Source organism: Calditrichota bacterium (assembly GCA_016867835.1).
Taxonomy (GTDB): domain Bacteria; phylum Electryoneota; class AABM5-125-24; order Hatepunaeales; family Hatepunaeaceae; genus VGIQ01.
On record VGIQ01000005.1, the window covers coordinates 1 to 51,385 of the forward strand.

At 56.5% G+C, this 51,385-nt stretch carries 46 protein-coding genes and 1 tRNA gene; 45 read left to right on the forward strand and 2 right to left on the reverse strand.

The features are described 5' to 3' along the window. From FJY67_01125 to FJY67_01135, 3 genes are all read left to right on the forward strand, one after another. Positions 1-2,325 (forward strand): choice-of-anchor D domain-containing protein (locus tag FJY67_01125; protein ID MBM3328061.1); only part of this gene is annotated, 2,325 nt, incomplete at its 5' end. Further along, positions 2,322-4,151, forward strand: coding sequence for a hypothetical protein (locus FJY67_01130; GenBank protein MBM3328062.1), 1,830 nt, complete (start codon positions 2,322-2,324; stop codon positions 4,149-4,151). The genes FJY67_01125 and FJY67_01130, both read left to right, overlap by 4 nt. Positions 4,152-4,165: 14 nt before the next feature. Beyond that, positions 4,166-4,738 carry a hypothetical protein gene (locus FJY67_01135; GenBank protein ID MBM3328063.1) on the forward strand — a complete coding sequence of 191 codons (573 nt, stop codon included), beginning with the start codon at positions 4,166-4,168 and terminating at the stop codon, positions 4,736-4,738. 96 nt (positions 4,739-4,834) lie between these two features. Here the strand turns inward: FJY67_01135 and FJY67_01140 are convergent, their stop codons facing one another. Then, the gene (locus FJY67_01140) at positions 4,835-5,503 is read right to left on the reverse strand and encodes a carboxypeptidase regulatory-like domain-containing protein (protein MBM3328064.1); all 669 of its coding nucleotides are present in this window, start codon (positions 5,501-5,503) and stop codon (positions 4,835-4,837) included. 385 nt (positions 5,504-5,888) lie between these two features. Between FJY67_01140 and sdhC the strand changes: the two genes are divergently transcribed. The 40 genes from sdhC (at position 5,889) to FJY67_01340 (ending at position 46,771) form a co-directional block, all read left to right on the forward strand. Then, positions 5,889-6,446 (forward strand): succinate dehydrogenase, cytochrome b556 subunit, encoded by a 558-nt coding sequence (gene sdhC, locus FJY67_01145; GenBank protein ID MBM3328065.1) that lies wholly within the window; start codon positions 5,889-5,891, stop codon positions 6,444-6,446. Further along, positions 6,439-6,813 (forward strand): succinate dehydrogenase, hydrophobic membrane anchor protein, encoded by a 375-nt coding sequence (gene sdhD / locus FJY67_01150; GenBank protein MBM3328066.1) that lies wholly within the window; start codon positions 6,439-6,441, stop codon positions 6,811-6,813. The genes sdhC and sdhD overlap by 8 nt, the downstream gene beginning before the upstream one ends. Before the next feature lie 11 nt (positions 6,814-6,824). Beyond that, a complete protein-coding gene (locus FJY67_01155; protein ID MBM3328067.1) occupies positions 6,825-8,561 on the forward strand; it encodes a succinate dehydrogenase flavoprotein subunit in 1,737 nt (578 codons plus the stop codon). Between the two features lie 388 nt (positions 8,562-8,949). Continuing rightward, positions 8,950-9,141: a type II toxin-antitoxin system HicB family antitoxin gene (locus FJY67_01160; protein MBM3328068.1), complete on the forward strand. Its 192-nt coding sequence runs from the start codon at positions 8,950-8,952 to the stop codon at positions 9,139-9,141. Beyond that, complete coding sequence (locus FJY67_01165; GenBank protein ID MBM3328069.1) at positions 9,138-9,314, forward strand: type II toxin-antitoxin system HicA family toxin; 177 nt, start codon at positions 9,138-9,140, stop codon at positions 9,312-9,314. The genes FJY67_01160 and FJY67_01165 overlap by 4 nt, the downstream gene beginning before the upstream one ends. Before the next feature lie 149 nt (positions 9,315-9,463). Further along, complete coding sequence (locus tag FJY67_01170) at positions 9,464-9,787, forward strand: DUF4258 domain-containing protein (protein ID MBM3328070.1); 324 nt, start codon at positions 9,464-9,466, stop codon at positions 9,785-9,787. A 29-nt stretch (positions 9,788-9,816) separates the two neighbouring features. Continuing rightward, positions 9,817-10,023, forward strand: a complete 207-nt coding sequence (locus FJY67_01175; GenBank protein ID MBM3328071.1) for a YgiT-type zinc finger protein — start codon at positions 9,817-9,819, stop codon at positions 10,021-10,023. Between the two features lie 10 nt (positions 10,024-10,033). Next, positions 10,034-11,059 (forward strand): hypothetical protein, encoded by a 1,026-nt coding sequence (locus tag FJY67_01180; protein ID MBM3328072.1) that lies wholly within the window; start codon positions 10,034-10,036, stop codon positions 11,057-11,059. Positions 11,060-11,075: 16 nt separating this feature from the next. Then, positions 11,076-11,648 carry a hypothetical protein gene (locus tag FJY67_01185; GenBank protein MBM3328073.1) on the forward strand — a complete coding sequence of 191 codons (573 nt, stop codon included), beginning with the start codon at positions 11,076-11,078 and terminating at the stop codon, positions 11,646-11,648. 463 nt (positions 11,649-12,111) lie between these two features. Continuing rightward, positions 12,112-12,444 carry a type II toxin-antitoxin system PemK/MazF family toxin gene (locus FJY67_01190; protein ID MBM3328074.1) on the forward strand — a complete coding sequence of 111 codons (333 nt, stop codon included), beginning with the start codon at positions 12,112-12,114 and terminating at the stop codon, positions 12,442-12,444. Positions 12,445-12,547: 103 nt separating this feature from the next. Further along, entirely contained in the window at positions 12,548-12,736 is a 189-nt protein-coding gene (locus tag FJY67_01195; GenBank protein MBM3328075.1) for a hypothetical protein, read from the forward strand. Further along, the gene (locus FJY67_01200; protein MBM3328076.1) at positions 12,721-12,936 is read left to right on the forward strand and encodes a type II toxin-antitoxin system RelE/ParE family toxin; all 216 of its coding nucleotides are present in this window, start codon (positions 12,721-12,723) and stop codon (positions 12,934-12,936) included. Before FJY67_01195 ends, FJY67_01200 begins: the two co-directional genes overlap by 16 nt. Before the next feature lie 295 nt (positions 12,937-13,231). Further along, a complete protein-coding gene (locus tag FJY67_01205; GenBank protein ID MBM3328077.1) occupies positions 13,232-13,942 on the forward strand; it encodes a succinate dehydrogenase iron-sulfur subunit in 711 nt (236 codons plus the stop codon). Between the two features lie 176 nt (positions 13,943-14,118). Next, positions 14,119-15,873: an AMP-binding protein gene (locus FJY67_01210; GenBank protein ID MBM3328078.1), complete on the forward strand. Its 1,755-nt coding sequence runs from the start codon at positions 14,119-14,121 to the stop codon at positions 15,871-15,873. Positions 15,874-16,024: 151 nt separating this feature from the next. Beyond that, positions 16,025-16,942 carry a DMT family transporter gene (locus FJY67_01215; protein ID MBM3328079.1) on the forward strand — a complete coding sequence of 306 codons (918 nt, stop codon included), beginning with the start codon at positions 16,025-16,027 and terminating at the stop codon, positions 16,940-16,942. Further along, positions 16,939-18,321, forward strand: a complete 1,383-nt coding sequence (locus tag FJY67_01220; protein ID MBM3328080.1) for an FAD-binding protein — start codon at positions 16,939-16,941, stop codon at positions 18,319-18,321. The genes FJY67_01215 and FJY67_01220 overlap by 4 nt, the downstream gene beginning before the upstream one ends. A 181-nt stretch (positions 18,322-18,502) precedes the next feature. Then, positions 18,503-19,630, forward strand: a complete 1,128-nt coding sequence (locus tag FJY67_01225) for a hypothetical protein (GenBank protein MBM3328081.1) — start codon at positions 18,503-18,505, stop codon at positions 19,628-19,630. A 206-nt stretch (positions 19,631-19,836) separates the two neighbouring features. After that, positions 19,837-21,009: an acyl-CoA dehydrogenase gene (locus tag FJY67_01230; protein ID MBM3328082.1), complete on the forward strand. Its 1,173-nt coding sequence runs from the start codon at positions 19,837-19,839 to the stop codon at positions 21,007-21,009. Further along, positions 21,006-25,097, forward strand: a complete 4,092-nt coding sequence (locus FJY67_01235; GenBank protein MBM3328083.1) for a tetratricopeptide repeat protein — start codon at positions 21,006-21,008, stop codon at positions 25,095-25,097. Before FJY67_01230 ends, FJY67_01235 begins: the two co-directional genes overlap by 4 nt. Positions 25,098-25,154: 57 nt before the next feature. Next, positions 25,155-26,063: a proline dehydrogenase gene (locus FJY67_01240; protein ID MBM3328084.1), complete on the forward strand. Its 909-nt coding sequence runs from the start codon at positions 25,155-25,157 to the stop codon at positions 26,061-26,063. Positions 26,064-26,076: 13 nt separating this feature from the next. Beyond that, a complete protein-coding gene (gene uvrB / locus FJY67_01245; protein ID MBM3328085.1) occupies positions 26,077-28,095 on the forward strand; it encodes an excinuclease ABC subunit UvrB in 2,019 nt (672 codons plus the stop codon). Further along, a complete protein-coding gene (locus FJY67_01250) occupies positions 28,037-29,302 on the forward strand; it encodes a hypothetical protein (protein ID MBM3328086.1) in 1,266 nt (421 codons plus the stop codon). Before uvrB ends, FJY67_01250 begins: the two co-directional genes overlap by 59 nt. Beyond that, positions 29,299-30,588 (forward strand): phosphoribosylamine--glycine ligase, encoded by a 1,290-nt coding sequence (gene purD / locus FJY67_01255; GenBank protein ID MBM3328087.1) that lies wholly within the window; start codon positions 29,299-29,301, stop codon positions 30,586-30,588. Before FJY67_01250 ends, purD begins: the two co-directional genes overlap by 4 nt. Continuing rightward, positions 30,585-31,520: an NAD-dependent epimerase/dehydratase family protein gene (locus FJY67_01260; GenBank protein ID MBM3328088.1), complete on the forward strand. Its 936-nt coding sequence runs from the start codon at positions 30,585-30,587 to the stop codon at positions 31,518-31,520. Before purD ends, FJY67_01260 begins: the two co-directional genes overlap by 4 nt. 80 nt (positions 31,521-31,600) lie before the next feature. Beyond that, entirely contained in the window at positions 31,601-32,677 is a 1,077-nt protein-coding gene (locus FJY67_01265; protein MBM3328089.1) for a sigma-54-dependent Fis family transcriptional regulator, read from the forward strand. After that, complete coding sequence (locus tag FJY67_01270) at positions 32,614-33,162, forward strand: hypothetical protein (GenBank protein ID MBM3328090.1); 549 nt, start codon at positions 32,614-32,616, stop codon at positions 33,160-33,162. Before FJY67_01265 ends, FJY67_01270 begins: the two co-directional genes overlap by 64 nt. Then, complete coding sequence (locus FJY67_01275; GenBank protein MBM3328091.1) at positions 33,159-34,268, forward strand: threonylcarbamoyl-AMP synthase; 1,110 nt, start codon at positions 33,159-33,161, stop codon at positions 34,266-34,268. Before FJY67_01270 ends, FJY67_01275 begins: the two co-directional genes overlap by 4 nt. Further along, positions 34,265-35,278: a glycosyltransferase family 9 protein gene (locus FJY67_01280; GenBank protein ID MBM3328092.1), complete on the forward strand. Its 1,014-nt coding sequence runs from the start codon at positions 34,265-34,267 to the stop codon at positions 35,276-35,278. The genes FJY67_01275 and FJY67_01280 overlap by 4 nt, the downstream gene beginning before the upstream one ends. Then, positions 35,275-36,354 (forward strand): glycosyltransferase family 9 protein, encoded by a 1,080-nt coding sequence (locus FJY67_01285; protein ID MBM3328093.1) that lies wholly within the window; start codon positions 35,275-35,277, stop codon positions 36,352-36,354. Before FJY67_01280 ends, FJY67_01285 begins: the two co-directional genes overlap by 4 nt. 48 nt (positions 36,355-36,402) lie before the next feature. Then, the gene (secD, locus tag FJY67_01290) at positions 36,403-38,445 is read left to right on the forward strand and encodes a protein translocase subunit SecD (GenBank protein MBM3328094.1); all 2,043 of its coding nucleotides are present in this window, start codon (positions 36,403-36,405) and stop codon (positions 38,443-38,445) included. Positions 38,446-38,463: 18 nt separating this feature from the next. Next, positions 38,464-39,660: a protein translocase subunit SecF gene (gene secF, locus FJY67_01295; GenBank protein ID MBM3328095.1), complete on the forward strand. Its 1,197-nt coding sequence runs from the start codon at positions 38,464-38,466 to the stop codon at positions 39,658-39,660. 19 nt (positions 39,661-39,679) lie between these two features. Continuing rightward, positions 39,680-40,978, forward strand: a complete 1,299-nt coding sequence (locus FJY67_01300; protein ID MBM3328096.1) for an adenylosuccinate synthase — start codon at positions 39,680-39,682, stop codon at positions 40,976-40,978. A 50-nt stretch (positions 40,979-41,028) separates the two neighbouring features. Continuing rightward, positions 41,029-41,101 (forward strand) — tRNA-Lys (locus FJY67_01305). 106 nt (positions 41,102-41,207) lie between these two features. Further along, the gene (locus tag FJY67_01310) at positions 41,208-42,533 is read left to right on the forward strand and encodes an MFS transporter (protein MBM3328097.1); all 1,326 of its coding nucleotides are present in this window, start codon (positions 41,208-41,210) and stop codon (positions 42,531-42,533) included. 58 nt (positions 42,534-42,591) lie between these two features. Beyond that, a complete protein-coding gene (locus FJY67_01315) occupies positions 42,592-43,008 on the forward strand; it encodes a response regulator (GenBank protein MBM3328098.1) in 417 nt (138 codons plus the stop codon). 56 nt (positions 43,009-43,064) lie between these two features. Next, positions 43,065-43,601, forward strand: coding sequence for a hypothetical protein (locus FJY67_01320; protein MBM3328099.1), 537 nt, complete (start codon positions 43,065-43,067; stop codon positions 43,599-43,601). Beyond that, positions 43,354-44,166, forward strand: coding sequence for a Rieske (2Fe-2S) protein (locus tag FJY67_01325; GenBank protein MBM3328100.1), 813 nt, complete (start codon positions 43,354-43,356; stop codon positions 44,164-44,166). The genes FJY67_01320 and FJY67_01325 overlap by 248 nt, the downstream gene beginning before the upstream one ends. After that, positions 44,163-45,230: a cytochrome bc complex cytochrome b subunit gene (locus tag FJY67_01330; protein MBM3328101.1), complete on the forward strand. Its 1,068-nt coding sequence runs from the start codon at positions 44,163-44,165 to the stop codon at positions 45,228-45,230. The genes FJY67_01325 and FJY67_01330 overlap by 4 nt, the downstream gene beginning before the upstream one ends. Before the next feature lie 9 nt (positions 45,231-45,239). After that, positions 45,240-46,532, forward strand: coding sequence for a hypothetical protein (locus FJY67_01335; GenBank protein MBM3328102.1), 1,293 nt, complete (start codon positions 45,240-45,242; stop codon positions 46,530-46,532). Between the two features lie 26 nt (positions 46,533-46,558). Next, positions 46,559-46,771 carry a twin-arginine translocase TatA/TatE family subunit gene (locus tag FJY67_01340; protein ID MBM3328103.1) on the forward strand — a complete coding sequence of 71 codons (213 nt, stop codon included), beginning with the start codon at positions 46,559-46,561 and terminating at the stop codon, positions 46,769-46,771. A 53-nt stretch (positions 46,772-46,824) separates the two neighbouring features. Here FJY67_01340 and FJY67_01345 read toward each other — a convergent pair whose 3' ends face one another. Further along, positions 46,825-47,847: an inositol monophosphatase gene (locus tag FJY67_01345; protein ID MBM3328104.1), complete on the reverse strand. Its 1,023-nt coding sequence runs from the start codon at positions 47,845-47,847 to the stop codon at positions 46,825-46,827. A 1,052-nt stretch (positions 47,848-48,899) separates the two neighbouring features. Between FJY67_01345 and FJY67_01350 the strand changes: the two genes are divergently transcribed. Together FJY67_01350 and FJY67_01355 are read left to right on the forward strand one after the other, a co-directional pair. Next, positions 48,900-50,411 carry an FAD-dependent thymidylate synthase gene (locus FJY67_01350; protein ID MBM3328105.1) on the forward strand — a complete coding sequence of 504 codons (1,512 nt, stop codon included), beginning with the start codon at positions 48,900-48,902 and terminating at the stop codon, positions 50,409-50,411. Further along, on the forward strand, positions 50,408-51,271 hold the full coding sequence (locus FJY67_01355) for a hypothetical protein (GenBank protein MBM3328106.1): 864 nt from the start codon (positions 50,408-50,410) through the stop codon (positions 51,269-51,271). The genes FJY67_01350 and FJY67_01355 overlap by 4 nt, the downstream gene beginning before the upstream one ends. Positions 51,272-51,385: the final 114 nt, after the last annotated feature.

Here is a 51,385-nt window from a genome sequence, read left to right on the forward strand (position 1 = left end):
GGTTCGAATCCGGACGGTGTAACGAATGACGAGACCTCGCTCTATGTTCTCACGGATGGAGTGGACAAGAGCGACGACCGCCTCACCCGTCTCACCGTGCAGGCTGAAGGCGGCGTTCGGCTTTCGACGCTTTATCATAATTACGGTTCGGTCGTTATCGATGACGAGCGCGGTTGGACGTTATGGGTCTATAACGACGGCGCGCAGGCGGCCGAACTGATCGATATCGAAACGGCGGACGGGAATCCCAACATCTTCATTGCCGAACATTGGCGCTTTCCGCAGCGTATCGCTCCCGGGGATTCAGCCGGTCTTACGATCACCTTCTCACCGGCTTGGGTCGATTCGGTTCACATTCGCTTTGGCCTCACCTTTGACCTTGACCGGGTGACGAACTGGGTCGATCTTCGCGGCAAGGGTGTGCGTCGTCAACGGGATATAATCGTCCCCAACCGGGCGATCGACTTCGGTGTGGTCTATTCCGGTCAGTTCGTCCGCTCCTCGGGAATGCGAACTTTGTTTATCGAGAACAACGGCGGCGAACCACTCACTATTCAATCGATGATCTTCGGTGACGACGAGTTTACCTTCGGCTATTATCAACTGCCGGTAACGCTTCGCGAACCGGGACTTTACCGTATTCCGATCTTCTTTCGTCCTCGAGCCGCCGGACGCTTCAACAGCACCTTGACGATCTTCTCGGACGACCCCGACTCAGCCCGGATAACGGTGCGACTATCGGGTATGTCCGAATCGCGCAACTATCCCGGTGGAGCGCTGTTATGGTCCACTGAGGTAGGCACAAACAACCTTCCCGGCCAGACAGTTCGAGCCATTCTCGACATCTCGGACATCACCAGCGACAATCTTGCCGACGTGGTCATCGCCGGCAACGACTATAAGATCGAGAGTTTCCACGCCGCATCATCTCAATCTTCGACCCGGGTTTGGACCTACCGGACCGATCTTAATCCCTGGCGCAGTGGACTGGTGCCGGGGCCAAGAGCTATATCGGGCGGTGAAGACTGGGATAACGACCGGATCGGAGAGGTTGTCGTCGGTCTGGGCGGGCGGGCGCTTTCGGTCGTTACCCTATCCGGACGCACCGGTCAGGAGTTGCGCGTATTCGATACGCACCACTTGCCGGGGGGTGGTGGTGAAGTAAAGATCGTTCAAGCGTACCATGATCTGACCGGGGACCGGGTGCGCGACATCTTTGCCGGCTGCGCTGCAGTCAGTGAAGTCAACGCCACTAACGGCGCCTTCGTCATCAACGGGCGGACCGGCCAATTGGCATGGTTCACCCCGACTACCGGCCGGGTTCGGGACATATTCGAAATCGGGGACGTTTCAGGGGACGAAGTCGTCGATCTTGTGGTAGTCTGCGAAAATGGGGATGTGTTGGCGCTCGATGGGGCAAGGGGACGGCTTCTTTGGGAAGCGTCGGTCTTCGGCACGATCTGTTCGCAATTCGCGATAAGCGATGTGAACCGCGACGGAAGCCGGGACGTAACCATCGTTACGACCGCCAGCGGCATCAGTATGTTCAACGGTTCGAACGGTGTCCGGCTATGGCTGGCGGGAGCCGGCGTAAGGGCTTTCGAACAGATCAACAACGCCGTCCCAATGGATGACGTTAATGGCAACGGCAGCCATGACATTGCCGTTGGTGACGGGGTCGCGTTTGCCCGCGCCATCGACGGACGAACCGGTGCCGCAGTCTGGGACACAACGATCAACCTCGGCTCAGCCTGTTGGTCTATTGCAACCATGCAGGACATCGATAACGACGGCAAACGCGACTTGCTGTTCGGGACTTCAGTCGGCCGCCTTTACGCCATTTCGGCCAGCGGTCGTAACGGACTATGGTCATATAGCAACGTTCAGGAGGGTCATGGTTTTCGCATAGTCACCGCTACCCGGGACCTGGACGGCAATGGCCAAACCGATGTCGTTGCAGGTATGGAAAACGGCAGCGTTTATTGTTTCGCCGGTTCTTATGTCGGACTTGCGGTGCCGGACGTTGAACAGACTCCACTCCAGCCGCAAACCGTGTTACTGAATCCGGCCTGGCCCAATCCCTTCAACGGCAGCGTCAATTTGCCGTTATTCCTTGCCGCTCCGGCACCGGCCGAGTTGCGGATCTTCGACCTTGCCGGTCGCGAGGTCTATCGCTACGGACCGATCTTGCTCACTACCGGTGAGCACCGGCTCACCTGGCCGGGAGTCACGAAAGCCGGACTTCCCGCCGCAAGTGGTTTCTATCTGGTGAGGCTTACAGCAAACGGCAGCGAGGTCGTTCGTTCGATCGAGTTGATGCGATGACGAGCCTGAAATTGAAAGTACTGAGAATCGTGCTGCTCTGCGCCGTTATGGGCGTTGGCCTGAGTTCTTTGGTCCTGGCCGAGCCGTCGAATATGTTCCCTCGCACGGATGATCCTGAACTCTGGGGCTTTTATATTGTTGATAGCCCGACATTGCCCCGGAGAGACGATCCGGACCGGGTCGGCTTTCTCTTTGGCTGGCCGCGTCAGATGTCAGCCGAAACGCCTGCCTGGGGGCGAACGCCGACGCTGCTCGACATCGATGCCAACGGCGACCTGGAGGTTGGTGCGATGAGCGGAGACTTGAAACTGCACATCTATCAGCACGACGGCGCCTATTATCCCGGCTTTCCAACCCGACAGCACTTCGGAGGCCGTCCGCAGGCTTGGGTTAACCCCAATCATCCGATCACAACGGCAGTCGGGGAGTTCGATGGCAACGGCCGGCTCGATCAAGGCTGGTGTGCCGACATCGGCTTTCTGCACATTACTGGCGAGTCAGGCGACGAACCGCATCCCTATCCTCTTGACCTGGGGCGTAATCTGCGCTTTGGCTTGCCGGGGATGATCGATCTGGAAGGTAACAACCGGGTCGAGGTCGTCTTCCATCGCTATCATGCATCGCTCGACTCTCAACGGGCGCTGCTCGACGTTGTCAATGACGAAGGTACCTCGCTTGAAGGCTGGCCAGTGGCTTATGAAGGCGGGAGCAATTCATCGCCGGCAGTGGGGGATATCGATGGCGACGGCCGAATGGACATTGTGATTGGGTCGCGGCGCAGCGGCAATGCTTTGGGTGGAGTTTGGGCTTTCCGGCAGGATGGAGTCCGGCTGGGAGGCTTTCCGGTGCGGAGGTATGAGACTATTGGGGGTCCAATTGCGCTCGCCGATTTAGACCGCGACGGACGGCTTGAGATTATCCTTTGGGCGCAACTGGCCGACAGCACGCGAGGCGGCATTTTTGCTTTTAACTATCGCGGTGAAGTTGCCGAAGGCTTCCCGGCGATTACCCGGAGTGGTCATCCAACCGGGTCGGTGGCGATTGCCGATATGGACGGCGATCGCTCGCCGGAAATCGCCTTCGGAACCTTCGATCCCGAGCGAGGTGCGCAGATCTACGTCTGGAATGCCGGCGGACGTCTCCTGAATGGCTACCCAGTGACGCTCGGAGGTCCTGCCGTCGTAGGCTCGGTGATCCTTGCCGATGTGAGTGGCGACCGCCTGGCCGATGTGATAGCAGCGGTGGCTCCCACCGAAGGCGGACAAGGCCACATTGCTGCTTTCGATATGCACGGTCGTCCCGTAGAGGGATTTCCCATCTCCCTTGTGGAGTGGGGTGGAGGTGCACTCGCCGGAACGCCGACCGTCGGTGACCTCAACCGTGATGGCAGCAACGACTTGATGGCCGTTACCATTTCCGGCCGGTTATTGGCTTGGAACACTCCCGGCGCACCGGCGGCAGACGAATGGCCGACCGAGCGCGGCTCGATGGCGCGATTGGGACTCCGTCCCGCAGACTTTCCCCGTGCCGTCGGGTCCGAAGGTCGAAGCACGTTGCCGACGCGCTCTTCGCTTAAGGTGGCTCCCAATCCCTTCAACGGTTTTGCGACGATAAGCCTGACCCTCACCCGACCGGAGGAAGCCGGCTTGCGTATCTATGACGTTTCCGGACGGCTCTGCAGCAGGCTCGACTATGGGCGTCTTGCTTCGGGAGTGCATCGCTTGACGCTCGACGTGCGACAGACCGGACTCACGCCCGGAATCTACTATTTACGCTGGGGACAAGGGAGCGCACCTTTGACCGAGACCCTGCTCTACCTGCCGTAATGCTATCAAGTGAGTTGCCATACAATGCGCCGGTTGTTGCGCTCTTGCGCCACCGGCGCTTTCGTTTCTATATTCTCCCCATCCGGTTTCGCCGGAGTATCCTGCAAAACGACTCTGTTCACATGAAGAAAGGATTCCCTGTGGGTCGATCGGGTAACCTGACCACGATGGCTGCCGCACTTCTGATCTTGCTGGCCGGTATGGCCGGTTGCGGCGGTAAGAAGCAGTCAAGCGACGAAGCCGCACTTGAACTTTTCGCCCAGGCGCAGGAACTGCAGAAGGAGGAGAAGTTTTCTGATGCGGTGCGCATCTATCGCCAGATCGTGCGCGATCACAGTTCGACCCGCCAGGGGATCAACTCGCAGTTTATGATCGGCTATATTTATGCCAATCATATCCGGGATCTCGAGCAAGCGCGCATCGAACTTAGCCGGTTCATCGAGAAGTATGGCTCTACGGCGGACTCAGGTTTGGTAGCAGGCGCGAGGTTCGAATTGGAATACCTCGGAAAGAACATCGACGAGATACCGATTCTCTCAACGATGGGGACCGCTGAGAGCGGCGTCGATACCGCCGACGGAAGGTAACGGCATTCGGAGGGGGGGTGAGAGTAGTAAGGGGCTGTCCCGAAGATCGGGACAGCCCCTTCGTTTCTGCGGCCTGGGAGCAGCAGATCGGACTGACTATCGGCGGCCGGCTTGCAACGTGATCTCGACTTCCTCGGTCTCATCCTGAATAACCTCGGCGCGAGCACGACCGATGCCGACACCGCGCAGACCGGCGGTTACGACATAGTTGCCGACCGGGATGTTCTCAAAGGAAATCTGGCCATTTGCGTCGGTCTCACCGTGGAAGTGGGCACGAATCATGCCCCGGCGATGAAGCCTAACCGGCATCACGATGACGCGGGCGCCTTCAACGGCATTGCCTTCGGCATCGAGAACCGTGATTGCGATGTCACCAGTTACGACGTCGCCGCCGCCACCACCACCGCCACCGCCGCCGCCCATATGGCCCTGCAGACGGAGTTCGACGTTCAGGTCGGCATCAGCTACTCGTAGTTCAGCGCGAGCGCCACCGGCTACGCGATGCATTGCCATGATGATGTAATTGCCGGACGGCACAGCACGGAACCCGAAGCGGCCTTCACCATCGGTTTCTGCACGGGCAACGAAAGGACGCATATTGCGGCCCATCATCATGCCCTGAATCGTCACCTGCGCTCCCGCTACGGCAGCGCCGTCAGCGTCGAGCACGACTCCGTTGACGGCCGCGTCCGCGAACGCCGGCATCGCCGAAAAGCCGAGCACGAAGCCCAAGGCTACGATGGTTAGAATCTTGATCCCCTTCATAATGTCTCCCTTGTGGTTGTGTTAGGTTGAACTATTGCTCTGCGGGTTGCTTCAACAGAGGTTGAATGCTTTCGGTTTGACTTTTCGCAAAGGGTATGCCAACTCGAAATCAGGCACAAATACGCCTTGAAGTCTGCGCTTCCCTGCGAAGGTTGTGCTGCCTGCTGTGAACGCTGTTCGCACCAGCATGACTACAGTCCAGTTTTTCAGGCTCATATTGGCCGGTCATTGAAGCCCCTGGCTTCAGGATACTTGACACTGCTCACTCGCGTTTCCATATTGTTATAAGCATTTGCGTTCAGTAGGACAGACATTCTTGTCTGTCCGTGCTTGTCTGTCCGTGCTTCCGACGGCAGTTTGCTATCCATGTGTAGGACAGACAAGAATGTCTCTCCTACTGAAAACGTGTCCGACTGAATGCAAATTGGTATTACATACCGGCATTGCCGGATCAATAGAACTACGTTGGAGGTGCCTCTTGCACTACAAATGGAAGACCGGGATGCTGGCTTGGGTCCTCTTCCGGGTAACCGGGCTGGCTCTGGTCGGTTATCTTGCGATGCACATCATCGTTATTAGCAATCTACACGACCCCGCCAAGTTCGACGAGACGATGCGGTTTCTCGGCTCCTGGCAGTTCCGGGTGCTCGAAATCGGCCTTTTCTTCATCGTCCTCTATCACGCACTTAACGGCGTCCGTATCTTTATCGTTGACTTCTGGGGCGGAGCCGTCCATCAGGCAAAACTCTTCTGGGGGCTGGCGACTCTCGGAGTGATCCTCTTTGCCGCCGGCACCTATCCGATGCTCTCCCATGCCCTCTATTGGAAGGACGTCCAGAGTGGCAAAATTGAGCATCACGGATCCGGCTACGGCGGTGCCGGGCAACCGGTGAACAAGTCTGTTGCTGCAGGCTCAACGTCGCAGGAGGCCAAAGATGACTAACCGCGACCGCGGACTCGGCTCTGGCGGAGCCTTTCATTGGTTCTTCCAACGGATCACCGGCGCAGTCCTCCTGATCGCGCTCCTGCTTCACTTCTGGGTCCTCCATTTCTTCCCGCCCGATCACGGCAACATCACCTACGAGACGGTGATGGCGCGCCTGCAGCATCCACTTTGGAGAACCATCGACCTCCTCTTTCTGGTAGTCGGCCTCTATCACGGAATGAACGGCGTAGTGCTCGTCGTTCACGACTATGTCCGCGCCAAAGGCTGGCGGATGGCAATTGTCGGGGCGCTCTGGGTGGCTACGATCGTTTTCCTTATTGTCGGGTCGATGACCATCCTCGGCCTCGCGGGAGGTAGAGCCTAATGGCTGATGTGATGATCCACAAGTTCGACGCCGTCGTAATCGGCGCCGGGCTGGCCGGTCTTAGAGCCGCGCTGGAACTGTCGCGCCACTTCGGAACCGCCTGCATCACCAAGGTCTTTCCGACGCGGTCGCATTCAGGGGCCGCTCAAGGCGGAATCGCCGCCTCGCTCGGCAACCTTGACGACGATAACTGGGAGTTCCATATGTTCGACACCGTCAAAGGGTCGGACTACCTGGGCGACCAGGATGCCATCGAGCAGATGGTGCGCGAAGCTCCTGACGTCGTGATCGACCTTGAGCACCTTGGAGTGCCCTTCAGCCGGACGCCGGAGGGCCGTATCGCCCAGCGTATGTTCGGCGGACATACCCTCAACTACGGCGAAAAGCCGGCACTTCGAGCATGTTACTCTGCCGACTATACCGGGCACGTCGTTCTGCACACGCTCTACGAACAGACCATCAAGCACCACACGCGGTTCTTCAGCGAATTTCAGGCCCTGGCGCTCCTGATCGAGAATGACACCTGTGTCGGCTGCGTGGCTTGGGATATACGAAATGGCGGACTGCACGTCTTCCACTGCCGGGTTCTGGTAATGGGGACGGGCGGCTATGGTCGGGCTTTCAAGATCACTTCGAACGCCCACGCCAACACCGGCGACGGGCTCGGTCTGGTGATGCGCCAGGGACTTCCGCTGCAGGATATGGAGTTCGTCCAGTTCCATCCGACCGGCCTCTGGAAGCAGGGCATATTGGTAACCGAGGGCGCCCGCGGCGAAGGCGGTTATCTCCTCAACAAGGACAACGAGCGCTTCATGCAGCGCTATGCCCCCAAGTTGATGGAACTGGCGCCGCGCGACATGGTCTCGCGCTCAATGCAGCAGGAGATCGATGAAGGCCGGGGCTTGCCCGGCAGCGAGTTTGGCGATTACATCCTGCTCGACCTCCGGCACCTCGGCAAGGAGAAGATCCTCGAGCGCCTGCCCCAGATTCACGATCTGGCGATGAACTTTTCCGGCGTCGATTGCTTCACCGAGCCGATCCCGATCCAACCTACGGCGCACTACTCGATGGGCGGCATCCCGGTCGATAACGGCTGCCATGTGCTGAAAAACGGCAGACTCGCGCGGATCACCGGGCTATACGCCGCCGGGGAGTGCTCGTGCGTCTCAGTGCATGGCGCCAACCGGCTTGGCTGCAACTCGCTGCTGGAGGCGGTTACCTTTGGCCGGTTTGCTGGCCGGTCGGCGCTCGCCGATTTGCCGCATATCCAGTGGAGCGACCTGCCGAAGAGTCCACGCGAGCAGGCTCAGGAAGAGGTAAGCCGCCTCCTGTCGGCGAACGGTTCCGAAAAGGTGGCTAACATCCGGGCTGAACTGCAGGCTTCGATGACGGCGCGATGCGGCGTCTTTCGCAACGGGACCGACCTGGCTGCGCAACTGGCGTTCGTGAGCGATCTTCAAGATCGCTTCCGGCGAATCCGCCTTGACGACAAAGGGATGATCTTCAACACCGACCTGATGGAAGCCATCGAGTTGGGGCATCTGCTCGAGTTCGCCGAGGTGATCGTTTCCGGAGCGTTAGGCAGGGAGGAGTCGCGTGGAGCTCACTCCCGAAAGGACTTCCCCAAGCGCGACGACGGCAACTGGCTAAAGCACACGCTTGCCTGGCGCCGGCCTGAGGGCGGGATCGAGTTCGATTGGCGTCCGGTGGTGATCTCGCGGTTTGAGCCGAAAGAGAGAGTATATTAGTAGGACAGGTTTCCGAACCTGTCTTTTCCACGCGGGCGGGAATGTATCTGAGAAGCATCGTCATTCTCGCGCGGGTGGGAATCCAGATGGACTGGCTAATCTCAATGCCGGATCACGTTGAGTCCGGCACATTTCAAAGGAGGTTACGATGGCTAAAGGCGGCAGCAGTTCCGGCGGTGGCAAAGGCTCTGGCGGCGGCGGCGGAAAGGGAGGCGGTAGTGGAGGTGGAGGAGGAAAAGGTGGTGGGCAAGGTCCGGGTGGAAACTGGCCAAGCTCCACTGGAAAACCCTCAGGCGGTGGACGCAATCCTGGCCCGAAGTGAATGGAATGGGGAAGGGCGGGTGTCATGCCCGCCCTTTGCCCCAATCAACAGTGTAAGGACGACGTAATGCAAACACTCGACTACTCTTTCTACGAAGATGACGGCTGGCTGGTCGGCTGGCTGCTCGATTATCCCGACTACCAAACGCAGGGCGAGTCGATCGAGGAACTCGAGGAAAATCTCCGAGACATTTTCGACGATATTACGGACGGATATATACCTCATGTCCGCAGGATCGGGCACTTGACTATCCAATGAAGCGAGGGGATCTCATTCGCCAGTTGGAAAACCTTGGCTGCATCCTGATCCGCCACGGCAAGAGGCACGATTGGTATCAGAATCCATTGACCAAAGCGTCTCAACCTGTGCCCAGGCACAACGAGATCCGGGATACGCTTGCTCGCGACATCATCAAGAGGTTGAAGGGTTGAGGCAAAGAGGCAATATGGATGACCGCCGCACCCGCGCCGACATCGAGCCAATCCTTCGCGAGGTGGTCGAAATCCTCGTGCGCGACTACCAGCCGGAGTTGATCATCCTTTACGGAATGATTAAAGGACGGTTCATGGAGATTAACTGATTGCAGTTTTGGCTTGGAACCGGCTGGATGAAAGCCTTAAGAGAACGTCTTGTTGCGTGGCAGATTCATGCCAGCGAGAGGATGGCTGAACGCGGATTTACTCGCGCCGCAGTTCTGGAGGCGTTGGTAGATGCGGAATGTATTGAGAGTTATCCGGATGACATACCATTTCCGAGCGCACTGTTTCTTGGTTGCGATAATGGACGACCAATACATATTGTAGCATCGCTTGACCATAGTGTCGGAATCATTCACATCATCACGGTCTATGAACCGGATGTGAGCCGGTTTGAACCTGGATTTAGAAAACGGAGACCAAATTGAGATATAAACTCCGGGAAGGGCTCTGTCCCATTTGCGGCGGTGACCGCAGGCCAGGCACAACTCTGTTTTCAGCCGACATCGGGTCCGGCGTCGTTGTCGTGCGGCGGGTCCCCGCCTCGGTCTGTGCACAGTGCGGCGAGGCACTCATCGACGATGAGACCGCCGCCCAACTTGAATCCATTGTGGTGGAAGCCCGCGAAAAGAAGCGGCTGGTAGAAGTGATGGAGATGGGGTGAGGGTTAAGGAATGAAGAATCAAGACCGCCGCACCCGCGCCGACATCGAGCCAATCCTTCGCGAGGTGGTCGAAATCCTCGTGCGCGACTACCAGCCGGAGTTGATCATCCTTTACGGCTCGTATGCCTGGGGGAACCCGACGCGGCATAGCGACATCGATCTGTTTATCGTGAAGAAGACGGATAAGGATCGCATCGACCGCTATGTTGAGGCAGCAGGATTGATTTTCAAGCCGGACCGCCATATTGCATTACAGCCTAACATCTACACGCCGTCGGAACTGGCTGCCAGAATGCGAATCGGCGATTATTTCGTAGAAGAAGTCCTCACAAAAGGAAAGGTGCTTATCGCAGTACAAAGGCTTCTGATCAGACTATGCCGGAATCCTCCCCTCCCCGGAGTGTGGCTTCGAATCGATGCGGCGCCATGCGGGGAGATGCCGTTTGCTGGACGGAACCGTGGTGCAGCGCCTCGAGCGCTGGCACTGCTTCTCCTGCGGATCAGACTTCTTCGACCCGCAGGCGATGGACAAAATCGCCGCAGAGCGGCTGCGGCAGCGCGGCGCACGGAAGACAAAGCGACGGGAGCCGGAATATGCGTGAGACGAGCGTCATTCAGTCGTAGCGCCGCAACCTCACCTTTCTGCTGCGAACGACCGCAAAAAACGCACAAACTCTGGGTCTGGAAGGCTTATTTTCGTGATTCAGGGCGACTCATTGATTGGGAATGCGGTGGTCGTGATCAATCTACCTTCCAGCGGCTTATGAACCGGCCTAAGCGATGGAAAACGGAAGTCTATTGCACTGACAACTGGAACGCATACGCCTTGGAGATAGAACCTGAAAAGCACTGTATCACCAATCTGGAGACCACTGCAATCGAGCGAGATAACGGACGACAAAGGCATTGGCTGGGACGGTTTCGTCGCCGGTCGGTGATCATCTCCAGATCGGCTGAGATGGCAGACCTGAGCATTGCACTTTTTGCACACCACAGGATCAACGGTGACATGCAAGGACTACCACTTCTTGGTTAATACTCTCATCACATCAATGCCAATCAAGTATACTCTTCGTATTGCTCTCTTCACTGCGCTTATCTTGCTGGTGCCATTGACGGCGATGCAGTTCACAGATGAAGTTGACTGGAGCCTGTCCGATTTCGTCATTGCAGGTGTTCTTCTGTTTGGCGCCGGTCTCGTATATAAAGTGGTCACTAATAGGGGGGGCACTACCGCTTACAGGGTCGCTGCAGGCGTTGCGATCTTTGCGGCGTTGATGCTCTTCTGGGTGAACGGCGCAGTCGGGCTCATAGGCAGTGAGAACAATCCCGCCAACCTAATGTATCTTGGGGTTATCGGTATAGGCATCATCGGAGGTGGAATCGTGCGCTTCAAGCCGGGTGGAATGGCGCGAGTAATGTTCGCAGTGGCGTTGGCTCAGGCTCTGATCCCCTTGTTTGCGCTGATAATCTGGAAATATCAGGCCATCCCTGAGAGACTCTTTTGGGGCGCACTGGGGGGCACAGGTGTTTTCACTTTCAATTCTATCTTCGTTATGCTGTTTGCCGTCTCCGCTTTTCTCTTTCGCCATGCCGGCTCGTTAAAGAAGTTATCCTCGTCTTAGAAAGAGCAAACTATCTGTTAATGTGTGAGTTCAATATCCCCATGAAAATCCCTACCCAAGCCATCGAAACCACCGGCATCGATGACGCTGCCAACCGCCTTCTACTCGATGAGGTTTTGCGGGTTAAGACCGATACATGCGTTTAGGTGTTGGACAGAGGGCGAAACCGAAGAAGTGGCGCTGGAGATCTGGATTCCCCCCTTCGCGGGAATGACAAGGCCAAACAAGACTCGCTAAATCTATGAACTCTAACTTGTGAACTCGAACCCTGAGAGCTTTATGACCACATCTGAATTAGACACAATCGCCGAGCGCATCCGCCGCCTTCCGCCGGACCGCCTCCGCGAGGTGATAGACTTCATCGCATTCATCGAGTCGCGCTCCGATACGAGACGTTCGAGAATATGCTCGCCTCACTGGAGGTTCTGGCAAGGGATTGGGACACGCCGGAAGAGGACGCGGCTTGGGCGAAGTTGTAAAAGGCGATATCGTCGTCATGCCCTTCCCCTTTTCGGACTTGAGCAAGTCGAAACGGCGGCCCGCTCTTGTTCTTGCGACTTTGCCTGGCGACGATGTCATCCTCTGTCAAATCACCAGCGTTGACCGCAATGATCGCTGGGCTTTGCCGTTGAGCGATGGTGACATTGAGGGCGGCGCGCTGGGGCAGCCGGGTTTCATTCGCCCTGCTCGACTGTTCACTGCCGATTGCAGAGTCATCATCTATCGCGTTGGCCGAGTTCGACATTCTCTCCAAGATAAAGTCGTCGAGCAGATTTTGCGGATATTGCGAGCATAAGAAGACCCCTTAGACCCGTGAACTCAATTCCATGAAAACCCATACCCAAGCCATCGAAACCACCGGCATCATTGACGCTGCCAACCTTAAGGCCCGAAAGAACATGAACACACCCAAAGAATCCCTGGTCGAACTTGCCCGCAATCTTCCTGAGGGCGCCACCTACGACGACATTATCTACCGCCTCCACGTTCTATCCAAGACCGAACGGGGGCTTAGGGCGGAGGCCGAGGGCCGGCTGATCAGCGTTGAGGAGGCCAGGAAGAGAACATCGCAATGGCGCTCAAAGTAGTCTGGACCGAACCGGCTGCCCAAGAACTAAATGACATTGCCGCCTTCATCGCCATCGACTCGCCGCACTACGCCCAAGTCGTGGAAGACCGCATTCATGAAGCCGCCGACAGTCTTGTTCACTTCCCAGACGAAACCGCGTCGTGCCTGAACTTGACCGTGAAGACATCCGTGAGGTATTCGTCTATGATTATAGAGTAATCTATCGGCTGACGCAGAAGAAATCCGGATAATTATGGTGCTTCACGGGGCGCGAGATGCACGCAGAATTTTGGGCGATGCGAATGGCGAGTTCTATTCTCCTACGTCGGCGGCTGACTAAATGAGGAAGACGCTCAAGAGTTGTGATCCTTTCGCCTACTCCGTCACCCTTTCGTCACCCTTTCGTCACGCCTTATCTCAGTATTGGGTATGGAGTTACGCGGTTTGTGTGACGAAGTGACGATTTTTCCGCTACACCCCCTTTCATTAGCATTGGCATTAGCATTGGCATAGTATGCTCATCACCTTCAAAATTTTCCGCTTCGACCCCAACAACGAAGCGCGCGATAAATCGCCGCGCTACCAGTCGTTCCAGGTCAAAACCCACCCCGGGATGACCGTCCTCGACGCCCTGCATGACATCAAGTGGCAGCAGGACGGCACACTCACCTTCCGGCGCAGTTGCCGGTCGGGCATCTGCGGCTCGTGCGCGATGCAGGTTCACGGCCTCAACCGCCTCGCCTGCGAGACGCAGGTCGAGCCGATGGGGAAGAAGACCATTGTCGTCGATCCGCTCCCCGGCTTCAAGGTCTTGCGCGATCTCGCCGTCGATATGGATCCCTTCTATGAGAACATGGCGCGGGTGAAACCGTTCCTCATCAACGACGACCCGCCTCCCGACCGCGAGCGGATTCAATTGCCGGAGGAGTTCCATCACATCGAAGACCCCATCGCCTGTATCATGTGCGGCGCCTGCACCTCGAGTTGCCCCTCGTTCTGGTATGATCAGGACTACATCGGCCCGGCAGCGATGGCCAAAGCCTACCGCTACATCTTCGATACCCGCGACAAGGGGGCGTCCAACCGGCTCGACGTGCTCGACAATAAGCACGGCCTCTGGCGCTGCCATACGATCTTCAATTGCATGGATGCCTGCCCCAAGCGAATCAAAATCACGCAACACATTTCAAGCCTGAAGAAGAAGGTGATCGCGGAAAAGTATTAGGCAGGAACAGTGCGGGCGGACGAGGGCGTCCGCCCGCCAGCAACCGGAGAGGGTGTCCGGTGGCACACCTCAACACGAATCTATGAAGAACGAAGAAACGAAGAAATAATATCTTAAATGATATCGCTTCTGCGCTTCTTTGTGTTGAGAATCGTCAACCCCAACTGGAGAGCCGGTTGACAGACTATGAATCCCACCTGCAAGCCGACTTCGGCCGATACCCACTTGGCGAAATAGTAGGTCGGACAGCCGAACGAGTTGGCGGTCGAATTGCCATGCGCGCCTGGACAGGCGAATCTTACCGGGAGATCGCCTATCCCGATCTCGCCGGTCGTATCGAAGCGGTGGCTAAGTGGCTTGTTGACTACGGCATCAAGCCGGGCGACCGGGTCGCTGTTCTCGGTGAGAACCGACCCGAATGGGGGATGGCATATCTTGGAATCGTTGCTGCCGGCGGGACCGTCGTCCCCGTCGATGCGCTTATGCCCCTGCCCGGCATTCGCCACATCCTCGTCGATTCCGAAGCCCGCCTCCTCTTCGCGACTTCCCGCTTTCTGAAGGACATGGCCGAAACCGAAGAACTCCCTTCGCTTGAGCATCGAATCCTGATCGGAGGCGAACCTGTGGATGGAGCCATCGGATTCAATGAGATTCTCTCTGCCGGATCAGAATCATCTGCGGTGCTGCCTGAAGTATCCCTATCCGACCGAGCCGCGATTCTCTACACCTCGGGCACGACCGGCCACTCCAAGGGCGTCGTTCTAACCCACAACAACATCGCCAGCAACATCGCAGCCTGCTGCCGGGTCTTTCCTCTTGGATCGGACGACACCTTCCTCTCAGTCTTGCCGATTCATCACGCCTTCGAGTCAACAGCAGGATTCCTCTTACCCCTGTACATTGGATGCTCGATCACCTATGCACGTTCGCTGAAGAGTGCCGACATCGTAGCCGACATCAAGAACACCGGCGTAACGTTGATGGTCGGAGTGCCACTTCTCTACGAAAAGATGCACGAAGGCATCGTACGCAATATCAAGAAGAAAGGATGGGCGACGCGGCAAGTGGTTGGCCTGCTGACGACAGTCTCAGCCATAGGAGATAAGGTCGGACTCGAACTCGGAGCGCTGCTCTTTAGGAGCCTTCGCGAAAAGGCTGGGTTGGGAACGGTGCGTTTCTTCATAAGCGGCGGGGGGCCGCTTAACCCGGCTACGGCCCTCTTTTTTCATCGCTTGGGCTTGAGACTGTTACAGGGTTACGGTCTCACCGAAACAAGCCCGGTCTCGCACGTCAATCCGCCCTGGGATGCCCGGTTCGAGACGGTTGGACCGCCGATACCGGGTGTCGAACACCGGATACTCGAACCAAACGCCCAGGGTATTGGTGAAGTCCTCCTTCGTGGTGAGAACATCTTCCTGGGCTACTACAGGAGCGATGAAGCGACACAGGAAGTCATGACCCCGGACGGTTGGTTCCGCACCGGTGACCTGGGGAAGATCCACCCCGACGGCCATTTGCAGATCATGGGCCGAAAGAAGAACATGATCGTTACCGGTGGCGGGAAGAACGTCTATCCAGAGGAGGTGGAGCATTACCTTAACGCTTCCCGATTCATTGCTGAATCGTTGGTTCTGGGTGCGCCAAGGTCCTCAGGTTACGGCGAGGATGTCGTTGCACTGATCCATCCTGAATACGAACAAATCGACCTGCACTTTGAGGAACTGGGCCGAGGTAAGCCGACAGATGCCGATGTCGAAGCCTTGCTAAAGGAGGAACTGCGGCAGACACAAGCCTCACTCGCCGACTACAAACGGGTGCGGCGGTATCGCATCTTAGAGGAGGAGTTTCAGAAAACTTCAACCCGCAAAATCAAGCGCTTTCTCTATAAGGGGACAATGGTCGATGTCGATTCGTCGTCGCGAACGAAGTGAGGCACGCGCTTTATCGTGGACGCAGGCAGGGATACATGATTGACTTGCCAGACGTCGTCCCACTAGCAGTAACAGATACCAGTAACCGAATGCAGGAGGTTGACGCGCCACCTTCCGGGATCAGACCCTGACTCCTGAACACCTCGGCGCGTTGCTCAGCCTTCTAACAGCCCTTTTCTGGGGCAGCGCGGTTATACTCTTCAAGCGCAGCGGTGAGACTGTCCATCCGCTTGCGCTCAACATTTTCAAGAACGTCCTTGCCTTTGTGCTCTTCATTCCGACGGCACTGCTTATCGGTGCGCCGATTTGGATTGAGGTTGAGCCCAAGGTATTGCTGACGATCATGGTAAGCGGCCTGCTTGGTATCGCAATCTCCGACACATTGCTCTTCCAGAGCCTGCAAATGGTTGGCGCCGAACGGAGTGCGATCATTGCCTGCCTCTACAGTCCATTAATCATCGGACTTTCTCACCTTAGGCTGGGCGAAACTCTTCACCCCCTGCAGTGGTTAGGGGTAGTTATGATCGTTGCGGCTGTGTTACTGACCGGGACTGGGTTGAGGAGCGCTCGAACTGTAGTACCCGACGGTGATCTGTCATTGGCGCACCGAATGACTCGCAGGCGTTTAAGGTGGGGCATACTGCTCGGCGTTCTTGCCAATGCTACGTCAGCGATGGGCATCGTCCTGATGAAGCCCTATCTTGCCCAACTGCCGCTGATCTGGGTAAGTGAAGTGCGTCTCGCTACCGGAACGACCATATTGGTTCTATTCACGCTTTTGCTACCGGGGAGACAAGTTATCTTTGGCAGCATATTGCGCAACAGTCGTTGGAACAGCACTATTAGCGGGTCGTTTCTGGGGGCTTATCTGGCGCTTTTGCCCTGGCTGGGTGGATTGAAGTTCGCCCCGGTCTCAGTGGCATCGGCATTGCAGCAACTGAGCAGTGTCTTCATTTTCATATTGGCGGCGATTTTCCTTCGCGAGCCGGTTACTTCAGCAAAAGTCATTGGGATAATGTTAGGTTTGGCCGGTTCAATCCTGGTGATGGTGGGACCGGGCTTACTATGATTTTCCTACGGAGCCGCGATCCAAACCGGCTGCTTAAGCGTCGATTAGGCAGTGAAAAGGTACTCGATAAGCCGGAGGACCTGATCCTCTATGGGATGGATGCGACCAGGGAGCGGGCACTGCCGGAGGCCGTCGTTCTTGCCGAGACGACCGATGACATCCGGATCGTCGTTCAAGCCGCCCTGGAGGAAAGCCGTCCGGTTGTGGCTCGCGGTGCGGGATCCGGGCTGTCGGGAGGCAGCGTTCCGGTCGAAAGAGGGATCGTCGTTTCACTTGAGAAGATGCGGACGATCGAATCCCTCGACGAAGTCAAAAAGATTGCGATCGTCCAACCGGGCGTGATCACCTCGGACTTGCAGACGGCGGCGGCGGAGAAGCGTCTATTCTATCCTCCCGACCCCTCAAGTTACACAGTGAGCACCATCGGCGGGAACGTTGCGGAGAACGCCGGCGGCCTGCGCTGTTTCAAGTATGGTGTGACGTCGCACTATGTCCTCGGCCTCGAGTTTATCGACGGCGAGGGCAACCTGCAAACTACGGGCATATGGTCTATCGAGCATCGGGAGCCCGATCTGACTCCGTTGCTTATCGGGAGTGAGGGGACGCTGGGAGTCATTACCCGTGTCGCTCTTCAGTTGATAGCACTACCGCCGCAGCGAGCTACCCTCGCGGCATGGTTTGCATCATCGAAGGCAGCATTCGAAGGTGTCGAAGCGATCCTGGGTGCCGATCTTGTCCCCTCTATCCTCGAATACATCGACGGATCGGCACTTAGAGCCGCATCCTCTTTTGCCGGGATCGAAGTGCCCGAAGGCACCGGTGCAATGCTCTTGATAGAGGTCGATGGAGATGCAGACGAGGTGATACAGCAACTTGGCCAGGTGCGGCGCGCCCTCAAGGGACTGACTGCCGGTATGGAAGAGGCTGCATCGGATGCGCGCCGGGAGCAGTTCTGGCAACTGCGGCGCAGCATCAGCCCGAGTTTGATTCGCCTCTCGACGGGAAAGATTCACGAGGATATTGCAGTGCCCCGCGATAGACTTGCCGAACTCGCGGAACGTGTCTATCTAATCTCAGCTGAGACAGAACTGCAAATCCCTTGCTATGGTCACGCCGGTGATGGGAATCTCCACGCGGTAGTGCTTTATCGCAAGGAAGATGAAGAAGAGCGCGAACGCTCAAGGCAGGCCTTCGAATCGCTCCTTCATGCAGCCATCGACCTTGGCGGAACCATTACCGGCGAGCATGGCGTAGGGGTCACGAAGCGGGACTATCTTCCCTGGCAGCATAGCCCTGAACTGATATCCTATGGACGCCGCATCAAGCAATTACTCGATCCTCACGGCATATTCAATCCGGGGAAGATATTTGCGCGTTAAAATTACTCCGTGCATCATTTACTGTCTTATTAATGGGTGCAGATAATTGTGGTATTCTCCAGTAGGGCAGGCATTCCTGCCTGCCCTTTGGACGGACAAGAATGTCCGTCCTACTGATGCTACTATTTGATGCCCCGATTAATAATGGAACCACCTTCCAATAAATAAATCGCATAGGAAAATGAGAAACAAATCGACGACTATTACCGCTGCCATGCTCCTCATCGCAGTGGTCGCTTTCGGTCAGGATGCCCCCCCTGCACCGAAGGTCTCGGGGCTGGTCTGGGCATCCTACTGGCATGCCGTAGCCGGCGCTCCCGCAACGGGCAATTACCAACTAAGCGGTGACGGGAATGCCAACGCCTTCCAGATCAAGCGAATCCACTTTACGCTAACAGGCAGCCTCGACGAGAGGTGGTCCTATCGGACAACGCTTGAGGCTGAAGGCACCGGCAACATCACCCCGATCGCCAAATTCGCTTTTCTGAAGGCGGGCTTCAAGTCACCGTTCCCCCATTCTATCACCGTCGGGCTGCAAGGCAATCCGGTTGTCGCCCGAAGCGAGGAGGCGTGGGGCTACCGTCCGGTGCTCTACCCGGCTCGCGAAACCGTTCAGAATACCGTCCTGGCAACGGCTTGGGGGCTGAAGACCCATGCCACAACTGACGTTGGCATTGGCTGGACGGGGCAGATTCACGAGCGCGTCGGTATGGGACTGCTCATCTCCAACGGGAGCGGCTTTAAGGCGCCGGAGGCGGATAGTTACAAGAAGGTCGCCTGGTCTGTCGGGTTCATGCCCATAGCGGGAACGCCGTCGTTGCTCCTTGAACTGTCCGGCGACGCCGAAGCGGGTTACCGGACACCTTCGCCGGACAGAGAACCGCGCATTCGGACATCGCTTGGCCTATTGGCCGTCCAGCAATGGGAAGGCTTACGGCTGGGCATAGACTACTATCGCAAGGCCTACCCGGACGTTAAGACGACGATAGCGGGAAAGTCTTACGAGGCGAGTCTATCGGCGTTGTCATTCTTCAGTCACTTTGACCTGAACGAACGACTGAAAGCCATTGGCCGCTACGACATCTATCAGCCGGTGGAAGATGAGAAGATGTTGGGCAGTGCCTATGGCGGCAAGAGCGGCGAGTCGCTGCTGCTGCTTGGAATCGACTGCCTCTATGGCCCGCCGAAAAGCCACTTCGTTATATCCTTTCAGTTGACGACCTATCAAGCGCAAAAAGGGGCAAATGGAGTCTGGCAGGACCGCGATCCCTACTCACAGGCAGCGGTGGACTGGATTATTACGTTTTGACCGGCGCCAATTCGATGAGCAAAGCAGCCTGACAATTGAAAGGGGCAGTCCGTTTAGCTGCCCCTTTCGTTCTGTCATTTTGACAGACGCTGACTCCTGGGTTGTCTGTAACGGACACAGACGCTAACTTATTGTTAGAGTAGGTATCAGTCTCTCCTCCCCCAGTAATCTTGAGTTTTCATTAACATTTTCATTATCATTCCCTTATGGAAACCACCTACCACGCCCTCGACTATTACAACCTCGACGAACTGCTGACGGAGGACGAGCGTATGGTGCGCGATCTCGTTCGCCAGTGGGTTGACCGCGAGGTGATCCCGATTATCGGCCGCTATGCTGACGAAGGCAAGTTCCCAAACCACCTTATTCCGCAAATGGCCGGGATGGGTCTCTTTGGGCCTACTCTGCCCGAGACTTACGGGGGAGCGGGCGCAACGGAAGCCGCTTATGGTCTTATGATGCAGGAACTGGAGCGCGGCGACAGCGGTCTGCGCAGTTTCGCTTCGGTGCAGTCGGCTCTCGTAATGTATCCGATCTATCGCTACGGATCTGAGGAACAGCGCCGGAAGTATTTGCCGAAACTGGCGCGAGGCGAGTTGATAGGCTGTTTTGGGTTGACCGAGCCGAACTTCGGATCGGATCCGGGCGGAATGATCACCCGCGCCGAGCGCGATGGGGAGGGGTTCATTTTAAATGGCGCCAAGATGTGGATCACCAACGGAACGGTCTGCGATCTTGCCGTTGTTTGGGCGAAATTGGACGGCGTCGTGCGCGGTTTCATCGTGGAGATGGGGACCCCCGGCTTCACGGCGCCGGAAACGAAAATGAAGTGGTCACTGCGCGCCTCGGTTACTTCGGAACTCGTCTTTGAGGATGTCCGTCTCCCGTCTGAGGCGCTGCTTCCTAACGGTGAAGGCTTGTCGCTGCCGCTCTCCTGCTTAACGCAAGCACGTTATGGCATCGCCTGGGGCACAATCGGCGCGGCAATGGCGTGCTATGACGAAGCGCGCCGTTATGCGCTGTCGCGCATTCAGTTTGGCAAACCGATTGCTTCGTTTCAGATGGTGCAGGAAAAACTGGCGATCATGGCGACCGAGATCACCAAGGCGCAGTTGCTAAATTTCCGCCTTGCACAACTGAAGCAGTCCGGCAAGGCAACTCATCAGATGGTCTCAATGGCGAAGCGCAACGGTTGTTTTCAAGCCTTGAAGATCGCTCGCATGGCACGGGACATACTGGGCGCGGCGGGCATCACCTACGAGTTTCAGTCCGGGCGCCACATGGTCAACATCGAGTCGGTCTATACCTATGAAGGAACTCACGACATCCACACGCTTGTGATAGGCGCCGATCTTACCGGCATTGAGGCGTTTCGGTGACCGGTCCCGAAAAAGCCGTCACCTTCGTCCCGGCTTATCTGCTCCGGTGGGTCATCGACGGGACGACCGAGCGTCGCTTCCCGGCGATTGTCGCCTTTGCCGATGTCTCAGGATTCACGGCGATGTCCGAGCAACTGGCATCCATAGGCAAGGAAGGCGCTGAAACGTTGACCGGCATCCTGAATCGCTACTTTACCGCGATGATATCACGTATCCACAGCGGTGGCGGGTTCGTCGGAAAGTTTGGCGGCGACGCGATGACGATCTTCTTTCCGGTGGAGGTGGATGAAGCGGTATCAAGCACCTGCCGCCGGGCCCTTGCGACCTGCTGGAATCTGCAAGATGCAATGGCCGATTTTGACCGGATTGAGACCAAGGGCGGCATCTTCACATTGGGAATGAAGATCGGTATTGCCTCGGGGGATGTGTTATACCGGCTTGTTGAGTCTCAAGGTGGCAGCCGCGACTGTCTCCTGGCGGGATTGCCGCTCGATAGTGCTGCCGAAGCTGAGCATCACGGGAAATCAGGCGAGGTCATTCTCTCGCCCGACGCAGCGATGCTCGATTCCTATCCCGGTGAGTTACTTGAAGGCGGTTTCCTCCGCAGCAAGCCTTTGGGCGATCTCATCGAGCGACAAAGAAAGCCGGCGAGTCTGCCTGATAACGCACCGGATCATGCCCGTGCCTTTGTCGATGCAGCGATCTACCGCCGGTTGCTTTTAGGGCTTGATTCGGTGGGCGAGATTCGCCGGGTTAGTGTGGTCTTTTTGTCGGTACAGGGGCTCGACTACGAATCGGCGTCGAACGCAGGCGAGCAGTTGCAGGAACTCTACAGTTGGGTTCATGGAGTAGTTCGCAAGTATGGCGGGTCGATCAACAAGGTCGATATGGGGGATAAAGGCTCAAAGGTGCTGATTACCTTCGGTGCCCCGGAGGCTCACGAGAACGACGAGGAGATGGCGCTACGTTGCGGGCTCGAACTGGTGGCGGAAAACGACATCGTGAAATCGCTGGGGGTTTCGCCGAGGGTAGGCGTGGCGACCGGTGTAGTCTTTTCGGGTGAGGTTGGCTCGGTGGTCCGGCAGGAATATACCGTAATGGGTCGCGCCGTAAATCTGGCGGCGCGATTAATGGGGCATAGCCGGGTTGGGGAGTTATGGGTAGATGAAGCGACCGTCAAGCGAGCCGGTGAGCCGTTTGAACTTGAGGGACCTATCGATGTGCAGTTCAAGGGTATTCAGCAACCCCTTCCGGTATATAGAGCATTAGGTTTACGCTCCGCTGCCAAGCCGCAAGCGGCGTCAGATTCGCCGATGATCGGTCGGGATATGCAGCGGCGACAGATAGCTCGGATAGTAGATTCGGTTGCAAGCGGAGAGACCGGTGTCCTGGTGATGCATGGCGATGCCGGTTCCGGCAAGAGCCGCCTTCTTCGGCAGTGTATAACAACTTTACATGAGCGGGGCTTCCTGATAGGAGCCGGGGAAGCGCTCAGTTATGCCAAGCAGTCTCCCTATCTGGTATGGATATCGATCCTGCGCGGGATGATGGCGATCCCTCCCGGCAGCGGCGAAGCGGCATTGAACCGGCTTGATACCGTTGTCAGAGAAATCGACCCCGAACATAGTTTCCGTCTGCCCATCATTGCCTCACTGTTGGGTATTGCCTGCCCTGACAATGAGATCACTACCCACTTCGATGCCCTCCTGCGCCAGGAAAACCTCTTCGACTTCGTGGTGCAATATTTCCGCTATTCGACAACCGGCAGCGACACCAGGTCGGGAATTCCGGCAGCCATCCTGATCGAAGATGCCCAGTGGATCGACCGTAACTCGCTTGAACTTGCCGCCTATCTCCTGCGCAATATTGCCGGAGCGCCAATCCTGCTGATTATTGCGCGACGGGCTTACAGCCGTGAATTCACCTCGCCTTATATCAAGGAAATCGAGGGGCACGAAGCGGCAGTTAGCATCCACGTTCCGGACTTCACGTTCGACGAATCGCGGGAATTCCTGCTTATGCAGTTAGGCGCGACGAGCATTGACGAAGACCTGATGCGGTTCATCTTCGACGCTGCGCACGGGAATGCAGCGTTCCTGCTGGAACTTAACCGTAACCTGATGGCAAGTGGGACGCTCGCACTTGTGCCTTCGGATGATGGCATCCGCGCCGCTCGAACGGGTGATCTGGATCAAATTGAGGTGCCCGACTCGCTGAACGGCCTCATCATGAGCCAGATCGACCGCCTCAAGCCGGAAGCGCAATTGACGCTCAAGGTTGCCGCAGTCGTGGGACGTCAGTTCACCCGCGAGATTGTGCAGGGCTCCTATCCGGTTGATACTGATGAACAACGCCTTCAGGATACCATTGAGGAACTGCAGAGTCTCGACATGCTGCTGGCGGAGTTCGACTCCGATATTTTAAACTACGTTTTCAAGAACATCTTGACGCGGGAAGTTGCCTACGACAGCATGCTCTTCGCGCACCGACGGGAGTATCATCGCAGGGTCGGACTCTGCCTGGAGCGGCTATATCCGGATGGTATTACTGAGCGCGTTGAAGAATTGGCGCGCCACTTCTATCAATCTGACGATGACGATAGGGCGTCACGATATCTCGGTATGGCAGGAGACAAGGCGTTCGACCTTTATGCCAACGAAAGCGCAGAGTTACATTACTCCCGCGCTATTGAGCGATCGCCGGTGGAGCGCGATGCGCGAGGGCGATACCGACTTCTGACGATGCGCGCCAAAGTGGCTGCGGTTCTCGGTAAACTCCACCTAATGAAGCGAGACCTCGACGAGTCGCTCACGGTAGCCGATTTGACCGGCGATCTAAAGGGCAAGGTCAACACCCTCGACAATCTGGCTCAATACTATATGAAGACGAGCGATCTCGCCTCGATGGAACAGGTCGCGCAGGAAGCCCTGACGCTTTTAGAGGGGCTAAATCATCCCTTCGGTCGCATCACCGTCTTGAGCAAGTTTGGGATTCTCAATTTTCTAAAGAATGACTACCGGACTGCACTGGGATACTTCGAGCAGGGCAGTCAGGAAGCCGATCGGCTTGGCGATGCCAAAGGGCGCTCGATGGCACTCACCAATTGCGGTTTGGCGCATAAGGCGTTGGGGGATATCGACAAGGCTCTCGATTGCTACGAGGCATCCATAGAGTTGGACCGGGCTTCAGGGAATCTCAAGTCCGAGGCGGTTAACCTTGGCAACCTTGCGGTTTTGCATCACCAGCGAGGAGACTTTGGGCGAGCGTTGGAGTGTTACTCGGAGGCACTTGAAACGGCTCGCAAGATCGGATCCAAAGAGATGATCGCCCGCAATATGGGAAATCTCGCGGTACTCTATCAATCCCGTGGGGAGAGCGAACGCGCCTTTGCATTATTCAAGGAGAAGTTGGCGGTAGAAGAAATGATGGGCTACAAGCGAGGGCAACTCTTCTCGCTTGGGCACATTGGCGAATTCTATTCACTGCAGGGCGAGTATGACACTGCATTGACGCACTTCGAGAGGGCTCTGCAGTTGGCATCCGAGACCGGTATGCGCGCTGAAATGGCATGGATAATGACCTGCCAAGGGGTTGCCAAACAGCATCAAGGCCATCTCGAAAGAGCCGAGCAAGCCCTTAGGGATGCTTGCGTCATCGCACTTGAAGTCGGTCATAAAGTCAACGCCGACTATGCCCACCGCCATCTGGGATTCTTGCTTGTGGAATCGGATCGGCTTGAGGAAGCGGCGACTCTCTTCTCGGATTTGTTGGAAACATCCACCGCCGGCAAGGGCAAAGTCGGAATGGTAAATGCCCGGATCGGCCTTGGCTGGATCGAACTCAAGCAGAGCGGCGCTTCGGCAACGCTTGAAGGCGCGCTCGAAGATGCATGCCAAATCGGGGATTCGGAGGCGGTCATACGATCGTCGCTTATCCTCGCCCGAGATATCTTGAATCGTGGCAAAGATGAAAGCCGCGCGAAAGTGCTGCTTGACGAGGCCGGTAAGATCGCCGCTGCAACCGGTCGCAAGCGGGATCAGTTGCACATTGAGGCCCTGATGAAGCAGACGCAAGATAGTTTCGCATGACCAGACGGCTCAGTCAATCTAATCTTCACCAATACTGCTGACGGAATAATAGGGACTATGGGTTGGCTCGATCGTCTCATCATATCCGGAATGCCGGTCGTTCCGAAGCGACTGGTAGGCCGGGTCGCTTCCCGTTACATTGCTGGATCGCAACTGGAGGATGCCCTTGCCGTCGTCATAAGTCTGAACGCGAATGGCGCAATGGCAACCATCGATCTACTGGGCGAGGAGACCACCGAAGCAAGGCATGCCGAGGACGCAGCACAAATCTATCACCGCATCCTCGACGCCGCTAAGGCTGCCGGGCTCGATGCCAACATATCGCTCAAACCGACCCACATGGGTTTACGCATCGACTCCGGGCTCTGCTACAGTCTCGTTGAAGGCATACTTGCGCATGCCTCTTCGACCGGGAGTTTCCTTCGCATCGACATGGAGGACCGCACCTGCACCGATGCTACGTTTGACCTTTACTACCACTTGCGGAAGCGCTATGATAACGTAGGCGTCGTCATCCAAGCCTGCCTTAGGCGGACCGAAAGAGATGTCAGGCAGTTGATCGAACATAAGGCTAATCTGCGGCTTTGCAAGGGAATATATAATGAACCACGTGAGACAGCCTATAAGAATCGCGCTATAATTATACGGAATTATGCGATGCTACTTGAGGAATTACTTGAGGGAGGATGTTATGTGGGCATCGCTACACATTGCGAGGAGACCGTCTGGCATGCCTTGCGGATTATAAGGAAGTTGGAACTGCGGCCAGACCGGTATGAATTTCAGATGCTGCTTGGTGTGGAGCCGGAACTGCGCAAAATCTTGATCGACGCGGGGCATCGCATGCGGGTCTATGTCCCGTTCGGCGAGGAATGGTATGCCTATTCGACGCGCCGGCTCAAGGAGAACCCCAACATCGCGCGCTATGTGATGCGCGACTTCTTAGGTCTTCCAGGGCAGAAATAGTTTCGATAATGTAATGAACCAACTGTTCAAACTGGTGAGTGACTTTGGGCCCCGGGGGGATCAACAGCAAGCCATCGAACTGCTATTAAAAGGCCTTAAGTCGGGCGAGAAGTTCCAGACTCTGCTCGGCGTGACCGGCTCGGGCAAGACTTTCACTATAGCCAATGTGATTGCCAACTGGGGGCGTCCGGTGCTGGTCATGTCACCCAACAAGACTCTGGCAGCACAACTCTATGGTGAGTTCAAGGGCTTCTTTCCGTTCAATGCAGTGGAGTATTTCATCAGTTATTACGACTATTATCAACCTGAAGCATACATTCCGTCGAGCGATGTTTACATCGAAAAGGAGACCTCGATCAACGCCGAGATCGACAAACTGCGGCTAAGGGCGACGTCGTCGCTTATGGAGCGGGACGATTGTGTAATCGTGGCTTCGGTCTCGTCGATCTATGGGCTTGGCTCGCCGGAAGACTATAAGGCGCAGTTGCTGATATTCGAGGTGGGGCAGGAGGTAACACGACGGGAGGCGCTGGAGAAACTCGTCTCCATACACTACTCAAGAAACGACTTCGACTTCGCCCGCGGAACATTCAGGGTGCGGGGCGACGTGATCGAGGTGCATCCGGCATATGACGACTATGGACTGCGGATTGAACTCGACTTCGACACTGTGGTTCGGGTGAGCCGGGTCGATCTATTGACCGGCGAAGTTACCGAAGGCCTTAAGCGAGCTGTTATCTTCCCGGCCAAACACTTCATCACGACTCCGCTAAGGCTTGAAGAGGCAATGCAGGCGATACGTGAAGAGATGAAAGACCGGACTGCTGAATTGGAGCGGGAAGGCCGGCTGCTTGAAGCGCAGCGCCTTTCACAACGGACCCGATTCGACCTTGAGATGTTAGGGGAAATCGGCTTCTGCAACGGGATCGAGAACTACTCCCGACACCTGTCCGGTCGTCATCCTGGAGAACCTCCCTTCACGTTGTTCGACTACTTTCCCAAGGACTTCCTGTTAATTGTCGATGAGTCGCATGTCGGGGTGCCGCAAATCAGCGGAATGATCGGGGGCGATCAGTCGCGGAAGCGGATATTGGTGGAATATGGCTTTCGATTGCCATCGGCGCTCGATAATCGGCCGCTGACGCTCAAGGAATGGGAAGCGAAGGCGCAACAGGTGATATTTGTCTCCGCAACGCCGGGTGATTATGAACTGGAGAAGTCAGGCGGTGTGGTAGTGGAACAGATTATTCGCCCGACCGGTCTGGTCGATCCGGAGATTGTCGTTCATCCATCGGCGGGTCAGATCGACGACCTTTTAGAAGAGATACGCGTCTCAGTTGAACGAGGTGAGCGGGTACTGGTAACGACCCTCACCAAACGGATGTCGGAAGACCTGACCGACTATCTTTCCAAAGCCGGCATTCGGGTGCGTTATCTGCACAGCGAAATCGAATCCCTCGACCGGGTAGGTATTTTGCGCGATCTTCGTCTTGCCGAGTTCGATGTTCTGGTTGGGATCAACCTGCTTCGTGAGGGTCTTGACCTGCCGGAGGTGTCGCTGGTGGCGATTCTCGATGCCGATAAGGAAGGCTTTCTGCGCAGCGAGCGGTCATTGATGCAGACTTCGGGCCGGGCGGCACGCAATGCCGCCGGTAAAGTGATCTTTTACGCCGACAAGATCACCGACTCGATGCAAAAGGTAATTGACGAAACCACACGCCGTCGGGCCGCTCAAGGGGAATACAACCGAAAGCACGGCATTGTCCCGGAGACAATCCGCAAGAGCGTAGAGGAGATACTAAGGCAAACCTCGGCAGCTGACGGGAAGGTCTCAAAGATTGCCAAACTGGCGCGCCGCGATGCGTTAACAGAGTTTGAGAAAGAGGAACTGATCGAACGGCTGACCAGGGAAATGGCGTTGGCATCCGAGCAACTGCTCTTTGAACGCGCCGCCGAACTGCGCGACGAACTCTATGCGCTCAAAGGGATCTCGGCCGAGTCGGCGAAGAGACAGATACGAAAGTTCAGATAGAAGGCCTATGCAGTGGGAAAATAGCCTCTTCTGCGGCGACAACCTCGATATACTGCGCAACTACATCCCGGACGAGTGCGTCGATTTGGTCTATATCGACCCACCCTTCTTTTCGAACCGCAACTACGCAGTGATATGGGGTGACGAAGCCGAGCGTAGGTCGTTCGAGGACATCTGGGAAGGGGGGATGGAGAGTTACGTATCGTTTATGGACGTCCGGCTGCGTGAACTGCGGCGGATTATGAAACCGCACGCTTCGATCTACGTCCACTGTGACTGGCATGCGTCGCACCGCATTAGACTTCTAATGGATAAGATATTTGGAACTAACTGCTTCCAGAACGAGATCATCTGGTATTACCGAGGCGGCGGGGTGTCGAAAAACTACTTTGGAAGACGCCATGACAACATCTATTTCTATGGGAAATCACCGGATATAAGGTTCTATCCCGACACCGTCAGGTTACCTTATGCCGAACCGACTATCAAGCGCTTTGCCCATAAGATTGGCAATGTTCGCGGCGGCCGAGACTACGGAATTCAGAAGCTTCATCCAACGGGCAAACACCCTGATGATGTCTGGTTGATACAACCGATTGCTCCATCAGCCGGCGAAAGGCTTGGCTATCCCACTCAGAAACCAGAGCGACTTCTGGAGAATATCATAGGGGCTTCAACCCAAGATGGCGACCTCGTCTTCGACGCCTTCTGCGGCTGCGGAACAACGCTTGCTGTTGCGCAGAGACTGGGTCGCAAGTGGATCGGGATCGACATTTCCTACACCGCCATCGAACTTGTTAAGGAGCGCTTGGCTAAGTTGGGTGTTAATCAATCGCGCATCATAGGAATGCCGACCACTACCGAGGATGCCCTCCGCTTACAGCCATTCGACTTCCAGACCTGGGTGCTGAAGAAACTTCACTGTTATGCCTCACGTCGTAAGACCGCCGACCTCGGGATAGACGGCTACACCTACTTTCGCCAGCATCCGGTTCAAATCAAGAAGTCCGAGCGCATTGGGCGTAACGTCATCGACAACTTCGTTGCGGCTATGAAACGAGAAGGCAAGTCGAGAGGTTTTGTCGTGGCTGTCAGTTTTGGCCCAGGTGCGATCGGCGAAGTCCATCGCTTGCGCAACGACAGTGAGGTTGACATAACATTGATCGAACTTGACGAAGTCATCAATGGCTATATCATAGAAGAATGAAGGTCGTCGTCATAGGATCCGGGGGTCGGGAACACGCTCTCTGCTGGGCGCTGGCGCGAAGCCGTCTGAAGCCTGAGGTGCACTGCCTGCCCGGCAACGGTGGGACTCATGCAGTCGCCCATAATGAGCCTATTCCGGCGCGTGACTTCGAAGAGATCACTACCTATCTCAATCGCGTCAGACCTGCACTAACCGTGATTGGGCCGGACGATCCGATTGCAGCCGGTCTCGGCGATCTGATAGCCGCTGCCGGGCATCCGGTATTTGCCCCGTCCGCTGCTGCCGCCCGAATAGAATTCTCGAAGGCCTTTGCAAAGGACCTAATGGTTAAAGCCGGTGTTCCGACGGCAGGATACCAATCGTTCACCAAACTGGCTGCGGCTGAGTCCTTCATTCTTCAGCATGGTGCGCCGGTGGTGGTCAAGGCTTCCGGCTTAGCCCTTGGCAAAGGCGCGGTCGTATGCTACTCGGTCGAGGAGGCAATTCAGACGGCTCGCATTATGCTCGAAGATGGGAAATTCGGCGAAGCCGGCAGTGAAATTGTAGTGGAGGACTTCCTGCCCGGACGGGAGGTCTCCCTGACCGCTATTTGCGACGGGACGGACTACCTTCTCTTGCCCCCTTCGCGCGACCACAAGCGCGCCCGCGACGGCGACGAAGGACCCAACACCGGCGGGATGGGCGTCGTGGCGCCACTTCCGGATATTCCCGATGCGCTCTATGAAAAGATGGCTCGCAAGGTTGTCAGCCCGGTCTTGAAAGCCCTTGCCGACTTGGGGACGCCGTTTCGAGGGTTCCTCTATCCGGGACTAATGGTGCTCTCCGACGGTTCTTTCGCCGTTCTTGAGATTAATGCCCGGCTCGGCGATCCGGAAGCGCAAGCCCTCCTGCCACTGCTGAAGTTCGACCTGTTGGAAACCCTCCTTGCGGCTTCAAAGGGCGAACTCAGATTGTGGATGAAGTCTAAAGGTCTGGCACCGCGCAACTGGCGAAAGATCACAAAGCGGGGCTGCTCGGTTGCGATAGTGGCAGCCTCGCGAGGCTACCCGGGCGACTATCAAAAGGGCATTGTGATAACATCACTCCCGGAAACCGACGAGTCGTTGTTGCTCTTCCATGCCGGAACCAAGGCGGAAGCAGGGCGACTGCTGACGGCGGGTGGACGAGTCCTTGCTTGCACCGGGCTTGGCGACAGTATCGATGCGGCACGGCAAAAGGCGCTCGCCGGCGTCACAAAGGTGAAGTTTGATGGTGCGTTCCACCGAATAGATATAGGCCTTCATTGAATCGCGTACTGATCACCGGCGGAGCCGGATTCATCGGTTCTCATGTCGCTGACAGGTTCATCAAGGACGGCGCTGAGGTTACGATCGTCGACAATCTCTCGACCGGCGACCGACGAAACCTTCCCAAGGACGCTCGGTTCGTCGAAGCCGACATCCGCGATATGAAGGTCGAGGAGCTCTTTGCTAACGAGAGATTTGACATTATGATCCATCATGCCGCCCAGATCGACGTTCGAGTCTCGGTGCGCGATCCGCTAAGTGACCTGTTGGTCAACATTGCCGGATCGGTTGGGTTGATGGAGCATTGCCAAAGGTCTGGGGTTCGCCAGATCATTTTTGCTTCCACGGGTGGAGCGATCTACGGCGAGCAGGATTACTTCCCGGCGGACGAAAAGCACCCTGCACGACCAATCTCACCCTATGGCGTCGCAAAACTCGCAGTCGAACGCTATCTCTATTACTACCACATTCAATATGGTATCAACGTCGTTTGTCTCCGCTATGCCAACGTCTATGGCCCTCGGCAGAATCCACACGGCGAAGCCGGCGTGGTGGCGATCTTCTCAGAACGGATGCTGAAGGGCGTTGCCACCTACATCAATGGCGACGGTCTTCAGACGCGCGATTATGTCTTTGTCGGCGATGTCGCTGAAGCCAACATCCGGGCGGCTCGACTTGATGGTTTTCATATCTTCAATATCGGAACCGCTATCGAAACCGATGTTGTCGCACTTTACGAGCACTTGAACCAACTGACCGGTGGCAAGACAATCCGTCAACATCGCCCCCCCGCCGAAGGCGAACAACGTCGCAGCGTTATCGATTACAGCCTGGCATACAAGACCTTGGGATGGGCTCCAGCAGTGACTTTGTCAGACGGTCTGGCAAGGACAGTGGACTTCTTTAGAGTTCGAGAGGCTAATATCCTTTGAGCCGTTCGATCGACAGAGTTCGCTCACTCGGTGTTGGAGGCAGCGACCTTGTTGCGGATAGTGCAGGCGTACTCGATTCTCTGGTCAGCCAGTCGCCACTCATTGAAGAACTGAAACGACTAATACGACAGGTGGCGCCAAGCGACATCTCAGTCCTTATTACCGGCGAGAGCGGAACCGGCAAGGAACTTGTTGCCCGCGCGCTTCATCACTTGAGCCGCCGTGCCAAGGGTCCGTTGATCACCCTGAACTGCGGTGCAATTCCCGAAGGCATCTTTGAAAGCGAGATATTCGGTCACGAGAAAGGCTCGTTCACTTCTGCAGAACAACGTCGCCGCGGATACTTTGAGATGGCTGACGGGGGGACGCTCTTCCTCGACGAAATAGGGGAGATGCCGTTTGCGGTACAAGTGAAATTGCTGCGCGTTCTCGAAACCGGGACCTTTCTGCGCGTCGGAGGCAGCGAGGAGATCCGCGTTAATGTCCGCATTGTAACTGCGACCAATCGCGATCTCAGTGTGGAAGTGAGCCGCCGGCGCTTTCGTCAGGACCTTTACTACCGCCTTAAGGCCGTCCAACTCCATCTTCCACCGCTCCGGGAGCGCAGTGAAGACATTCCGCTACTTACAGAACTCTTCATACACGAATTCGCGGAGCGAAACCGGATCCGACAAGTGCAACTGACACCGGCCGCCGTTGAAGTGCTTAAGCGTCAATACTGGCGCGGCAATGTCCGCGAACTGAAGAACTTCGTCGAGAGTCTCGTTGCACTGACGACAACCCGGAACATCGACGATGAGCAGATTCTGGAACGGCTCTCCGTTGGATCAGATGCCAGGAATCTTCCGGTTCTGGTGTCGCGTCCAACCGAGGAGACGGAACGGGAACTTCTCTATCGCACACTTCTTGAACTGCGTGCCGAAATGGCCGCCATCAAGAGCCTGCTGACTGCCCAGATGGAGCACCGAAACGGTGAAGTGCGCTATCCGTTGGACTCATTCGAAGATGTAGAACTGCAGCCCCTCGACGACCTTGAGCGAGATCAAATTCAACGCACCCTCGACCGGTTCAAAGGCAGCCGTCGCCGCGCCGCATTAGCACTCGGCATCGGAGAGCGCACGCTTTATCGAAAGATCAAACGATACGGCCTCGAGTGAGAGCGGCATCACTTAAGGTTGTCCTGGTTCTGCTTGTCGGCTGCGGGATTTATTCTTTTCGCGGGCAGGGCATCAGCGGCATCAAGACCATCGCAGTCGAACCCTTCGACAGTCGGGTAGCCGAATATGGCCTGCGTGAGGCAATTCAGGAAGCCTTGATCACGCGCCTGCTAAGCGATCGGGTCTTAAAGATCACCACATCCGGCGCCGCAGATGCCATATTGCGTGGAACGATCACGTCGTTCGACGATCGACCATTTACCTATCAACGGGATGAGTCGGTAACCGAGCGTCAGATCGTGGTTACGTTGGACGTCCGCCTTGAACGACCGGGTCAGTCCGAGCCGCTCTGGGCCGGGACTCTGGTAGGGGAAGGCAACTACCCGTATCGAACCGGTTCTCCCGATGAGCGAAAAGAAGGCATCGACCGCGCCATCGACCGGATTGCCCTCGATTTGATCAACGGCCTGACGGGCGACTGGTGAGCCGCAAGCCTTCCGGCGAAAAGAAGATCGTCGTTCATGCGGACTTGAGGCTGGCGCTGGAGGCGCTTCGATCCGGCGAATTGATCATCGCTCCGACCGAGACCGTTTACGGTCTTATGGGACGAGCGTTTGATGACGACGTGCTAAAGCGGCTCGACCTTGTCAAAGGCGGACGAAGTGCGCCCTATGCAGCCGCATTTGCGGGACTTTCACAAGTTGAGGAGGTGTTAGGTCCGCTTGATCTCCGTCGTCGGCGGTTTGCCGTATCGCTTCTTCCCGGTCCTATCACCTTAATACTTCCAGCCGCCAACAATTTGCTTGCGATATACGCCGGATCTTCAGGCGGTATAGGGGTGAGGATACCGGCGCACCCGGTTCCTGTCACGCTTGCCCGTGACCTCGAGGCGCCTATTTGGGCTACGAGTGCCAACCGAACCGGGCGCCCTGAACCAAGCTCATTTGCGGCAATAGATTCGAGATTGTTGAATGATGTTCGGATTGTTCTGGACGGCGGCACGACGACCTATCATCGCGCTTCGACAGTCATCGACACGATCTCGACACCTTACAGCGTCGTTCGTCCCGGACCCTGCCCGGAGCGGGTTGAAAAAGCCCTTCTTGAAGCCGCCTCTCCGATCAATATCCTCCTCCTCTGCAGCGGCAATATATGCCGCTCTCCTATTGCTGAAGTGCTGTTAAGACACATACTTGATAAACGAAATCTGATAGGCTTCGAGGTCTCATCGGCCGGTCTCGATGCGATGCCGGAAGATGGCGCAACCCCTGAAATGGCTGCCGTTGCTTCCTCCTGGGGGCTTGCGCTAAGCCATCACCGGGCAAGGCGTGCGACCATAGAATTGCTTGAGAGCATGGATCTGATCCTCGCGGCTACACCACGTCATCGAGAGCGGATCATAATGTTTTCAAGTAAGATCGGCGAGCGGGTTCGGCTGATGGGCGAGTCGATCGGCATTGAGGTAATCCCCGACCCCTACCAATCCGGATCCGAGACCTACCTCGAATGTGCAATGCTTTTACGAGAGGCTATGACGGGGTGGGCCGATCGATTGGCAGGCGCATCATATAGTATATCAGCCGCGAGATGATCGATCCCGCCTGGCGTAAGGTTTTGATTGTTCGCAACGACCGGCTTGGCGACGCCATTCTGGCACTTCCAGCAGTTAGATTGGTGCGAGAGCAACTACCCGATGCGGAGATTTATCTTTGGCTCGCTAAAGGTGTGGCTCCGCTCGGCAACTGCCTTAAAGAGGTTACCGGGGTCATTGCCGGAGGCGACCGTAGCGGCGATGAAGCCTTGATGGCACTTTTGACGATGGGCATCGATGCGGCATTCTGCCTTCGCCCAACCTACCACAACGCCCGCACCTTATCCAAGGCCAGGATTGAGCGGCGTTTCGGCACCTCGCGAAGGTGGTATTCGCCGCTCTTTAGTGACCGCATTCCCCTCAGCCGCCGCAACAGCGACCGGCACGAAGCCGATCTCAATCTCGACTTTCTGCACCATATAGGACTGACTGGCGAAGCGAAGTTTCCAGTTCTACACCTGCCCGAACGGGCTCGCAATCAGGCGGCAGAACTCCTGCGATCGACCGGACTAAAGGAAGGCGATGCCTTCGCAGTGCTCCATCCCGGAAGCGGCGGTTCGGCGCGCGAATGGCCGCCGCAATACTTTTCACTCCTGGCCGGTCGTCTGAAACAGATGGGGCTTGATGCGGTGGTCGTAACCGGACTCGAGACCGAGTCGTCATCCTGCATCGCAGCCTCTTCACGCTATGGCGCAATCAACCTCTGTGGCCGAACTGACCTATTGACGCTCGCCGCCATACTCAATTGGGCTGCGCTCTTCGTATCGGCAAGCACCGGCCCGCTGCACTTAATGGTAGCGCTCGGCGGCAAAGCCATAGGTCTCTATCCCCCGGTTGCCGATTGTCTTCCCTCGCGATGGGGACCCTACGGTCATCCGGAATGGGCGCTTATGCCTGATCTCCCGATTTGCTCAGAATGTAAACCCGGCTCCTGCGGCGGCTGTTTCTGCATGGAGCAAATCTCAGTTGAACGGGTGGCGGGCCTGGCGAAACATTTCCTTGAGGCTTGAACTACGATCTTCAGCGAACGGCAAGGCAACTGCAGCACGAGGGAGGCAGGGTGCTTGTTGTTCAGACGGCATTCCTCGGCGATGTCGTCCTTGCGACGTCGCTCTTTAAGGGACTTCGGCAACTGTTCCCGAAAGTTGAGGTTGCGTCACTAACGCTGCCTGAGACTGAACCGGTGGTGAAGGATTGGGTGGACCGCTCGTTCCTCATCGACAAGCGCACCGCAACAGATGCTGACTGGCAGAGATTGGCGAATGAGATAAAGTCTGCAAGATTCGACCTGGTCTTAACGCCGCATCGCTCTTATCGCACCGGACTGCTGCTCAAGAGATGTGGCATTCCTATCCGGATAGGGTTCAACCGGGGAGGTGGGGCTTTCTTTATGACTCATAGAGTGCAATACGATCGTTTTGCCTACGAAGGTGCACGCAACACGATGCTCCTGCAGGTGCTTGCCCCTGATTCAGCGTTTGACCCGCTGCCGGAGTTGCCATCCGATACGGCGGCGTTGGACTCTGCGAGACGCACCCTTGTCCGACTTGGTCTGACTGAAGGCGATTTTGTTGTGCTCGCGCCGGCTTCGGTGTGGACAACCAAAGCCTGGCCAACAGAATCCTATCGGGAGTTGGCGCAAGGTCTTAGGGATACTTATGGGATTCGCTCGGTCATCATCGGCGGCCCCGGCGACCGGGATTGCGGCGATGCAGTTGCGCTCGAACCGTCCCTCAACCTAACCGGCAGGTTGACACCCCTCGAAGCGGCGGAGGTCATTCGCAAATCGCGTTTGTTGGTCAGCGGCGATTCTGCACCGGCACATCTGGCAACGGCCGTCGGTGCCTGTCAGGTCGTCATCTATGGCTCGACGACACAGCGTTATGGATTCTTTCCGCCGACCGAACGGGCGAGAGCCCTGGGGATCGATTTATGGTGCCGGCCCTGCACCGACCACGGACGCAAGCGATGTCCACAATGGGGACACCTCCATTGCCTGCGGCGGATAACGCCTCAAGATGTGATCGAAACGACGGCTCACTGGCTAATGAGCCCTCATCAAGTTGACTTTGGGAAGCAGCCTTGATATATTGTTCGCTTGCCCTCAAACGACCAAGGTAGTGGAACACCTGGAATGAAACCGAAGAACTTGCGCACCCGCGCCATCGTTGTGCTCATAGTGCTGCTGGTGGCGGGCTATTATCTCTATCCGACGCTGCATTACAATCAATTGCGCAGCCAGGAGGAGCGCGAGGCGCAGTGGATCGCTCAGAAAATGGGCGTCTCCTATGCCTATGTCATCGAGAGTCTCTATCGCGCTGACTCGCCGCTCCTGGACCGGCTCCATTCCAGTACACTTGAACCATCCGACAAGGCTGAAGTTGAGCGCCGCATATCGGTTCTTCAAACCGAACTGCGGGACAAGATGATAGCCAGTCGCAAGGCAGCCATCAAGCAGGGTCTCGATTTGCAGGGTGGTATGCACCTTGTCCTGGAGGTCGATATTGTCCAATTGATGCGCAATCTGGCTCGGCAGCGGGATGCCCGTCTCGACCGTATGCTTGCCACGCTCGACCGGCAGTTATCGGACAACCCCCAGATAACGTTCGAAGAAGCAGTAACCACGGTCTTCGACGCGGAAGGGGTGAAACTCTCACAGTATTTCGGTGAAGCGGGGGAGTCGAACGCCACGGTCATTGGCTATCTTATCAAGCAAGCTGACGACGCCATCGACCGTTCGCTCGAGATCCTGCAGAACCGAATAGACCAGTTCGGGGTGTCGGAGCCGACTATTGCCAAGCAAGGCAGCCGCCGGATAGTGCTTGAATTGCCCGGCATTCAGGATCAGGCGCGCGCTCGAGACCTGATCGGGCGAACCGCTCTCCTGGAGTTCAAACTTCTCGTGGAGCCCGAAAAGGCCAATGACATCTTGAGGGGGATAGACAAGGCACTGGCTTCGGGAATAACCTCGACGAACATTACCGACACGACAACTGCGACTGCAGGGACCGATACAGCCGAAGCGATTGACCTTTCCAAGGCGATGGAGGGTGAATCGTCATCCGGAGATACTACCGCAGCGGCGGACATCGGCGAGGGTGCAACACCGTTCACCGGACTTCTGCGCGGCATCGGGAACGACATGGCGGTGGCTTCGGGATCGGTCCGATCGGTTCGCAATCTGCTGTCTGATCCTCGTGCACAAAGTGCGATCCCATCGGGGATTCAGTTCCTCTGGTCGGCGCAGCCGGTGGCAGCCGGTGACGGGCAGGAGTATCACTTGCTCTACATGGTGAAGAGCGATGCCGAGTTAACCGGTGGAGCGCTATCCGATGCGATGGTGACAATTGGCGGTGGAGGTGACAATTTTGGACGCGCCGGGCAGCCGATCGTCAATCTGAGTCTCAATCGTCAAGGCGCACGCAAGTTTGCCCGTGTGACCGGTGCCAATATCGACAAGCGGCTGGCAATCGTCCTTGACGATAATATCTATATGGCGCCGGTCATTCGCTCGAAGATACCCGACGGACGGGCCATCATCGAAGGCACGAGCAGCGTTGAGGAAGCTAACGACCTCGCCATCGTGCTGCGCGCTGGTGCGCTGCCGACCAGTGTCGTTATTGAAGAGGAGCGCACCGTAGGGCCCAGTCTTGGACGCGACTCTATACGCAAGGGGATGTCCTCTGCCATCATCGGAGGGGTGTTGGTCATGGTCTTCATGATTTTCTACTATCACTTCTCCGGCGTCATAGCCAATATAGCGCTGTTGCTCAACATCCTGCTGCTCTTTGCCGGACTCGCCATCTTCGGTGCTGCCGGGCTCGGGGCAACGCTATCACTGCCCGGCATCGCCGGCATAGCGCTGACGATCGGAATGGCAGTCGATGCCAATGTGCTGATCTTTGAGCGCATCAGGGAGGAGTTGGAGTCCGGCAAGACCATCTGGCATGCCATTTCGGCCGGTTATGATCGGGCTTTCGTAACCATTCTCGACGCCAATGTTACGACCCTGATTGCGGCTTTGGTGCTTCTCCAATACGGCGCCGGCCCGGTGCGCGGATTCGCGGTTACGCTGGCCGTTGGACTGGTCGCCAATCTCTTTTCGGCGGTTTTCGTCACGCGGCTGGTCTATGACTGGATTGCCAGCCGCCGCACCTTGACCAGCCTAAGCATCTAACGATCCGAGACATATCCAATGATTCGCTTCATCGGCAAGACAAACATCGACTTTCAAAGCAAGCGCCACTTCTGGATGACGCTCTCCGGCATCGTTATCCTGGCAGGACTGGTATCGCTGGTCTTGCGCGGCGGACCGAACTACTCCATCGACTTCACCGGCGGACTCGCGGTGCTGCTTCGCTCCCATGCGCCTCAAGGCGCCGCTCCGCTTGACGAGGAGATGATGCGCCGCTCTCTCGATAAGATCGGCATATCCGGATCCGAGGTGAAGACGAGCCGCTCGGCGGAGGGTGAAGATCTCCTCATTCGTATGAAGGAGGAGACGCGCTTCAAGCCACCGGAAGCACTTATCCGCGCCCGCCTTGACGAGACGCATTCCGGTGAGTGGCAGGTTGTTCCCGACAATCAGTTGAACCAGACCGGTTTGGAAAGGCTCAAAGGGCGCAGTTATGTCGCAGTTTCGACAGAACTTTCTGAAGCGGTTCTATCGGGTCTATTACGGACGGTCGAAATCGACAATCCGGAGGCTATCAGATATGCAACCGAGACGGGCGATCAAGTTTGGATACTATCAGGAGACGGCAGGGACCCGATAAGTCGCCTCCTCAAGGTGCTTCGTGAGGATTATCCCGGCTACACCTTCGATGTGCGCTCCATAGAACTGGTTGGTCCCCGCATCGGCGCCGAACTGCGAGGCAAGGCGATGCTCGCACTCCTTGTTTCGTGGGGACTCATCATCCTCTACCTATGGTGGCGGTTCGATCTGGTCTTCGGCATCGCAGCGATTATAGCGCTGGTGCACGATATTCTGATTACGATCGGGGTTCTCGGATTCCTTAACTACGAGATTTCGATGACCGTCGTCGGCGCGCTTTTGACTCTCATTGGATTCTCGGTCAACGACACAATTGTAACCTTCGACCGGATACGAGAGAACTTGCGTCGCTTCAAAGATCATCCTGTCAAGGAAGTGGTCAACAATTCAATCAACCAGACGCTGGCTCGCACGATCATTACCAGTGGAACGGTTCTCCTTGTAGTCATAGTGCTCTTCTATAATGGTGGTGAGGTGTTGCATGGTTTTGCACTGGCAATGCTGATCGGTCTTCTGGTCGGGACTTACTCGAGCATCTACATCGCAGCGCCAATCCTGATAGACTACACCGAGCGGACCGGCAAGCCGCTCGCCAAGCGGATCAAAGCCAAGTCGTGAGCGAAAGGTCGGTACCTTAATGCCGGTAACGATTGTTGTCGGCGGACAGTGGGGGGATGAGGGCAAGGGGAAGATCGTCGATCTACTGACCAGCCAGGCCGATATCGCAGCCCGCTATCAGGGCGGCGCCAACGCCGGGCACACGGTAGTCCTGGAAGGTCGCAAATATATCCTGCACTTGATACCGTCGGGTATCTTGCATCCCGACTGCGTCTGCGTATTGGGAGCCGGCTGTGTCATCGACCCGGCGCAACTCCTTGAGGAGATCGAGCAACTTGAGACTGCCGGTATCGAGGTAGTCGGACGGCTCTTTGTGAGCCATCAGGCTCACCTCATTATGCCGTATCACAAAGTGTTGGATGAGTTGAACGAGCGGTCACTTGGCAGCCGGGCAATCGGTGTAACCGGTCGGGGTATCGGTCCCGCTTACACCGACAAATATACCCGCACCGGAATCCGCATCGTCGATTTGCTCGACCGCGACCTCTTCGTAGAAAAACTCGATTCCAATCTGGCTGCCAAGAACCGACTGATTCAGCAGGTTCATGGCGAGCCGGCCCTCGACCGGGATACGGTGATCAACTACTATATCGAATTCGACCGCCGGATAGACCCTCTGGTCAAGGATGTGTCGCGATACTTGAACGACGCCATCGATGCCGGTTTAAAGGTCGTTTGCGAGGGTGCTCAGGGGACGTTTCTCGATGTCGATTGGGGGACCTATCCGTTCGTAACTTCCTCCAGCCCTACGGCTGGTGGAGCCATGACCGGGCTCGGCATCGGTCCGACCCGGGTCGATGGGGTGTTAGGCGTGATCAAGGCTTACACAACTCGGGTCGGTCAGGGTCCGTTTCCAACGGAGTTTGACGCCGAATTGAATGCCCGGGTTCGCAGTGCCGGCGATGAATTTGGATCTACGACCGGCCGGGCGCGTCGCTGTGGATGGTTCGATGCAGTGATGGCGCGTTATGCTGCACGGGTTAACGGTATAGAGTCCTGGGCTTTAACGAAACTCGATGTCCTATCGCACTTCGATCAGATTAGTATCTGCAATGGCTACGAATACGACGGGCGAAGGATAGAAGAATTCCCGGCTGAAACCCGTGTGATAGGTTCCTGCCGACCGATCCTTGAGGAGATGCCGGGGTGGGGCGAGCCTATATCGCACCTCAGACACTTCTCCGATCTTCCTTTGCAGGCACAGCGTTACATCAAACGCATCGAGGAACTGACCGGCACTCCGGTGGAAATCGTCTCCGTGGGCAGCGACCGTGCCGAGACGATTGTCAGGGAAAATGGCCGGGATGTGGTTCAGTAGTTCCGAATCACCCCCTTTCCGATAGATTGGGTTCAAGCAACATACATATCGGGGGTGTAGCTCAGCTGGTAGAGCACCGGCCTTTTAAGCCGATGGTCGTGGGTTCGATCCCCGCCACCCTCACTGCCTGCCCGTTAAGGGTTCAATCCTGCAGGTATATGACCAACCTCTATAAGGCAGGACAGACAAAGCCCCGTCAATCCGGGGCTTTGGCCGTTTTGGGGTGCTTATGAAGCGTCCTGAATGGCTCACCCGACCGATCCTCGGCTGGGTCTCCTACGACTTTGCCAATTCGGCATTCGCAACGACGGTCCTGGCGGTGATCTTCAACCGCTATTTTTCAGAGGTCGTCGCGGGCGGCGAATCCGGGACGCTGTTCCGCTTCTTTGGACAGGAAGTCCGTCTAAATGGTGCGACAGTCTGGAGTTACATCGTCGCCCTCTCGACCGGGTTGGTGGCCATCACCTCTCCAATACTGGGAGCCATTGCGGATCAGGCTGGCTGGCGCCGGTTGATGCTGGGTCTATTCACCTATATAGGTGTCGTCGCAACCCTGGGGCTCTCCCTGGTGGGGGAGGGGGAAGTTGGATCCGGATCGCTGCTCTTCATAGTTGCCAATTTCGGCTTTGCCGGCGCGCTTGTCTTTTATAATGCTTTTCTGGTAGATCTTGGTACGGCGCAAACCTATGGCCGTATATCGGGACTGGCGTGGGGGGTGGGATATGTAGGAGGCGGACTCTGTCTGGTATTGAATTTGCTTATGCTTCAGAAACCGTCAGTGCTTGGCTTTGGCCCGGAGCCGTTTAGTGTAGGGGCCTGTGTAGCGGTCTCGGGTCTGTGGTGGGGTATTTTTACGCTTCCAACACTTTTATGGGTGCGCGATAAGGCGAAGCCGAAACGGAATGTGGGCATTGTCCGGCTGACCTTCCTGAGTTGGCGAAGGGTCATTGAGACGCTCCGGCAGGTGCGCCGCTATCGACAACTGGCGCGTTTCCTGATCGCCTATCTCTTTTTCAATGACGGTATTGAGACGGTGATTGTGATGGCATCGATCTTCGGAGCCCAGGTGATTGGGATGGAAGCCGGTGAACTGGTGCTTTTCTTTATCATGATCCAGGGAACAGCGCTTATAGGTTCGCTCATATTCGGCTATCTGGCAGACCGCATCGGCAACCGGCGGACACTGCTCCTCTCGCTATGGGTCTGGCTGGCAGTTGTTCTCTGGGCTTACAAGATCGGCTGGCTGTTCGATATGCGGACGGAATACTACTTGCTTGGCATTCTGGTCGGTCTGGTGATGGGGGGGAGTCAGGCTGCAGCGCGTTCACTGCAGGCGCTCTTTACACCATCCGCACACTCGGCGGAGTTCTTTGGGTTTTTCTCGGTAAGCGGCAAGGTCGCATCAGTCTTTGGGCCGCTTGTTTATGGGACTGCCATCTATTTTACCGGTGGGCTGCAATCCGGCATCCTGGCCCTTGGACTCTTCTTCATTGTCGGAATAATCCTGCTCATCACGGTGAATGAAGGTGAAGGCCTTGCCGTCGCAAGGTCTTAGATAAAGAGCTGTTCAAATGCGTTGACAAGAGTTAGATGTCTGCTTATATTGATGCACTATGACACTGGAAACGACTTCGATCCTCAGGACCGTCAAGGCGGTTGTCCCGTCGCGAATCCTGATCGTCGATGACGAGCGGCCAATCGGCGAGTTTCTGACCGAGTTCCTGACTGAAAAGGGCTATGAAGTCTTCTTCGCCGACAACGGTCCGGATGCCTTGACGCTGGTCAAGCGCATTCGGCCTCATGTTGTCCTGCTCGACATCAACATGTTTGGTATGAACGGCTTGGAGACCTTGCGCCGCATCAACGAGATCGACCCTCGGGTCGGGGTTTTAATGGTAACTGCGATGCGCGAGGAGGAGATCGGTCGCGAAGCGCTTCAACTTGGCGCGGTTGATTTCATCACCAAGCCGATCGACTTCGACTATCTCGAATCGAGTCTGCTTTATAAACTGTCGGCTATGCTGGAGTAGAATCGCTCGGAGCGATCTTACCCGTCTACATATCAACTGTTCGGAGAATCCACCTAATGAAGCGAATCGTATCCATTGTCATCGCGGGGCTCATTACGAGTTCCCTGTCCATCGCCCAGGACAAGCCGGCCGAGAAAAAGCCGGTCTTCGAAGGCGCCAAGAAGTGCATGATCTGCCACAAGGGCGATGCCAAGGGCAACGTTCATGAGAAGTGGCTCGCTTCCAAGCATGCCAATGCCTTTCAGACGCTGGTGAACAAGAAGGACGGCTCTGAGAAGAAGCCGGAGTGCCTCGCCTGCCACACAACCGGCTACGACAAGAGCGGTTACAAGGTTGGCGCTGAGAATGCAGCACTGTTCGAAGGCGTTCAGTGTGAAGCATGCCACGGCGCCGGAAGCGACTACCGGACCATTCACGGCAAAGATCTTGCCGCCGCCGCCAAAGCCGGTTTCGTCGCCAAGCCAACCGAGGCGACCTGTAAGGAATGTCATAACGATAAGAGCCCGACCTTCGACAAGGACAAGCCCTTCAAGTTCGAAGAGATGCACAAGAAGATCGACCACCGCTACAAGGCGGCCAAGGCCGGCAACTAAACGGGGCAGTGCGGTATGTCAAAGTGCCGCAACGGGTGATTGGAAGCCCCTGCCTTCAGCGGGCGGGGGCTTCACCATATGGCGAACGAGGAGTCCTTTGGAACAGCACTCTCCACCGCCTCTTACCAGGCGAAAGTTTCTCGACCACTTCCTGACCGGGACGGGTTTGGCCGCGCTTGCGGGTGTGGTCTATCCGCTATTCCGCTATCTGACGCCGCCGCCTCAGGAAGAAGCCGTTGTCTCATCGGTCAACTTGGGGCCAGCCAAAGACTTCCCCCCCGGCAGCGGGAAGATATTCCGGCTCGGCAGCAAGCCCGGCATTCTGGTTCGCGGTGTAGATGGGAAGTTCCGCGCCTATTATGCGACGTGCACTCACCTGGACTGCATCGTCCAATATGACGGCCGTGCCGACAACATCTGGTGTGCCTGCCATAACGGTCGCTACGACCTTAACGGGCGAAACGTCTCCGGACCTCCGCCCCGACCGCTTACTGCACTAAACGTCAACGTCCTGCCCGACTCGGAGGAGATCCTGATCACCCTCGCTGAAGGAGGCAAAGGATGATCGCCCGTCTCTTTAACTGGATCAACAGCCGCTATAAGATCGAGAAACTGCTCTACTTCTCGCGTGAGAAGTCGGTTCCGCTTCATAGGGGCACAATGTGGTATTACTTCGGCGGGATCACACTCTTTCTGTTCGGAGTGCAGGTCATCACCGGTCTGGTGCTTCTCTTTTACTATCGCGTAGGGTCGGATGCCTCTTTCGAGAGCGTCAAGTTCATCATAACGCAAGTGAAATTCGGCTGGCTTCTCCGCTCGATGCACTCCTGGTCTGCAAATCTGATGGTGCTGGCGGCGATCATCCATATGATGAGTGTCTTCTTTCATCGTTCCTACCGTAAGCCGCGCGAGATGACCTGGGTGACCGGAGTGACGATGCTCTTTCTGCTGATGGTCTTCGGTTTTTCGGGCTACCTCCTGCCATGGAATGAACTCGCCTTCTTTGCGACCAAGGTAGGAACCGACAGTGCACGGGCAATTCCCCTTATCGGCGATTTCCTTCTTAAACTGATGCGTGGAGGATCGGATGTAACCGGAGCCACCTTGTCACGCTTCTTCGGGCTGCATGTCTCGGTCCTTCCGCCGATCTTCACAGGCCTTCTGGCGCTGCATCTCTTTTTCGTTCAGGTGCAGGGTATGTCGGAGCCGCTCGAATCGGCGGGGCATGGCAGGAAACGGACGATGCCCTTTCTGCCTGACTTTCTCCTGCGAGACCTGATGGTCTGGCTGGTGACGTTCGACATCCTGCTTCTCCTTTCGGTCTTTTTCCCCTGGGAGTTGGGCGTCAAAGCCGATCCCTTCTCACCCGCGCCCGCCGGCATCAAGCCGGAGTGGTATTTTCTATTCGTTTTTCAGTCTCTCAAGATGCTTCCGGCTCACATTTGGGGCATCGAAGGCGAGGTGCTGGGGGTGATGGTGATGGGTGTGGGGGCCGGCGTGCTCTTTATCCTTCCCTGGCTAGATAGGGCATCATCGCAGGGACTAAGGAATCGCCTTTTCGATGTGATCGGCGTCTTTGGGCTGCTCTATTTTGCAACGTTCACCATTCTCGGCTATCTGATCGACTGAGGAAGACCAATGCCAAATCAACTAAGAATCTTCCTGCCGGTAGGCGTCGCCGTGGTAGCCTATGCACTTGGAGCGATAGCCGCCTTCGCTGCCGCGCCGAACTCCTGTGTGGACTGCCATTCGCAGATACACGAGCAGATCATTGCCGACTCAAAGGAGGATGTTCATACCCGGGTTGGGCTCACCTGCGTCAGTTGTCATGGTGGAAATCCGTCGATTGCGGACGAAAAGTCGATGGATCCTAAGGAAGGCTTCATCGGTGCGCCCAAGCCGAAGGACATCCCCCAATTCTGCGCCCGGTGCCATAGCGACCCGGCCTATATGCGCCCCTACAATCCGTCACTGCCGGTCGATCAACTCGAAAAGTATGCGACCAGCCGCCACGGGGAGTTACTCAAGAAGGGCGATGCCAAGGTCGCCACCTGCATCAGTTGTCACAAGAGCCATGGCATCCTGCCGGCTTCGAATACGCGTTCGTCTGTACATCCGCAGAAGGTGCCGTTGACTTGTTCGATGTGCCATTCCGATGCAAACTACATGGCCGAATACGGCATCCCGACCAATCAATTCGCCCAGTATGCCGACTCGACGAATGTGCATGGCTATGCGCTCTTTGTGAAGGGCGACATTGGCGCACCGGCTTGTAATGACTGCCACAGCAATCATGGTGCATTACCGCCCGGGGTCGAGCAGGTAGGACAGGTCTGCACACAATGCCATGCGCTGAACGGGGAGTTTTTCAGGACGAGTCCGCACAAGGATGGCTTCGATGCCCTGGGTCTGATGGAATGCGCGTTCTGCCATCAAGCCTCGCCCGATTTGAACGACCCGAAGGCGCGTATCCATACTATCGTCAGCCCGAAGCACAGCATGATCGGCACCAAAGAGCCTTCGCTTTGCGCTAAATGCCATAGCGGCGATCCAGGTGCTGAGATGGCTGCGGTGGTGTCGAAGGACCTCGATTCGCTTGAGGCACGGCTCCATCATGCCCGCGAACTTCTTGAGCGCGCAGAACGGAGGGGGCTTGAAGTATCGGATGCACAATGGAAATTGAAGAGTGAGGTCTTGCAGGCGCGAATGGAACTGCGCACCTCAATCCACTCCTTCAATCTGAAGCAATATGTCCCCTTCTACGAGCGCGCCGATACGGCACTGAACAGTGTAGTCATCGCAGGGATTGCCGCAGCCGATGAGACCCGACACCGGATTACGTATTACATTGTGATGACCGTGATCATCGCGCTACTGGTAGCCGGTCTTGGGCTAAAGATGCGCGACATCGAGCGGTCGCGTAAAGAGTAGTCGTTAAAGGCTTTGACGGAGGCACTATGCGGCTTGGACCGTGGGAAATCGCCTTGATCGTAATGTTCGTGATCGTCCTCTTTGGTGCGCGCAAGATTCCTGAGATAATGCGCGGTTTCGGATCCGGAATCAAGGAGTTTAAGAAGGGGATGAAGGAAGAGGATGCGGAGTCCGCGAGTGCCGGTCCGACGCCGCCGATGAACAGCGGTCCCAACGGCCGGCCTCCGGAAGGTAAATAATCTCACGTGCCGTGAGGAGGAACGAGCAAGTTAAATGCAAGCGCCCGGCCGTGTCAGTTTCGGTCGGGCGCTTTGTTCACTTGACGGGGAATCGGAAAGTGCTCGGCGGCAAGTTGCAAAACGGTGCTCAACACCGGCTCCCGTCCGGCTACGATGTCACCCTGGGTTAGAATGTCGTTCTGGCCTTGAAAGTTCGTTATCATGCCGCCTGACTCTTGAATGATCAGGCTGCCCGCTGCGATGTCCCAGGGCGAAAGATCGAGTTCCCAGAAGCCGTCGAATGTTCCGGTGGCAACATAGCAGAGATCTACGGCTACCGCACCGGGACGGCGGATGTTGGCACATTGCTCCATAAGTTCGGAGAGCATCGCGAGGTAAGGCTTGCGGTAGCCTGCGACTCGAAAGGGGAATCCAGTGCAGAGTAGGGCAGAACTGAGAGGGCGGGAGGCATTCAGGCGAGGGAGGGGGGTCTCGTTTCGACGGACACCTTCACCTCGAGCCGCTGAAAAGGTCTCATCAAAGGTCGGTATGGCAATCGCCCCGGCGAAGATATCGCCCCAAGTTTCACCGGTCTTGGGATGGCTTTCTATGGCAATCGAAACCGCCCAAATGGGCAGCCCGCGCAGGAAGTTAGTTGTCCCGTCAAGTGGGTCGATGATCCAGGTCCAAGGCGAGTCATTGCTTCCCGAGAGGTAGCCGGCTTCTTCTGTCAGAAAGGCGGCGCCGGGCAATTCCCGACTTAGGAACTCCAGAATAGACGCCTCGGCAGCCCGGTCGGCTTCGCTTACCCAGTCGTTGGTGCGTTTGGCAAAGATCGAGTCGGGATTCACATGCCCGAAGAGTCTCTTTAACAGTTGCCCTGCATCATTAGCGGCGCGGCAGGCTAATAGTCTTAGTTCTTCGCCTTCGGTCACCGACGCCCGCCAGACCTGCGAATCCGCCTCCGAAAGGTGATCAATCCAATCCCACTCATCAATATGACCAGTATGCCCAGGATATTGACGTAGTCGGGAAGGATCGCTACGGCTATCATAAAGCCGTCCGATCTTTGAAGGGTCTCGCCTTTGAACTCCCAAACCACCTTACGAGGCGATTCCCGGTCGCCATTGGTGCGGATGAGGATGCCGGGCAGCGACGCCTTCACTTCAAACTTGTCGTCCTGTAAATCGCGAGTTGCTTTGTACTCTTGCTCGAGGGCGTCGGCGATGTCGCCAATCATCGGTATCCGGGCGGGATCCACAAAGTCGGCAAAGCGGCCCAGGAACTGCGGCCGCAGGTCTTCCCACCAGTCGAGATTGGCGGATTCGGGATTCGGGATGTCGAGACTATTAAGGTATCGGCGCAGGTCATCAGCCCAGCCGGTTCGGGTGATGCTGTGAACATCGCTGCCGCTGTCGGGAAGCGCGATGCCGCGGCTTTGAGCAATACTCCAAAGGCGATCGAAGGCGCGTTCGTAACGGGCGCGGTTCCACTGGATGATTCCGAGGGCGAACATTTTCTCGAGTTCTTCTTCACGACCGGGTGCCAGTGCCTGGCGCGACTCATCATCCTCCAAAGCATGGCATTCGGGAGGAATGAAATCCCATGTATCGCCGTAACGAGCAAGGTATTCGCGAGAGCCGAAGAGACCGGCGAATCGATAGATCGTGTAGAGCGGATTGCGGTTCAGATCGAGGATGAAACTTCGCGAGGGGTAAATGGTGTCGGCGGGCAGCCTTGCCCAGTCGAATAGGCGCCCCCAATCGTCCACGGAGACTGCTCTGGCACTTGCGGTGATGCGGTGAACGGTCTTGCCTTCGCGCTCTTCGACCGTGCGGTTCATCTCCCAAATCGTTGAATCGGGGTGCAGTTCAAGTCCATCCTCAAGGTCGGCGACATCACCGCTCACTTCATAAACGATGTTTGCACTCCCGTCGGGATGGATCACGAATTCATAGGAATGCTGAAGACAGCCGGCCAGGAAGGCGAGAATGAGGGGAAGGCACCAGAAGGAGTTATATAGGCGGCGCATCAACAATAAATATATGTCGGCTTTAACGGCACTCCAAAGAGCAGGGATCAGGGCGACGGGCAACTTGTATGAAAGGGACGGGGGGATTAGATTGGAATCAGTCATCATAGGAACCCCATGCGTGTAACGTTGGCCGGTTTCAATGTAGATACCGGCTATTTCGAAGCTGTCCAAAAGATACTGCGTGAAGTCGTGGATCCGGACCTCTCCCCGATTGACCGTCGTGAAATTTTGATGCGTTTCGAGCAGGAGCCGGTCACTCCTGAGACCATCTCGGCAGCCTACGCCCGGATCAGTCGCAGCGAAAAGAGCGTCCGGGACCTCCGCATCGACGCCCGGGCCTCGGTTGCGCGTGCCCGTCAATCTAACGAGCGGATAGTCTTTGGTCTGGGGCACGCCTCGGTCGCCGAACATGCCGTCTTCAACATCGACATAACCGACGCTTCCCGACTGGCACTCGAGGACCTTGAAGCCCACCGGCTCACTTCGTTTACCGAAGCTTCGCAGCGATACATTTCTATGAAGGGCGAGTATGTTCTTGCTCAAGAGTTAGAAAGTAGTGAACTTAGAGACGAATGCCGCGCTCACTTCGAGTCGCTCTTCGAAAACTATCGCGAACTGTCGGACGAACTTACCTCCTTTCACCATGACCTGCCGGAAAAAGAGCGCGTCGGTCGGGCGCGTGAAGATGCGAGGTATCTTCTCCCACTCGCTTGTCCCGGTCAGGTCGGAATGACGGTCAATGCACGCACCGCTGAGGTGATGATTCGCCGGTTTGCCGGTTCAAGCCTCTCTGAGGTGCGTGAAATGGGCCGTCAAATGCACCACGAACTGCGCCGGCTTGTCCCTTCGCTGATCAAATACACCGAACCTAATCCCAAGCGCGCTGAGGCGGAGGACGATCTTACTCAAGCAGCGCACAATCTGATGAACGGAACGGAGATGCATAGGGGAGTCTCTGCCCGACAGGAAGTGCAACTGCTCGCCTCCCCGAACGAACAGGAACTTCAGGTCGTATCGGCGCTGCTCTTTCGTGCCGGTGGCAGGTCGTTTGAGGAAGCGCGATCCTGTGCCAGAGCAATGGGCGGGCGCGAGCGGCAGCGGCTATTGGCGACGGCGCATCGCTACATAAACGAGCACGACGAGGTGCTTCGCGAAATGGAGTTGGCAGTCTTCCAGTTTGAGGTTGTCCTGTCAGCATCGGCTTTTGCGCAATTGAAACGGCACCGGATGGCCACTATTGTTCGCCAGCCGTATGACCCCGCGTTAGGTGTGACCATACCACCCGCCATTGAGGAAGCCGGGCTTGCGGTGAGGTTTCTTGCAGCGTTGGAACCTGGGGAAGTCCTGTTTAAGAAGATCGGTGATGTGCTGCCAAAGGAGGCATCAGTCGCAGCCAGCTATGTCCTCTCTAATGCCCATCACCGCCGGGTTATTTTTCAGGCCAATGCGCGGGAGTTGACACACCTTTCGCGACTGCGAATGGATGCCCATGCGCAATGGGACATCCGCCGACTTGCCGGACAAATGATCGAGTTGGCTCGCGATGCGGCTCCGGTGCTGATGATGTTCGCAGCCGGTAAGGACAGTTTTGCGGCAGTTAACAAACGGATCGGTGAGTTTCTGTGAAGCGAACTCTTACGCTGGTATTTCTGTCACTCATCCTCTGCGGCTGCGGTCTCAGCAACCGGCTGGTCGTCCGGATGAGCCGCCCCCTGATCGAAGGCACGATGGAGGCAATCCTCTCGGAAACGGATCCGGAGATAGCCCGGACGGCAATGGAGGCACATCTTAAACTGCTCGAGGGGATGATCGTCACGGCTCCCAATGACCGGCAACTTCTGACGCTCGCCGCCCAAGGATTTACGGGTTATGCCCTGCTCTTTGTTGAGGCGGAGTCTAAGGAACGGGCATCGGGCTTCTACCTGAGAGGTAAGGAGTATGGACTCCGGGCGCTATTCACAGGGCAGAGCAAGTTAGGCCAACAGGATCCAACCTTTACAGAATGGGAGCGGGCGGTAAGACGACTTGACAGAAGCGATGTCGCTGCGGCCTACTGGACCGGTGCCGCATGGAGCGCTTATATCAATCTGAATCGTGACCGACCAGCAGCCATTGCCTCGTTTGCCCGTGCCAGGCTGCTCTTCGAGCAAGTCTATCGTCTCGACCCAAATTACTACTATTCCGGCCCGAGGTGGATGCTCGGACTTTCCTATGCCGGACTTCCCAAAATGGTCGGTGGAGGCCCTGAAATTGCCTGGCCTTTCTTTAGGGAAGCGCTCGACGCTGACGGCGACCGGTTTCTTTTAGGCAAAGTGCTTTGTGCTGAATACTACGCCGTGAGTGCCGGTGATTCGGTGCTTTTTCGACGGTTGCTTCAGGAGGCGATTATACCACCGCCAGTCGAACCTCCCGAATTACGGCTTCTTAACCGGATGGCTGCCCGGCGGGCAGCGGAGTTACTCAGGCGTATCGAGGAGTTGTTTTGACTAACTTTCGGGAATATAGAACGCGACTATGCCTTCTGTTAGGGCTTCTGGCTCTGGTATTGGGTGTAGAAGTTGCGAGCGGGATGACCCTGATTCGCTTTGCGACGTTGGCGC

Excerpts from the sequence above, each read along its gene's own strand:
- FJY67_01195 (MBM3328075.1), top strand. The coding sequence starts at position 12,548 with ATGAACACACCCAAAGAATCCCTGGTCGAACTTGCCCGCAATCTTCCT.
- FJY67_01280 (MBM3328092.1), top strand. The coding sequence starts at position 34,265 with ATGATCGATCCCGCCTGGCGTAAGGTTTTGATTGTTCGCAACGACCGG.
- purD (MBM3328087.1), top strand. The coding sequence starts at position 29,299 with ATGAAGGTCGTCGTCATAGGATCCGGGGGTCGGGAACACGCTCTCTGC.
- sdhC (MBM3328065.1), top strand. The coding sequence starts at position 5,889 with ATGTCTCTCCTACTGAAAACGTGTCCGACTGAATGCAAATTGGTATTA.
- FJY67_01200 (MBM3328076.1), top strand. The coding sequence starts at position 12,721 with ATGGCGCTCAAAGTAGTCTGGACCGAACCGGCTGCCCAAGAACTAAAT.
- FJY67_01300 (MBM3328096.1), top strand. The coding sequence starts at position 39,680 with ATGCCGGTAACGATTGTTGTCGGCGGACAGTGGGGGGATGAGGGCAAG.
- FJY67_01160 (MBM3328068.1), top strand. The coding sequence starts at position 8,950 with ATGCAAACACTCGACTACTCTTTCTACGAAGATGACGGCTGGCTGGTC.
- FJY67_01205 (MBM3328077.1), top strand. The coding sequence starts at position 13,232 with ATGCTCATCACCTTCAAAATTTTCCGCTTCGACCCCAACAACGAAGCG.
- FJY67_01230 (MBM3328082.1), top strand. The coding sequence starts at position 19,837 with ATGGAAACCACCTACCACGCCCTCGACTATTACAACCTCGACGAACTG.
- FJY67_01180 (MBM3328072.1), top strand. The coding sequence starts at position 10,034 with ATGAAGAATCAAGACCGCCGCACCCGCGCCGACATCGAGCCAATCCTT.
- FJY67_01340 (MBM3328103.1), top strand. The coding sequence starts at position 46,559 with ATGCGGCTTGGACCGTGGGAAATCGCCTTGATCGTAATGTTCGTGATC.
- FJY67_01250 (MBM3328086.1), top strand. The coding sequence starts at position 28,037 with ATGCGCTCAAAGGGATCTCGGCCGAGTCGGCGAAGAGACAGATACGAA.
- secD (MBM3328094.1), top strand. The coding sequence starts at position 36,403 with ATGAAACCGAAGAACTTGCGCACCCGCGCCATCGTTGTGCTCATAGTG.
- FJY67_01155 (MBM3328067.1), top strand. The coding sequence starts at position 6,825 with ATGATCCACAAGTTCGACGCCGTCGTAATCGGCGCCGGGCTGGCCGGT.
- FJY67_01130 (MBM3328062.1), top strand. The coding sequence starts at position 2,322 with ATGACGAGCCTGAAATTGAAAGTACTGAGAATCGTGCTGCTCTGCGCC.
- FJY67_01320 (MBM3328099.1), top strand. The coding sequence starts at position 43,065 with ATGAAGCGAATCGTATCCATTGTCATCGCGGGGCTCATTACGAGTTCC.
- FJY67_01335 (MBM3328102.1), top strand. The coding sequence starts at position 45,240 with ATGCCAAATCAACTAAGAATCTTCCTGCCGGTAGGCGTCGCCGTGGTA.
- FJY67_01185 (MBM3328073.1), top strand. The coding sequence starts at position 11,076 with ATGCCAATCAAGTATACTCTTCGTATTGCTCTCTTCACTGCGCTTATC.
- FJY67_01325 (MBM3328100.1), top strand. The coding sequence starts at position 43,354 with ATGCAGCACTGTTCGAAGGCGTTCAGTGTGAAGCATGCCACGGCGCCG.
- secF (MBM3328095.1), top strand. The coding sequence starts at position 38,464 with ATGATTCGCTTCATCGGCAAGACAAACATCGACTTTCAAAGCAAGCGC.
- FJY67_01350 (MBM3328105.1), top strand. The coding sequence starts at position 48,900 with ATGCGTGTAACGTTGGCCGGTTTCAATGTAGATACCGGCTATTTCGAA.
- FJY67_01225 (MBM3328081.1), top strand. The coding sequence starts at position 18,503 with ATGAGAAACAAATCGACGACTATTACCGCTGCCATGCTCCTCATCGCA.
- FJY67_01315 (MBM3328098.1), top strand. The coding sequence starts at position 42,592 with ATGACACTGGAAACGACTTCGATCCTCAGGACCGTCAAGGCGGTTGTC.
- FJY67_01165 (MBM3328069.1), top strand. The coding sequence starts at position 9,138 with ATGAAGCGAGGGGATCTCATTCGCCAGTTGGAAAACCTTGGCTGCATC.
- FJY67_01310 (MBM3328097.1), top strand. The coding sequence starts at position 41,208 with ATGAAGCGTCCTGAATGGCTCACCCGACCGATCCTCGGCTGGGTCTCC.
- FJY67_01330 (MBM3328101.1), top strand. The coding sequence starts at position 44,163 with ATGATCGCCCGTCTCTTTAACTGGATCAACAGCCGCTATAAGATCGAG.
- FJY67_01240 (MBM3328084.1), top strand. The coding sequence starts at position 25,155 with ATGGGTTGGCTCGATCGTCTCATCATATCCGGAATGCCGGTCGTTCCG.
- uvrB (MBM3328085.1), top strand. The coding sequence starts at position 26,077 with ATGAACCAACTGTTCAAACTGGTGAGTGACTTTGGGCCCCGGGGGGAT.
- FJY67_01140 (MBM3328064.1), bottom strand. The coding sequence starts at position 5,503 with ATGAAGGGGATCAAGATTCTAACCATCGTAGCCTTGGGCTTCGTGCTC.
- FJY67_01220 (MBM3328080.1), top strand. The coding sequence starts at position 16,939 with ATGATTTTCCTACGGAGCCGCGATCCAAACCGGCTGCTTAAGCGTCGA.
- sdhD (MBM3328066.1), top strand. The coding sequence starts at position 6,439 with ATGACTAACCGCGACCGCGGACTCGGCTCTGGCGGAGCCTTTCATTGG.